Here is a 45611-nt window from a genome sequence, read left to right as displayed (position 1 = left end):
CGCACGACAGCGCGCCGGCGTGGAACGACGACGTGTTCGTGTCGTGGTCGCCGGCCAGCGGCGTCGTGCTGACGCAGTGAGGGCGACATGACGAAACCCACCGTTGATGCTGCGTCCGCGCTGTCGCGCTTCGTGCCGTCGGGTCGCAACCTGGCGATCGGCGTGCCGTTCCTGTGGCTCGCGATCTTCTTCGCGTTGCCGTTCGCGCTGGTGCTGAAGATCAGCTTCGCGGACCAGATGCTCGGCATTCCGCCGTACACCGCGCTCGCACGACTGGAAGCCGGCACGGTACAGGTCGCGCTGTCGCTGAAGCATTACGCGCTGCTGCTGCAGGACGACCTGTACCTGAACACCTACGTCAGCTCGCTGAAGATGGCGGCCGCATCGACGCTGATGTGCCTGCTCGCCGGCTATCCGATCGCATACTGCATCGCCCGCGCCGCGCCGGCACGCCGCAACCTGCTGATGATGGCCGTGATGCTGCCGTTCTGGACGTCGTTCCTGATTCGCGTCTATGCGTGGGTTGGGATCATGAAGGACGACGGCCTGCTGAATCGTGCGCTGACGGCGCTCGGCGTGATCGCGGCGCCGCTGCGGCTCTATCACACCGACGCGGGCGTCTACATCGGGATGGTCTATTCGTACCTGCCGTTCATGGTGATGCCGCTCTACGCGCATCTCGTGAAGCTGGACCTCGCGTTGCTCGAGGCCGCGTACGATCTCGGCGCGACGCCGTGGTCCGCGTTCTGGCGCATCACGCTGCCGCTGTCGAGAAACGGGATCGTCGCGGGCAGTCTGCTGGTGTTCATTCCTGCCGTCGGCGAATACGTGATTCCCGAACTGCTCGGCGGCGCGAACACGCTGATGCTCGGCCGCGTGATGTGGGACGAGTTCTTCAACAACATGGATTGGCCGATGGCGTCCGCGGTGACGGTGACGATGGTCGCGCTGCTGCTCGTGCCGATGGCGTTGCTTCATTACAGCCAGACCGAAGCGGAGGGGCGCTCATGACCCGCGCGAATCGCCTGTTCTCCGCCTGTGTGCTGGGCGCGGGCTTCCTGTTCCTGTACGTGCCGATCGCGAGCCTCGTCGTCTATTCGTTCAACGCGTCGAAGCTGGTGACGGTGTGGTCCGGTTTCTCGTTGCGCTGGTACGGCGCGCTACTGCATGACCGCGAACTGCTGACGGCCGCGTGGTTGTCGCTGAAGATCGCGCTGTTGACCGCGACCGCGTCGGTCGCGATCGGCACCTGGGCCGGCTTCGTGCTGGCCCGAATGGGCCGCTTTCGCGGCTTCACGCTCTATGCGGCGATGATCAACGCGCCGTTGGTGATTCCCGAGGTGATCCAGGGCATCTCGCTCCTGCTGCTGTTCGTCGCGATGCAGCAGACCTTCGGCTGGCCCGCCGGACGCGGCTGGCTGACGATCTGGATCGGCCACGTGATGCTGTGCCTGTCGTTCGTCGCGGTGATCGTGCAGTCGCGCGTGAAGGAACTCGACCGCTCGATCGAGGAGGCCGCGCTCGATCTTGGCGCCCGGCCGCTGAAAGTGTTCTTCGTGATCACGCTGCCGCTGATCGCGCAGGCGCTGGTATCGGGATGGCTGCTCGCGTTCACCGTGTCGATCGACGACGTCATTCTTTCCGCCTTCCTGTCGGGCCCCGGTTCGACGACGCTGCCGCTCGTCGTGTTCTCGCGAGTGCGGCTCGGACTCAATCCGGAGATGAACGCGCTGGCAACGGTGTTCATCACGATCGTGACGATCGGGGTCGTCATCGTGAACCGCTCGATGCTGGCCCGCGAGCGACGACAGGCTCGCGAGGCTCGTGCATGGCACGCGGCCGCCGCGCCGGATGCGCCCGCCCCACCGCCCGCGTTTCCGCCCGCTCGCCCGTCTGCCGCGCACGCGCGGCACGACCCCGCACCGCATCCCGTGAAGTGAAGAACGACAAGGAGACGTCGAATGAAAAAGAAGATGCTTTGTGCGTTGATCGTCGGTGCGTTGCCGGGGTTGGCCGCCGCGAGTTCGAGCGCCGACCAGGTCAGGGTGCTCCAACAGCAGATCGCCGAGTTGCAGCGGCAGATGAGCGCGCTGCAATCCCGACTGGCTGCGAAACCGGCGGCTGTGCCGGTGTCGTCGATGGCGGCGCCGAGCGTGCCCGCCGTCGATCCGTCGATGCCCGGCTACGGGCAGGCGCCGGCGGTGCTGACCAACGACGACGTGACCGAAATCCGGCAGCAGGTCGCGAACCAGCAACTGAAGGTCGACTCGCTGACCGACGCCGCGCGCACCGGCCCGATCGCCGGGCTGTCGGTGACCGGCTATCTCGATCCGACCTACGTGTACAACCGCGGCGCGGGCACGTCGTCGTTCCAGTTCGCGAACCATGAGAACGCGTACACGTATTACAACAGCACGTTCGGCGACGTGTTCCTCGACATCAAGAAGACGTTCGGCGTCGGGCCGACCGCGCCGTCCGCCGAGATCACGCTGATGCCGAACCGCGGCGCCGGCCTGTCGATGATGACGGGCAGCGGCGCGAGCGGTCTCGACATCGTGAACACGGCCGTCGTCACGGTGCCGCTGTCGGGCACGACCGCGTTCGTCGGCGGGCTGGTGCTCGGCTTCGGCGGCTACGAGTACCAGCAGTCGAACCAGATGCTCACGCTCACGCACAACCTGCTGTACGACTTCTCCGATCCGGGTTCGTCGATCGGCGCCGGCATCAACTACCTGAGCCCGAGCGGCCAGTGGGCGTGGAAGTTCTTCGTCGGCAACGAGCAGTTCCGCAGCGCCGGCGCGGTCACGCAGACCGGCGTGAATGCGCTCGGCGACCCGATCACGACGAGCAACAAGGTGCCGACCTTCACCGCGCGCGTGGACTACATGCGCGGCAGCGCGCTCGACATCGGCGGCTCGATCAACATCGGTCGCCAGACGCTGCCGAGTGCGATCGACCCGGCCACCGGCACCGTGCACTACGGCGTGGGCGGCAATGCGCCGAGCGCATACGGCGCGTTCCTCTTCGCGGAAGCCGATGCGACCTACACGCTCGCCGATGCGCAGTACAACGCCGAGCTCGATTACGGCCAGCAACAACACGGCGCGTTCAACGGCGGGCTCGCGCAGTGGTTCGGGTTGTCGCTGCTCGCGCATCGCAAGTTCAACGTGCCGGTGGTCGGCCGCATGGGTGCGACGTTGCGCTACGACCTGCTCGTCAACCGCAGGAACGGCGGCGGCGGATCGTCGATCGGGCTGAACGGCAACGGGATGGATCCGTACAACGGCTTCGGCATCGACGCGGACTGCCTCGCGATGTCGAAGGCGAACGGCGGCGTCGGCTTCGAATGCAAGGGCGCGACGCGGCAGGCGGCCGCATTCGACCTGCTGTTCTATCCGACTCAGCAAGTGACGGTCAAGGTCGAGTATCGGCACGACTGGGCGAGCAACAAGGTATTCCTGCGTCACGACGGGTCGTACGCGAAGTCGAACGACCTGCTCGCGACTCAACTCATCTACGCGTTCTGACGCGACGCCGTTCGCGAATGTCACTCATGCTCAAGTTCGAAAATCAGCAACATGTTCAGTCGTACTACGTAGACACGGCCAACGACCGGACCCACCATCCGTCGCTCGACGGTGCCGTATCCGCCGACGTATGCGTGATCGGCGGCGGACTCACCGGCCTGTCCGCGGCGCTCGATCTCGCCGAGCGCGGTCATTCGGTCGTGCTCGTCGAGGCGTCGCGAATCGGCTGGGGCGCCAGCGGCCGCAACGGCGGCCAGTTGATCGCCGGCTACTCGTGCGACATCGATACGTTCTCGGCCCATCTTCCGGAAGACGACGTGCGGCAGATCTGGGCGATGGGGCTCGAATCAGTCGATATCGTCCGGCGGCGTGTCGAGCGGCACGGCATCGATTGCGACCTGACCTTCGGCTATCTGACGGCGGCGAACAAGCAGCGCCACATCGACGCGCTGCGAAAATGGCGCGACGCCGCGGCGAGCCGCTTCGGCTACCGCGGCTACGACATCGTCGAGCGCGCCGACATGCCGCGCTTCGTCGCATCGGATCGTTACGCCGGCGGCCTGCGTCACGAAGGCAGCGGCCACCTGCATCCGCTGAACTACACGCTCGGCCTCGCGCGCGCGGCGCGCGCGGCCGGCGTGACGATCCACGAGGACACGCCCGCGCTCGCGCTCGAGCGCGCCGCGCCGCACCACCGCGTCAGGTGCGCGCGCGGGCATGTGGATGCCCGCTACGTCGTGCTGGCCGGCAATGCGTACCTGGGGCGGCTCGCGCCGAGCCTGGCGCGCAAGATCATCCCGGTGGCGACCTACCTGATCGCGACGGAGCCGCTCGGCGAAGCGCGCGCGGCCGAGACGATGCCGGCCGACGCTGCGATCAGCGACTGCAATTCGGCGCTCGACTATTTCCGGCTGACGCGCGATAGGCGTCTGCTGTGGGGCGGCAAGGCGAGCAGCTCGACGCGCGCGCCGCGCGATCTCGCGACGGCGATGCGGCGCGACATGCTGAAGACGTTCCCGCAGCTCGCCGACGTGCGGATCGACTACGCATGGGGCGGCCTGATCGACGCGACGATGAACCGCGCGCCGCATTTCGGGCGGCTCGAGCCCACGGTGTATTTCGCGCAGGGCTTCTCCGGGCACGGCGTGAACGTGACCGGCCTCGCCGGGCGGCTGATCGCCGAAGCGATCGACGCGCAGGCCGCGCGCTTCGACCTGTTCGGCCGGATTCGCCATCGCGACTTTCCGGGCGGCCGCGTGCTGCGCACGCCGATGCTGGCGCTCGCGATGGCGTGGCATCGGACGATGGACCTGCTTTGACCCGTGGAGCGCGGCTCGCGCGGCCGCGCGGCCACGAATCGTTTCGAACCATTCACTCATGCGCTGGAGGCATTCATGACCCACGTTACCCGTCTCGTCGACCTGATGCAGGCGCCGGCCCGGCTCACGCAAAGCCGCGTGCCGGCCGGGCTGCTGCTCGACGGCAATCCGATGCAGACGCTGTCGCATCACTACATCAGCCCGTGCGGGCAGTTCAGTTGCGGGATCTGGGAATGCACGCCCGGACGCTGGACGATCGACTACGACGAGTCGGAGTACTGCGAGATGCTGAGCGGCGTCGCGATCGTGCGCGATGCCGACGGCGGCGAACGCGTGCTGCGTGCCGGCGACCGCTTCGTGATCCCACCGGGCTTTCGCGGCACCTGGGAGGTCGTCGAGACGTGCCGGAAGATCTACGCGTCGCATGCGCCGCAGGCGGAGCCGTCGTGTGCGTAGCGCGAGGCCGAATCCATTCGATCCAGTCATCAACGAGGAGCATCCCATGACGCAGGAATTGTGGCGTCTGAGCGCGGCCGAGATGGCCGCGCACGTCGCGCGGCGCGACGTGTCGTCGACGGAACTCGTGCACAGCTGCCTGCGGCGGCTCGAGCAGGTGAATCCCGTCATCAACGCGATCGTCGACGTGCTGGCCGACAGCGCGTTGCAGGCGGCGTCCGATGCCGATGCCGCGATCGCGCGCGGCATGCCCGTCGGTCCGCTGCACGGCGTGCCGGTGACGGTAAAGATCAACGTCGACACGGCCGGCTGCGCGACGACGAACGGCGTGCGCGCGTTTGCAGGCCTGGTCGCGCACGACGACAGCCCGGTGACCGCGAACCTGCGCAACGCAGGCGCGATCGTGATCGGGCGCAGCAACGCGCCGGCGTTTTCATACCGGTGGTTCACCGACAACGACCTGCACGGCCGCACGTCGAATCCGTGGAATCCGTCACTGACGCCCGGCGGCTCCAGCGGCGGCGCGGCCGCGGCGGTCGCTGCCGGCATCGGCGCGATCGCTCACGGCAACGATCTTGGCGGCTCGATCCGCTACCCGGCCTACGCGTGCGGCGTCGCGGGGCTGCGGCCGAGCACCGGCCGCGTGCCCGCCTACAACCCGACGCAATCGAAGGACCGCACGCTCGCCGTACAGCTCGCGTCCGTGCAGGGGCCGCTGGCGCGCACCGTCGTCGACCTGCGCCTCGCGCTCGATGCAATGGCGGCGGGCGACGCGCGAGACGCATGGTGGATGCCGGTCGCGCCGGCCGGTCACGACGCGGTGTTTCCCGCACGCGTCGCCGTGTGTTCCACGCTGCCGGGCGTGCCGTCCGACCCGATCGTCGTCGATGCGGTCCGGCAGGCCGCGCGGTGGCTGGAGGAGGCCGGCTGCATCGTCGAGGAAGCGGAGCCGCCGCGGTTCACCGAGGCGTGCGCGCTGTGGCTGGACCTCGTGACCAACGAAGCACGCAGCGGGCTCGGCGACGTGATCATGCAGCACGGTGACGCGGCGATCCGGACCGCGTTCGCGAGCCAGCGCAACCTCGCGTCGCCGCTCGACCTCGCCGGCTACATGAATGGTCTGGCGCGGCGGACCGCGCTGCTGCGCGACTGGCAGCAGTTTTTCGCACGTTACCCGCTGCTGCTGATGCCGGTGTCGTGCGCGCAGCCGTTCGCGATCGATGCGGACCAGCACGGTGACGAGGCGATGCGCCGCATCGTCGACATGCAGGGGCCGCTGCTGGCAACCGCGCTGCTCGGGCTGCCCGGGCTGTCGGTGCCGACTGGCGTGCGCGGCGGCGTGCCGACGGGCGTGCAGCTCGTCGCGGGCCGCTTCCAGGAGGCGCTGTGCCTCGCCGCCGGCGAAGCGATCGAGGCGCGCGCCGGTACGTTCACACCGATCGATCCGGTGGTCGGATCGTGATGGTCGACCTATGACGGTAAGGAATACACATGAATCCATCCACATTCGAAGACTGGCAGGCTCGGGCGGCCGTTCTGCGCATCGAAGCGCGCGCGTTCATCGACGGCGAGGCACGCCACGCGCGCACCGGGGCAACGTTCGCGTGCGTGAGCCCGATCGACGGCCGTGTGCTCGCGCACGTGGCCGACTGCGGCGCCGACGACGTCGATGCGGCCGTGGCGACTGCGCGCTGCGCGTTCGACGCGCAGGCGTGGGCCGGCATGAATCCGCGTGCACGCAAGGCTGTGCTGCAGCGCTGGGCGGCGCTGATGCGCGAGCATTGCGACGAACTCGCGCTGCTCGAGACGCTCGACACCGGCAAGGCGATCGCCGATACGACGGCCATCGACATACCGGCGGCCGCGCACTGCGTCGACTGGTATGCCGAAGCCATCGACAAGGTCGGTGGCGAGGTTGTGCCGGCCGACCGCCATCTCGTCGGATTCGTCACGCGCGAACCGATCGGCGTCGTCGCGGCGGTCGTGCCGTGGAATTTCCCGTTGTTGATGGCGGCATGGAAATTCGCGCCGGCGCTCGCGGCAGGCAACAGCGTGGTGCTCAAGCCGTCGGAAAAGTCGCCGTTGACCGCGATCCGCGTCGCGCAGCTGGCATGCGAGGCAGGCGTGCCGCCCGGCGTGTTCAGCGTTGTGCCCGGCGGGGCCGAGCCAGGACGGCTGCTTGCACAGCACCGTGACGTCGACTGCATCGCGTTCACGGGTTCGGCACGCACCGGGCGGCAGATCATGGCGTGTGCCGCGGAATCGAACCTGAAGCGCGTGTGGCTCGAACTGGGCGGCAAGTCGCCGAACATCGTGTTGCCCGATTGCCCCGATCTCGATCGTGCCGCGCAGGCGGCCGCCGATGCGATCTTCTTCAACATGGGGGAAGTGTGCACGGCGGGCTCGCGCCTGCTCGTGCATCGCGACATCAAGGACGCGTTCGTCGACAAGGTGGTCGCCGCGTCGCGGCGCTTCGCGCCCGGACATCCGCTCGATCCCTCGGTGGCGATGGGCGCGATCGTCGATCACGCGCAGCTCGAACGCGTGATGCGCTACATCGGCATCGGACGGGAGGAAGGGCGCCTGGTGACGGGCGGTGCGCGCGTGCGCGAGGAGACGGGCGGGTTCTATGTCGAGCCGACCGTGTTCGACGTCGACGCGCATGCGACGATCGCCCGCGAGGAGATCTTCGGGCCGGTGCTGTCGGTGATCGCGTTCGACGACGTCGATGCGGCCGTGCGCATCGCCAACGACACCGAGTACGGGCTCGCGGCAGCCGTGTGGTCGGCGGACCACGCGACGGCACATACCGTCGCGCGGCGCTTGCGTGCCGGCACCGTGTGGGTCAACTGCTACGGCGACGGCAGCGACGACATGAACTTCCCGTTCGGCGGATACAAGCAGTCGGGCAACGGTCGCGACAAGTCATTGCACGCGCTCGACAAATACACCGAGCTGAAATCGACCATCGTGCGGTTGTAACGCATCACGCACGTGCGGCGGGCCGGCGTGCGCCTGCCGTGCGTGCATGAACATCACTGCTCGGCCCCCTCCGCATCCGCCGTCTCGCCGAGAAACCCGCCGCTCTGGTGCGCCCACAGCGCCGCATAGATGCCGCCCGCCTGAAGCAACTGCAGGTGCGTGCCTTCCTCGACGATGCGCCCTTCGTCGAGCACGATCAGCCGGTCCATCGCCGCGATCGTCGACAGCCGGTGGGCGATCGCGATCACCGTCTTGCCGCGCATCAGGCCGTCGAGGCTGCGCTGGATCGCGACTTCGACTTCGGAGTCGAGTGCGCTGGTCGCTTCGTCGAGCACGAGGATCGGCGCGTCCTTGAGCATCACGCGTGCGATCGCGACACGCTGCCGCTGGCCACCCGACAGCTTCACGCCGCGCTCGCCGACCTCGACGTCGTAGCCGCTGCGCCCGTGCCGGTCGCGCAGCCGGTCGATGAAGTCGGACGCTTCCGCGCGCACTGCCGCGTCGTGCATCTCTTGCTCGGTCGCGTCGGGGCGGCCGTACAGGATGTTCTCGCGCATCGTCCGGTGCAGCAGCGACGTATCCTGCGTGACCATCCCGATCGCCGCGCGCAGGCTGTCCTGCGTCACGTGCGCGATGTCCTGTCCGTCGATCCGGATCGCGCCGCCATCCACGTCGTAAAAGCGCAGCAGCAGGTTCACGAGCGTCGACTTGCCGGCGCCCGAGCGGCCGATCAGGCCGATCCGCTCACCCGGCCGGATCGTCAGGTTCAGCCCGTCGAACACCGCGCGCTCGTTGTCCTCGTGCGCGAAGCTCACGTTGTCGAACACGATGCCGCCGCGTTGCACGACGAGCGCCTTCGCGTCCGGTGCATCGACCACGCTGCGCACCTTCGTCAGCGTGTTGATGCCGTCCTGGACCGTGCCGACGTTCTCGAACAGTTCGGTCATCTCCCACATGATCCAGTGCGAATAGCTCGACAGGCGCAGCGCCATCGCGATGACGGCCGCGACCACGCCAGCGCTCGCTTCGCCGTGCAGCCACAGGTAGAGCGCGAGGCCGGTCGAGCCGACCAGCAGCAGCGTTGACAGCAGGTGGTTGACGACCTCGAACGCGCTGACGAGCCGCATCTGCGCATCGCCGGTCACCTTGAAGGCCTCCATCGCGCGCCGCGCGTGGTCGGCTTCCCGGCGCGTGTGCGAGAACAGCTTCACGGTCGTGATGTTCGAATAGGCGTCGGTGATGCGGCCCGTCATGAGCGCGCGCGCGTCGGCCTGCCGGCTGCCGACCGCACCCAGACGCGGCACGAAATACGCGCACGCCACGCCGTAGCCGAGCGCCCACAGCGCGAGCGGAATCATCAGCCGCCAGTCGAAGCTCGCCGCGAGCGCGAGGATGCCGATCAGGTACGCGCCGACGCCGATCACGACGTCGACCGACATGAACAGCGCGTCGCGCACGGCGAGCGCGGTCTGCATGATCTTGGTCGTCACGCGGCCCGCGAACTCGTTCGCGTAGAACGACAGGCTCTGGTCGAGCATCAGCCGGTGAAACAGCCAGCGCAGCCGCATCGGGAAGTTGATCGCGAGCACCTGGTGCTTGATCATCGTATGCAGCGCGATCAGCAATGCGCTGCCGGCAAGGATCGCCGCGAAGCCGGCGAGCGTGCCGAAATGCCGGCCGCCGAATTCGGCCGGCGTCGCCGACGACAGCCAGTCGACCACGCGCCCCATCATCGCGAACAGCACGGCTTCGTACGCGGCGGTCGCGGCCGACGTCAGCGCGATCAGCAGGATCCAGCCGCGCGCGCCTTTCGTGCACGCCCAGACGAACGAGAAAAACCCCTTCGGCGGCGTGACGGGATCCTCGAGCGGGAACGTCGGCAGGCGCCGTTCAAACCACGAAAACATTGAACCTTCTCCTTGATGCGGCGCGGGCAGGTGGCCCGACCGCTCATGCGTGTTTCATGTGCGCCGTGCGGCGCGCATTCGCTACGAACGAAGCCATGACTCGATCGCGCCGAGCGTAGGCGACGCATCCGCGTGCGCGCGGATTGCATCGTTTTCGCATCGTCCGGCGGCAAGTGTCGCATCGATTCGGTCCGGCTGCAGGGCGGTTGCCCGCAGTCGCGCGTCGCACCGGCAGCCCGCCCGCCAGCCTTTGTTGATACGATCGCGCGTATCGTCCACGCCGGCGTCGCACACACCGGCCCATCGGCCGCGCGGCTGCATGATCGCGCGGCCACGTTCGGGAGAAGCGCTTCATGCTGCAGGCGTTCGCGGTCTTGTTGACCTTCCAGTGTCTCGGGGAAGGGGTGTCCCATCTGTTCGGCCTGCCGGTGCCGGGCCCCGTGATCGGCATGCTGCTGCTGTTCGGCTTCGTGATGCTGCGCCCGCAAGTGGCCGACGCGATCGAGCCGACCGCGCTCGAACTGCTGCGCCATCTGTCGCTGCTGTTCGTGCCGGCCGGCGTCGGCATCATGGTGTCGGCCGACCGCGTGCGCGGCGATGCGCTCGCGGTCGTCGTCGCGCTGGCGGTGAGCACGTCGCTCGCGATTGCCGTGACCGCGCTCGTCACGCGTGCGTTGTTGCGGCGCCAGCGGCGCGCCGACGGTACGGCGGAGGGCACGCAATGACGGCCTTCCCGAAACTCGGCGCGATCTGGGTCTACCTCGCCGCGACCCCGCTGCTCGGCCTGACGATCACGTTGATCGCGTACCTGATTGCACAGGCCGTCTATGCACGCGCGCGCTTCAACCCGCTCGCGAACCCGGTCCTGATCGCGGTCGCGCTGATCGTCGTGCTGCTGACGATCACGCACACGCCATATCCGACGTATTTCGAGGGCGCGCAGTTCGTCCACTTCCTGCTCGGCCCGGCGACCGTCGCGCTGGCGCTGCCGCTGTACCGCCAGTGGTCGAAGCTGCGGCGCGCCGCGGTGCCGCTGCTCGTCGGGCTGCTGGCGGGTTCGCTGACCGCGATCGTGTCGGCGGTCGGCATCTCCGCATTGTTCGGCGCGTCGCACCAGACGATCGCGTCGCTCGCGCCGAAATCCGCGACCACGCCGATCGCGATGGCCGTCGCGCAGGAAATCGGCGGGATTCCGTCGCTGACCGCCGTGCTGGTGATCTCGACCGGGATCTTCGGCGCCGTGTGCGCCCGCGCGATCCTCAACGCGCTGCGCATCGAGGAGCCGGCGGTGCGCGGTTTCGCGCTCGGCGTCGCGTCACACGGGATCGGCACCGCGCGAGCGTTCCAGGTCAGCGAGGAGGCCGGCGCGTTCGCGGGCCTCGGGATGGGGCTGAACGGCGTGCTGACCGCATTCGTCGTGCCGATTCTGCTGCCGATGCTGTCGCGCTGGATCTGAGCGGCGCCATGCTCCAGCGGCGCACGATGCTATCGGTTTCCCTGATGGCACGTGCGCCATGCCGTCTGGCCGGGCGCCTGCCGCGCATGTATCGTTGCCGTTATCAGGAGAATTCAGGAACCGGCACGGACATTTGCGCAGCGATCGGCTAACGTTGCATCGGCGCCGTGGTCGCACGCCGACGTCCATCGCGTGCGTGCCGGCGTTCGACCCACAACCAACAATCGACAAGGAGATCCGGCCATGACGAAGTCTCGCGTGGTTTCGGTGGCAGTGGCAGTAACGGCGTCGTTCGGTCTGCTGTTGACCGCCGCGCCGGCGGCATACGCGCAGGATCCGGCGTCCGCGCCGACGCAAAAGCAGCTCGACAAGGCGCAGAAGAAGGCAGCCCGCAAGGCGGCCCGCGCGCGCCACGCGAAGGACCTGAAGGCGATCGGCACGGGCACCGGCTACCGGCTGACCAACGATCAGAGCAACTACCCGCAGAACGCGGTCGAGAAGGCGCCCGCGACGAAGGCGGCGCCCGCTGCGCCCGCCGCACCGGCGTCGGGTCAGTAACGGCCGGCGTTCGCGCGACGGAAAACGGCGCCGGGTCGACCGGCGCCGTGCTTTCTCGTGCGTGCCGCGCAGGCGGCACGCGCCGCGGTCCCGGGCTTTCCGGGACGGACGGCGCCCGCGTTACGACGCGAGCTTCGCGGCGAGTTCCGCGACGTGCTTGCCCTGGTAGCGCGCGATGTCGAGTTCGTTCGCGCTCGGCTGACGGCTGCCGTCCGCGCCCGCGAGCGTGGTCGCGCCGTACGGCGTGCCGCCCGTGATTTCGTTCATGTTGACGAGCCCGCTGCACGCGTAGGGCACGCCCACGATCACCATCCCGTGATGCAGCAGCGTCGTGTGGAACGACGTGATGGTCGTTTCCTGGCCGCCGTGCTGCGTGCCGGTCGACGCGAACACGCTGCCGATCTTGCCGACGAGCGCACCCTTCATCCACAGGCCGCCGGTCTGGTCGAGGAACGTGCGCATCTGGCCGGCCATGTTGCCGAAGCGGGTCGGCGTGCCGAAGATGATCGCGTCGTAGCCCGCGAGTTCGTCCACGGTGGCGACGGGTGCGGCCTGGTCGACCTTGACGCCGATCGCCTTCGCCTGGTCGACGGGAATGGTTTCAGGCACGCGCTTGAGCGTGACCTCGACGCCGGGCACCGATTTCGCGCCTTCCGCGACGTGCTGCGCCATCGTTTCGATGTGCCCGTAGGACGAGTAGTAGAGAACGAGTACCTTGGCCATGTTGCGAATCTCCGAATAAGAAGGCCCCGCGTTCAGCGGGGCCCGATGTTCCGAACGGGCGTCATGCCCACTCGGCCGTCACTTCGACCGGACGCAGGTCGAATACCAGCACTTCGGCATCCTTGCCGTCCGTGAACGTCAGCGCCTGCTCGTCGCGGATACGTGCGCCGTCGCCTTCGCCGAGCGTCACGCCGTTGACCGTCACGCTGCCGCGTGCGACATGCACGTATGCGAAGCGGTTCGGTGCGAGTTCGAGCGTGGCGCGCTCGTCGCCGTTGAACAGGCCCGCGTAGATCCGCGTGTCCTGGCGGATCTTCAGCGAACCGCCGCTACCGTCGGGCGACACGATCGGCGTGAGCTTGCCGCGCTTGTCGTCTGCCGCGATGTTCGTCTGCTGATAGCGCGGCTCGGCACCCTTCTCGGAAGGCCCGACCCAGATCTGCAGGAAGTGGACGGGCGTCTCGTGCGAGTGGTTGAACTCGCTGTGACGCACGCCGGTACCCGCGCTCATCAACTGGACGTCGCCCGGCACGATCACCGACCCGGTGCCCATCGAATCCTTGTGCTCCAGCGCACCGTCGAGCACGTACGACAGGATTTCCATGTCGCGGTGCGGGTGCGTGCCGAAGCCGCGGCCCGGCGCGACGCGGTCGTCGTTGATGACCAGCAGGTCGGAGAAGCCGACTTGCTTCGGATCGTAGTAATTCGCGAAAGAAAACGTGTGACGGGAGCTGAGCCAGCCATGCTCGGCACGGCCACGTTGGTTTGCTGCACGAGTCTCGATCATGATTTTTTCCTGGATTTGGCCTGCCCTCGGAAGTGGGGCCGGCCGTTCGTTGAGATGAATCTTAGGTCAATCGATTTGACAAATAAATGGCTGGAGAGATAATGACTGTCACTCTGAGGTGGACAATATGGAACTCAACGACCTGAGGATCTTCGTCGCGACCGTCGATGCGGGCAGCTTCACGGCGGCGGCCGACCAACTGATGCTGTCCAAGCAGTTCGTGAGCCGGCGCACGATGGCGCTCGAGGCAGCGCTCGGCGTGCGTTTGCTGCATCGCAATACGCGCAATCTCGCGGTCACGGAATCGGGGCACGAGTTCTATGCGCGTGCGCAGCGGATCCTGGCCGAGGTCGCCGACGCCGAGCAGGCGATGTCGGTGCGCAGCACCGAGCTGCACGGCTCGCTGAAGATCAGCGCGCCGCTGTCGTTCGGGATCACGCACGTGTCGCCGCTGATCGCCGAATTCCTGTCCGCGCATCCGGCCGTGCGGCTCAACGTCGACCTGACCGACCGGCGTGTCGACCTGATCGGCGAGGGCTTCGATCTCGTGCTGCGGATCGGCACGCTCGAGGATTCGACGCTGATCGCGCGGCAGCTCGGCGCGTGGGAGATGATTGCGTGCGCGAGCCCCGCTTACCTGAAGCGCCACGGCACGCCGGCGACGCCGGCCGACCTCGCCGGCCACACGTGCCTGATGTATGGGCGCGAGCGGCGCGTCGGCTGGGAGTTCCGGGTCGACGGCGCGGCGCGCACGTTCGACGTGCAGGGCCCGCTCGTCGCGAACAACGGCGAAGTCGTGCGCGACGCGGCGATCGCGGGGCTCGGCATTGCGCTGCTGCCGCATTTCATCGTCGGCGCGGCGCTCGACGGCGGCGCGCTCGTGCCGGTGCTCGACGCGTATGCGCCGTCGCCGATCACGTTGAATGCGGTGTTTCCGCAGCACCGGGAAGGGTTCGTCACGCTGCGCACGTTCATCGGGTTTCTGGCGGAGCGGTTGGGCGCGCGGGGGTAGCGCGCCGATTGATCGGCGGCGCGCATTCGCGTTAGGCTTCGCCGGGGGTGCGGGCCGATGCGCATGCCGGGCCGGGTATTTTTACCTCGAACCGAATCGTGCGCATACATCGGGCACGTAGCTTCTACTCACCGCCATCCACGACGGGTCCAGTCCAATGACAATGAAGAATCGATCGAATGCTCGCGCGGGCGAGCGAGGGCAGGCCGCACTTCACGGCCGGCATGCGTGGAGCGCGAACCTGCGATCCGTCATGATGTTGGCAATGCTTACGATCTCGCCGATTGCCGCGCACGCGGCCGGCTTCGATTGCGCGAAAGCCGTTTCGCTGACCGAAAAGGCGATCTGCGCGGACCCCGGGCTGTCGTCGCTCGACGGCGAACTGGCGGCGGCATGGAAGAAGGCGCTCGCGAAAGGCGGCGATACGGCCGCGCTGAAGGCCGCGCAGCTGAAATGGCTCAAGCAGCGCGATCGCTGCGGCACCGAAGCGTCGTGCCTCGGCGACCGCTATCGCGAGCGGCTCGCGATCCTGAACGGCACGTCGCTTGCGGCCGACCGCTGGCAGCAGACGTGGTATCGCGACAGCGCGAACCCGTCGGTCGGCGGCGTGCTGACGTTCACCGGCACGGCACCGCGTCTTCACTTCGACTTGAGCGGCAACAACGGCGCGAATACCGGCGGACTCAGCGGCGATATCGAATTGCACGGCGACAGCGCCACGTTCCGCCAGGATCGATGCCGGCTCGATTTCAGCCGCAAGGGCGGGCGCGTGCGGGTCGCGCAGCAGGGCGGCGATGCCGATTGCGGCGCCGGTGCGGGCGTCGTCTATTCGGGCGACTACGTGACGGCGTCGAAGGCGCAGGCGAGTCAGGCGGCGGATCTCGTGACCCTGAAGGTGCTCGCCGATGCGCGGCAGAACGCGATCGCGCACAAGCTGCTGGGCGCCGACTATCAAACGCTCGTCGACACGGTCAATTCCAGCGCGGACGAACGGGATCTCGACGGCCTGAATGCCGGCGTGAAGTCGTACTGGGTACGCGGCATCGCGACGACGAACGCCGCGATCGTGATGCGCCGGGGCACCGATTTGTGGATCGGTCTACTTGTGTTCGATGCACAAGACAAGGTGCGGATGCGCTATTACACGAGCGCACCGGCGTGGAAAAAGACCGTGCCGAAGACCATTCGCGCATGGCACGACAATCTCGACAAGACGCTGCCGGTCGATTTGATGTGATCCGGCGGCCAGGCGCGCCGGCCGATGTACCCGGCCGCGTTTGACGCGTTTGTTACGTGACAATTGTCCACTCAATTGCGACAGCCAATCTTGTTTCGACGGATTGATGATTTTCGGTGAGACAGTAGACTGCACCCGTGCTTCGCCAGAACCGCTCCGCAGCGCGCCACGACGGCGCGACGGAACGGATTCTTCGGCAGCGGGCCGGCCGGCCCGCCGTTCGATCGTGCGAGGAGGGTTCGTTGCCGATCCGTGGGTTCGCCGTCGCGGCGGCCATCGGCACCGAATGCGTCAAACCGTCAATTCAAGGTGATTGCTATGCGTTACGTTTCGCTGGAGTCGAAGAAGGACGAGCTGCTGCTGGCGGCTCGCGTGCTGATGATGATCCTGTTCGTGCTGTTCGGCTGGCAGAAGCTGAACGGCTTCTCGGGCACGGTCGCGTACATGGCGTCAACGGGCGCACCGTCGCCCGAGCTGTCGGCGGTGATCGCGGTGGCGGTCGAGCTGGTCGGCGGCGCGCTGATCGCGGTCGGGTTCTACACGCGTCCGCTTGCGCTGGTGTTCGCGGTCTACACGCTCGCGACCGCGTTGATCGGGCATCGCTACTGGGCGCTGCAAGGCATGGACCAGTACCTCGCGATGATCAACTTCTACAAGAACATCAGCATCATCGGCGGCCTGCTGTTGCTCGCGGTGAGCGGGCCGGGGCGCTATTCGTTCGACCGGAAGTAAGCGGGCGCGAGGCTTCGTGCCGCACGGCAGGCCCGGTGCGCGCAATCGCGCATCGGGCCTTGTTTTCATCACGCGCACGTCGTCGACGTGCGATCGAAATCGACATCGGTTGCGTGTTCTCGTATAGATTGGGGGCCCTCATTTCCTTTCATCGTTGGCCACCGTGTCGCACCCGACCATCCTTCTCATTGGCGCGTCCGGCCTGCTCGGCCGTGCGGTTGCCGCATCGCTGTTCCGCGAATCTTCGCTGACGCCGATCGGAACGATCCGTAACCCGGACACCGCGGGTGCCCGGCGCCTCGCGTTGCCGCCGGAAAACGTCGCCCGACTCGACGCGCTCGATCAGCCGGCGCTCGAACACCTCTTCGCAACTCGCCAACCGGCCGCCGTGATCATCTGCGCCGCCGAACGCCGCCCGGACGTCTGCGAACGCGACCCCGCCGCCGCGCGCGCGATCAACGTCGACGCACCGGCCCGCATCGGCGCGCTCGCGGCGCGCTACGGCGCGTGGACGCTCGGCATCTCCACCGACTACGTGTTCGACGGCAAGGCCGCGCCGTACCGCGAAGACGCCGCGCCGAACCCGCTGAACATCTATGGCCGCACCAAGGTGGAAGGCGAGGCCGCGTTGCTCGCCGCATCGCCGCTTGCCTGCGTGCTGCGGCTGCCGTTGCTCTACGGGCCGATCGTCGACTGGCGCGAGTCGGCCGTCACGAGCCTCGTGCCGGCGATCGTCGCGTCCGCGCGTCCGGGTGCGGATGCGGTCGGGATGGACGCATGGGCGATCCGCTATCCGACCTACACGCCCGACGTCGCGGCGGTCATTCGCGACCTGACGCTGCGCCATCTCGCGGGCTCGTCCGTCACGGGCATCCGTCACTGGTCGGGCGAGGAGCCGATGACGAAGTACGACATCGCGCAACGGATCGCGGCCGCGCTCGGCGTCGATGCGGCGCTTGCACGGATCGACACGCCGGCCGACGCGACGCCGCGTCCGTACGATTGCCACCTGGATGCGTCGCGCGTGCGCGCACTCGGGATCGATCATGCGACGCCGTTCGCGACCGGGCTGCAAGCCGTGCTGCGCGACGCGCCGCCGCTGCCGTAAGCGCGTCGCGCCGTGATGCGGCGACGCATGGCAGCATCATCGTCGGTGCACGGCGAGACGCTACGCCGCGCAGCATTCCCGCTCGGCGGGAGGCGTCGGGGGCTGTGGGGCGATGCGTCCGGTTCGCCGATGCCCTGATGCATTTCGCAAATCACGGGTGCAGCGCTTGCCCAGCGTGACACGTCTTCGCATCCGATTCGATCGCATGCGCGATCTGGCGCGTGGCCGTTACAGGCCCGGACGATTGCCTTCTCGCGGCGTCGCCTGGCGTAGTGGAGCGTTACGTCGTCCCTATCGATTCCGACAGGTTTCGTGCGCCGTGACACGGAACGAGCCCGGCTTTTCCGCAGCGGGATCCATGCGAAAGCGCGCTGAACGCCGCGCGCGGCAGCGAAGCTGCATGCGTTGTTCGCTTGGGACCGGCGCAGCTTCGGCACGTAAACCGCCGCACCGGCGCCGATGCTCGCGGGCCAGCGAAGGCAAGTGTGCGCTGGACCGCAAAAGTCCTCGAACATGACGGAAGCGCGCTGCTATCATTCGCGCCATGCCGCGCCAGTGCCCGGGTGCGGCGCCAGGTGGCGAGGAGGTCGCCACCGACGGCTCGCGGCGCGCTCGAACGCGGCGCGCCATGTGTTGCGTGCCGATGCCGTGCGGTTTTCGACGATGGCGTGGCGTTCGGTACACTTCGAAAGCGTTACAGGTCCAGGCAAACGATTCACATATCGCAACACCGATTGGCGGAACTTCGTGATAGGTTCGGCCATCGGAGGTTTTTTTGAATAAAAACATGCCCAAAGAGGATGAATACATGACCCAGGCCCTGCAGGATCTCGAAGCACAACTTCGGGACCTGAATATCAAGCTGTCGGAAGCCAAGCAGAAGGAGAAGCAAGCCGCACTCGCGGCATTCAAGGAGCAGGTCGAGTTGTTGGGCATCTCGCAGCAGGAAGTGCTGAGCGCCCTCGGCTACATCGTCCAGCGCAAACGCAAGGCCCCTGCCAAGTATTACGATCCGACGACCGGCCGCTCGTGGTCGGGCCGTGGCCCGCGCCCCAAATGGCTCGAAGGCAAGGATCTCGACACGCTGCTCGTCGACCGCGAAGCCAAAACCTGGTGGCCCGGCGACGATCGGGGCTGAGGCCGCATCGCAACTGCACCGCTCCGGTGCCGTTCAACCCGCGCCGGCGGCGACGCCGGCCTCGCAACACCCGCTTCATCGCGTTCCTTCGGTGTCCCGCCCGACTGCGGGATCGCCGGCTTCAATGTCTTTCAAATTCATTGCAGACGCGGCCTGCTTCCGTTCCCGGAAGCGGGCCGCGCGGCGCTTTCCGCGTGCGCGCGTCAGGCGCCCGTCGTGCGCGGGAACAGGCTTTAGAATGTCGCCCGGACATTTCCGGCAGGACACCATGGCAGCAAACATGAAATCTTCGGCGCTCGGCGATCCGGCGGCGCCGCGCGGCGACCAGGTCGGCGCGTACGCGTGGAAGGCGCTGGCCGGCTCGGCGATCGGCTACGCGATGGACGGCTTCGACCTGCTGATCCTCGGCTTCATGCTGCCGGCGATCACGGCGGCGTTGCAGCTGACGCCCGGGCAGGGCGGCGCGCTCGTCACGTGGACGCTGATCGGCGCCGTCGCGGGCGGTATTCTGTTCGGTGCCCTGAGCGATCGTTACGGCCGCGTGCGCGTCCTGACCTGGACGATCATGCTGTTCGCGGTCTTCACCGGCCTGTGCGCATTCGCCCAGGGTTTCCGCGATCTGCTCGTGTATCGGACCATCGCGGGCATCGGCCTCGGCGGCGAGTTCGGAATCGGCATGGCGCTCGCGGCCGAAGCGTGGCCGGCGAGCAAGCGTGCACGCGTGTCGTGCTACGTCGCGCTCGGTTGGCAGGCCGGCGTGCTGCTGGCCGCGCTGCTGACGCCGCTGTTGCTGCTCCATATCGGCTGGCGCGGGATGTTCGTGGTCGGCGTGCTGCCCGCGCTGCTCGCGTGGGTGCTGCGCAACCGGCTGCATGAGCCGGAAGTCTTCGTGCAGCGCGCGGCGCGGCCGCAGGCCAACGCGTTCGGGATGCTCGTCGCCGACGCCCGCACCGCTCGCACGAGTCTCGGCATCGCGATCCTGTGCTCGGTGCAGAACTTCGGCTATTACGGGATCATGATCTGGCTGCCGACCTTCCTGTCGAAGCAGATGGGCTTCTCGCTGACGAAGTCGGGGCTGTGGACGGCGGCGACCGTCGTCGGGATGATGATCGGCGTCTGGACGTTCGGGCAGCTCGCCGATCGCATCGGCCGCAAGCCGACGTTCCTGCTGTACCAGCTCGGGTCGGTCGTGACGGTCCTCGCATATGCGCGCCTGACGGACCCGACGGCGATGCTGTGGGCCGGCGCGCTGATGGGGATGTTCGTCAACGGGATGGTCGGCGGCTACGGCACGCTGATGTCCGAAGGCTATCCGACCGCCGCGCGCGCGACCGCGCAGAACGTGCTGTGGAACATCGGCCGCGCGGTCGGCGGCTTCGGGCCGGTGGCGGTCGGCGCGCTCGCCGCACGCTACTCGTTCCAGACGGCGATCGCGCTGCTCGCCGGCCTCTACGTGCTCGACATGGTCGCGACGCTGTTCCTGATCCCCGAGCTCAAGGGCGTCGAACTCGAATGACGCTGCGATTCAATTCCAATTCATCACCGGAATTCACGATGCAACGCAACAGCCGGACGATCGGCGTAATGGGCTCGGGCAAGGAACCATGGCTCGCGTTTTCCGAGCCGCTCGGAGCATGGCTTGCGCAGGCCGGCTTCAACCTGCTGACGGGCGGCGGCCAGGGCGTGATGCTGGCGGTTGCGCGTGCATTCGCCGGCGTGTCGGGACGGGCCGGCCGTTCGATCGGCATCGTGCCGACGCAGGCCGATCCGCACGCGGGCTTCGTGCCGCTCGAAGGCTACCCGCATCCGTTCGTCGAGATCCCGATCCTCACACCGCTGCCGCGCCGCGAACCGAGCGCCGCACCGCACACCATCAACCGGAACTACGTGAACGTGCTGAGCAGCGACCTGATCGTCGCGCTACCCGGCGGGCACGGGACGGCCGAGGAGATCGCGCTCGCGCGGCGCTGGCGCAAGCCGCTCATCTGCCTCGGGCCGGACGGCGCGTTTCGGGAACTCGCCGCGGGCGCGATGTGCACGTCGTCGCTCGACGATGTGATCCGGTTCATCGACGCAACGTTCGTGGCGGCGTTGCCGCACGCGGAGCAGGCGCGGCGATAGGACGGCCGTGGCCGTCGCGCCGTTGCCTGACGCGAGCCGTTCCGTCAGCGCCCGGATTTTAGTTGCGCCAACAACCTGTTCTGGAGCCTGCGGATCTCGGGCGGCATCGGCTTGAGCAATGTCATCTTGCTCAGGACCCTCGTCGTTCGGGTAGACCGACGGATCGCGCGCGATCGCGGGTTTCACGAACTGGCCCGCAACCTTGTTCGCGGTCGGATAGAACACCGCGTTGGTAATCACCGCGTTGACCTTCGGGTTCTGCAGGGCGTTCTTGAGCGGCGGACACGAGACGCCGGATTCGTGCGCTTTCATGCATCATGCGATGGCATCGACCCGTCGATCAGCAGGGTCGTGCGAGTCATTGCGTCCGCAACCAATCCGGAGAACCGACCGCCATGCATTCGAATCCCTGTCGCCTTCGTCGCGCCCGCCTGCTCGCCGCGCTGACGCTCGTCACCACTGCCGTCGCCGCGCATGCGGCCGACTGGATCGTGTCCGGCAACGACGGCAAGTACCAGCGCGTCGAAGGGCGCGACACCTATCTCGCGTCGCCGCCCGCCGACACGCTGACGTTGCTCGACGCGAGTGTGGTTCCGCCGAAGGTCGTGCTGCAGGTCGATGTCGAGAACGGCATCCAGGGGCCGCCGCAGGCCGTCGCGATCGCGCCCGGCGCGAAGCTCGCGCTGGTCGGCGCGCCGACGCGCTACGACTCGAACGCAAAGCAGCTCGTGTACGACACGTTTCTGCAGGTCGTGAACGTCGATGCGTCGCCGCCGGCGATCACGCGTATCGAACTCGGCGCGCACCCGCAGGGGATCGCGATCGACCGGTCGGGCCGACTCGCGCTGGTGGCGAACGTCGACGGCAGCGTGTCGATCCTGCGGATCGACGGAACGCAGGTGACGCTCGACGGCAACCTGAAGATCGGCAAGAAGCGGCTCGCGGGGATCAGCTTCACGCACGACGGCAAGCATGCGCTCGTGTCGCTGCGCGACGAGCAGGGCGTCGCGGTGCTGAACGTCGACGACGGCAAGGTGACCGACAGCGGCACGCGGCTGAGCGCGGGCGTCGCGCCTTATACGATCGACGTGTCGAGCGACAATCGCTGGGCCGTCGTCAGCAACGTCGGGCTCGCGGGGCTGCCGGGCTACACGGGCAAGCTCGCGGGCGACGCCGATTCGGTCGCGCTGATCGACGTGTCGCGCACGCCGTTCCGTACTGTCCAGTACCTGACGGTGCCGTCGCTGCCGGAGGGCGTGGCGATTTCGCCGAACGGGAGGTGGATCGCCGTGCAGACGATGGACGGCTCGAACCTGACGGCCGACAACCCGGGCCGCCGCAAGCTCGGCAAGGTGGTGCTGTTCGAGATCCGCGACGGCCGTGCGGTGCAGACGAGCGAAGTGCCGGGCGGTGAAGCCGCGCAGGGCATCGTGTTTACCGCCGATAGCCGGCACGTGATCGTGCAGTTCAACGTCGAGCGCCAGCTCGCGCTGTATGCGGTCGAAAGCGGCAAGCTGCGCGATATGGGCAAGCGCATTGCGCTGTCGGGCGGGCCGTCGTCTTTGAGGACGTTGCCGCGGTGACGTGTTGAAGCGTTGACGGGCTGGTCGATGCGCGCATCGAGCGAATCCGGGATGCGGAGCTGTGCACGCAACTCGACGCCGCGGTGCCGGCGACGATCAGCCGCCTTGCGCAAGCCGAACGGCTCGCGCGGCTACCCGTCGCGCAGCGCCAGCCGTTCGCGCCCGCGGCTCATTGACCGGGCAACGCCGGCGGGTCGCCTTCAAGGAGATGAGCGCCCACGTGGTTTCGTGGTCGCATGGCCTGCTTGCATGGTTGCCGTGTTCACGCTGCGCCGACCGTCGTCACGGACGCAGCAGGTCGAATCCGCCGAACACGACCACGCCGCTGAGCGCAATCATCGCGACCGAATGCTGGCCGAAATAAAGAATCGCGGCCGCGAGCCACGTGGTCAGGCAGAAGGCGCCGATGCGGGCCATCGTGAGTTCCTCGAAATGCGTGATGAAGGGGAGGCGTGCCGGAATCGGCGCGTCGTCACGTCAATGCGGGCGCGGGGCTCGCGCACCGACGGAGCCGGACCGCAACGCGTATCGGGCCCGACCGGGCGGGCGTCGACGCGGGGCAGCCCGCGCGGCCTTGCCGGAAGCAGCCGGTGTGCCGCGGCGGCAGGCCAGCGGGCGATTTTACCAGCGTCGACGGTCGGCTAATCTGGCCCCTTCGCGACGATCGACGGCACGCATACGGCAGCCCGGGCGCAGGCGCTGCCTCGAGGCAGTTCGGCTGGCGGGGCTAAAGTCTTGTCCGACGAATACCGTAAACCGGTTACAAGGTATGCCTGTTCAACCGAGCCGAATTGCACACTCACTACGGACCGACACGATGCAGATCGATCTTTCTTCCGCCGCGCAGACTTCACTCACCACTGGTCAGGCGGGCACCGGCGCCGCGTCGACGGCGACGTCCAACGCGTCGTCGTCGACGGGCAGTGCGGCGCCGGCCGACGGCGCGGGGCAGACGCTGGGCGCGACGGGATCCTCGGCCGAGGATCCCGCGGTCAGCCAACTCAAGCAACTCATCGAGCGCTTGCAGAAACAGCTCGCGCAAGTGCAGCAGCAAATGGCGGCCGCCGCGCAGCGCGCGAAGAACGATCCGGCCGCGGCGATCGAGCAGCAGGCGCTGGGCGCGGAAGCCAGCACGATCTCCGCCGCGCTGTCGACAGCGATCGCGCAGCTGGCGCAGGCGATCCAGAAGTCGGGCGGCTCGACCTCGGGCGGGCTGGTGTCGACGCAGGCCTGACGGCACCGCGCCGCACCGTCGCGCAGTGTGCGGGCGCATCGCGGCACGCCACCCAGCGCATTACAATCGCAAGCTCGTCTCCCTCGAAAGGACGGCAGAACGATGAATGCGGAATTCACCGACGACGATCTCATCCGCTTCGACGCGCAAGGCGGCACGCCGCTGCCGGCGGCCGCCGCCGAAGGATGGCTGGAACACGACGGCGCGCGCATCTGGCACGCGTCGTTCGGTGATGGGCCGCCGGTCGTGCTGCTGCACGGTGGCCTCGGCCACGCCGGCAACTGGGGCGACCAGGTGCCGGCGCTGCTCGCTGCCGGCTACCGCGCAATCGTGATTGACAGCCGCGGCCACGGCCGCAGCACGCGCGACGATCTCCCGTATTCCTACGAATGCATGGCCTCCGACGTGCTCGCGGTGCTCGATGCGCTGCGCATCGGGCGCGCGCGCTTCGTCGGCTGGAGCGACGGCGCGTGCGTGTCGCTCGTGCTGGCCGCCCGCGCGCCGGAGCGTGTGGCGGGCGTGTTCTTCTTCGCGTGCAACATGGATCCGGGCGGCACGAAGGAGATGATGCCGAGCCCGCTGATCGACCGCTGCTTCGCGCGGCACAGCAAGGACTACGCGCGGCTGTCCGCGACGCCGGGCGAGTTCGATGCGTTCGTCGCGGCCGTCAGCGAAATGATGCGCACGCAACCGAATTACAGCGCGGCCGACCTCGCTGCGATCGCCGTGCCGGTCGCGATCGTGCAGGGCGAGCACGACGAATTCATCCGCCCCGACCATGCAGCATATCTCGCACACACGATTCCGGGCGCGACGCTGACGATCCTGCCAGGCGTGAGCCACTTCGCGCCGCTGCAGCGGCCGGCGCGCTTCAACGCCGCGATGCTGGCATTCCTCGACCGATTGACGGACTGACGTCCGGATGGCCGGTTCGCGCGCCGCACAAGTTTTTCTTTAGGCTCGCGCAAAAATTCATCGATTGTTGGCAAGCGGCCGGCGGTGGATAGTCCTGCTCGACAGACCGGCTGCCGCAGTCCTCGCGCGGCGCGGCCGGACCTGTTGTTCATGCAACCATCACAACAATCGAAGGAACCGCAATCATGCGATTCAACGCGATCCGCATCGCCGCAACCCTGTTCGTCGCCGCGTGCGCTGCCGCCACGGCAGGCGGCGCGGCCGCCGCCACGCAGGACGAAATTCACGATACCGTGACTCGCCACGTCGCGCCGCTGATGAAGCAGTTCGCCATTCCCGGCATGGCGATCGGCATCGTCGCCGACGGCAAGCCCTACGTGTTCGACTACGGCGTGATGTCGACGCAAACCGGCAAGCCGGTGACGGGCGACACGCTGTTCGAGATCGGCTCCGTCAGCAAGACGCTGACCGCGACGCTCGCGGCGGACGCACAGGAAGGCGGCGAGCTGTCGCTCGCGGACCCGGCCGGCAAGTACCTCCCCGCGCTGCGGGGCAAGCCGTTCGGTGCGGTCACGCTGCTCAATCTCGGCACGCATACGCCCGGCGGAATGCCGCTTCAGGTGCCGGACAGCATCCGCGACGATGCGGACCTGATGCGTTATCTCGACGCATGGCGGCCTGCATACGCGCCGGGCACGCGTCGCACGTACTCGAACGTCGCGATCGGAATGCTCGGTTTTCTCACCGCGAAGGCGATGCACGAAGACTTCGCGGTGCTGATGGAGCAGCGGCTGTTCCCCGCGCTCGGGATGACGCACACCTACCTCAACGTGCCCGCCGCGCGCCAGGCCGACTACGCGCAGGGCTATACGCAAGACGGCAAGCCGATCCGAATGACGGGCGGCATGCTGTGGCAGCCGGCGTACGGCGTCAGGACGACGGCAGCCGACCTGCTGCGCTTCGTGCAGGCGAACATGGGGCTCGTCGAAACGTCGCCGCGGCTGCAGCGCGCGCTCGAACGCACGCATACCGGCTATTTCCGTGCGGGCCCGTTCACGCAAGACCTGATCTGGGAACAGTATCCGTATCCGGTCGCGTTGCCGGCGCTGCTCGCGGGGAATGCGCCGCCGATGCTCTACAACGCGACGCCCGCGAACGAACTCAAACCGCCGCTCGCGCCGAGCGCAAACACGTGGATCAACAAGACGGGGTCCACCAACGGTTTCAGCACGTATGTCGCGTTCGTTCCCGCGAAGCGGATCGCGATCGTGATGCTCGCGAACCGCAGCGTCCCGATCGAGGATCGCGTGAAGACGGCGTACGGGATCGTCGAGTCGCTGCGCGGCAAGCCGTGACCTGCGTCGCGCTGGCCCGTGTGGAATTGCTGACGATATCCGCGCGACGAACGAGCGGGAATGGAGGCGGAGCGAATCGTGATGGCGCCGGACGCCGTGACACGTACCGGCGCGTGCCGCCAGAGCTTGGGCTCGGGCATGACCACATGCTCCGGCGAGCGCGGTGTCCGTGGTGTGCAAGGTCGATGCGCCGGATCCGCTGGAACCACGGCCCCGGTGCCGCTCGAGCAGGCGGCGATGGGGTGATGCCGTGCGCGATGCACGTGAGTCGTTCGAGTTACTGGCGTGGGCGGATCGACGCGCTGCTGGCGATCCCCGGCGTGCCGCGCCACGTGACGGAACTCGGCAACGCACTGCTCGCGAAGATCGACGCGACGGAGTCGAAGGCCGGACGGGACCCGCACACGCCGTGCATGGCATGAAGCGCTCGTGGCCTTTATCCAATATCGAGATAGTCCATATTCCGGATATCGCGTTGCGGGATAGCAGGCGCCGCCGCCAAACTTGCGCAAAATCAATTCCACCCGGAGACATTCATGCGTACGCAAGTCGGCATCATCGGCGCGGGGCCCGCAGGCCTGCTGCTTTCCCATCTTCTTCATCTGCGCGGCATCGAGTCGGTCGTCCTGGAGTCGCGCAGCCGCGAACAGATTGAGTCCACCATTCGCGCCGGCGTGCTCGAGCAGGGCACGATGGACGTGCTGACTGAAGCCGGCGTCGGTGAGCGGATGAAAGCGGAAGGTGCGCTGCATCACGGCTTCGAACTCGCGTTCGAAGGCAAGCGCCGCCGCATCGATCTCACCGAACTGACCGGCAAGGCGATTACCGTCTATGCGCAACATGAGGTGCTCAAGGATCTCGTGGCCGCGCGTGTCGCGGCCGGCGGTGCGCTGTATTTCAACGTATCCGGGGCGACGATTTCCGGCATCGAGACCGACGCGCCGTCGATCCGTTTCGTGCACGACGGTGTCGAACAGACGCTCGACTGCGATTTCGTGATCGGTTGCGACGGCTCGCAGGGCGTGTCGCGCACGATGATCCCCACCGCATTGCGGCAGGACTACGAACGGGTCTTTCCGTTCGGCTGGTTCGGCATTCTCGTCGAAGCGCCGCCGTCGTCGGACGAACTGATCTATGCGCGCCACGAGCGCGGCTTCGCGCTCGTCAGCACGCGTTCGCCGAACGTGCAGCGCATGTATTTCCAGTGCGACCCGAAGGATTCGGTCGACAACTGGTCCGACGATCGTATCTGGGCGGAGATGCATGCGCGCGTCGATTCCGTCGACGGCCAGCGGGTCGTGGAAGGCCGGATCTTCCAGAAGAACATCGTCGGCATGCGCAGCTTCGTGTCGACGACGATGCAGCATGGGCGACTGTTCCTCGCCGGCGATGCCGCGCATATCGTGCCGCCGACCGGCGCGAAGGGCCTCAACCTCGCGGTGTCGGACGTGCGCATCCTGACGGCCGCGTTGCAGGCGTTCTATGACGAAGACCGCACGGACTTGCTCGACGCATACAGCGAAACCGCGCTGCGGCGGATCTGGCGCGCGGAACATTTCTCGTACTGGATGACGCGCATGATGCATCGTCTCGACGACGCATCGCCGTTCGAGCAGCGTTTGCAGGTCGCGGAGCTCGAGCACGTGACGACGTCGCGCTCGGCGGCGATGGCGATGGCGGAAAACTACGTCGGCGCCGTCGCGGTCTGACGGGCCGCCAGACCTGGCGGGTCGGCTTTTCCGGTCGCGATATCCGGCGTCGCGACCGGCTCCGCCGTCCGGCTCGAGCCGGTTCAAGACTGGCCGGGCATCAGGTCGCGATGGGCCGATTCCCTGAATTCGCCCGGTGTCTGACCCGTCTGCTTGCGGAAATAGCGGCTGAAGTACGCGCTGTCCGCAAAGCCCATCTCGTGCGCGATCTGCTTCACGCTCAGATTCGAATAAACCAGATCGCGCTGCGCTTCGCGGATCAGATGCGCGTTGACGACCGCCGTCGTCGAAATCCCCAGTTCCTCGCGGCAGACGCGCGCAAGCTGCGCGGCCGTCACGCCGAGCCGCTCCGCATAGAATTCCACCGGCCGATGCTCGCGGAAGTGTGTGTCGATCAGCTCGCGAAAACGTCGCAGCAACGTCCCGCGCCGGTCGACGCCCGCATGCGACGGCGCCGCTGCGAGATCGCTCAAGCGCGCGACATGCACGACCAGCGCGACCAGCAGTGCCATCCCGGCCGCGCCGCGGCCGCGTGACGTGCTGCGGAATTCCTGTTCGAGCAACGCGAACAAAGGCATCAGCATCGACACGCTCGCGTCCGGCCCCTTGACCGGAATCACGGCCGCACGTTGCAGAGTCGACAGCGCGCCCGGCGCGACCGTCTTGACCAGTTTTTCCAGTGCGTGCTGAACGACCGTGATCACGAGGCCATCGATTTGCGGCGAGAACTCGAACGCATGGACCGTCTGCGCGGGCAGCAGCACGAGGCACGGCGGCGCGAACGTGTGCTTCCCGCTCTCGATCACGACATGCCCGTGCCCGCCGCGGATGTACAAAATCTGCAATAGCGCATCGTGGCGGTGCGCGGCGATACGCCAGTCGTTCGGCTGGCTGCGCTCCGGTATCCATTCGAAGTTGAACGCGTCGTACCAAGGCGGACGAGCCGATTCGCCATACAGATCGTAGTTAGGGATTCTCCTCATGCCGCCCGGCCTCCTGTGTACAAATTGTCCTGTTGCTTGCGGCGTTTGTCCAATTTTCGCGCGATGCGCGCTTCTATACTTTTCTCATCGACGTAGCGCTTGCAACTGACGCATCGCGCGACGTTCGGGCAGCGCATGCCGGTTCAATCCGGACATTTCAAGCCTATTTAAAGAGGAAACCTAATGATATCGCAAGCAGACAACCTGCACGCGGACTGGCTGCGTCTCGACGGGAAAGTGTGTGTCGTGACGGGGGCGGCGGGCGGCATCGGAGCGTCGATTGTCGAAGCGCTCGTGGCAGCCGGTGCGCGAGTCGCACTGCTCGACCGCGACGCGGACAGGACCATTGCCGTTGCGGAGCGGCTGCGCACGGCAGGCGGCGATGTCGTCGCGATCGGATGCGACATCGGCGACGCGGCGAGCGTGACCCAGGCCGCGGAACGCGTCGAGCGCGATCTCGGCCCCGCCGACGTACTCGTGAACAATGCCGGCCTGCTGCGTGCCGGCGGCATCGAGACCATCAGCCTGGACGCATGGAACGCGATGCTGCAAGTCAATCTCACCGGCTACATGCTCTGCTCGCAGGCGTTCGGCCGCGCGATGCTGGCGCGCGGCACGGGCTCGATGGTGCATGTCGCCTCGATCGCAGCGCGCTACCCGCAGACGCATAGCGGCGCGTACAGCGCGAGCAAGGCAGCGGTCGCGATGCTCGCGCGCCAACTGGCGGCGGAGTGGGGGCCGCGCGGCATCCGCAGCAATACGGTGTGTCCGGGGATGATCCGCACGCCGCTGTCCGAATCGTTCTATCAGAGCGGCGACATCGAGGCGCGCCGCAGTGCGATGACCGCGAGCAGGCGCATCGGCCGCCCAGACGACATCGCGAACGTCGTCGCTTTTCTCGCGAGTCCGCGCGCCGCGTATGTGAACGGGGCGGAACTGGTGGTCGACGGCGGCCTCGACGCGATGCTGATGGATCTCGTTCCGCGGCCGGGCTATGAGGCCGGTGCCGGCGCAAGGTAGTTCAACGACATTGCCGCGCGTGATGCAGACATACCGTGTTCAGCGGTGTGGCGGCGCGGCTGTTCCATCCATGGAGGAAGACATGATGAACGATCGGCATCGTTCGAAGCACGTCACGTGCGATCTGCTCGTGATCGGATCGGGAGCGGGCGGCCTGTCCGCCGCGATTACCGCGCGCAAGGCCGGCCTCGACGTGATCGTCGTCGAGAAGGAAGCGTGTTTCGGCGGCACGACCGCGTTTTCCGGCGGCGTGCTGTGGATTCCCGGCAATCGCCACGCGAGTGCAAACGGCGTGCACGATACACGCGAGGCGGCGCGCACGTATTTGCGCGGCGAAACGGGCGCGTTCCGTGACGACGCGGCAATCGAGGCCTTTCTCGAGCACGGTCCGCGCATGCTCGAATTCTTCGAGCGCGAAACGGACGTGAAATTCGTCCCGACACTGTATCCCGACTATCATCCGAACCTGCCCGGCGGAGTCGACATCGGCCGCTCGGTCGTCGCGACGCCGTACGATGCGCGGCGGCTCGGGCGCGATCTCGAGCGCCTGCGTCCGCCGTTGAAGACGATCACGTTCATCGGGATGATGTTCAATTCGTCGAACGCGGACCTGAAGCATTTCTTCAACGCAACGCGCTCGCTCAAGTCCGCGTGGTACGTGACGAAGCGGCTCGCCGCGCATCTGAAGGATCTCGCGCTGTACCGGCGCGGCGTGCAGATCACGAGCGGCAACGCGCTCGCTGCACGACTCGCGAAGTCGGCGCTGGACCTCGGGATCCCGATCCTGACGAACACGCCCGCACGTGAACTCGTGACCGACGGAGGCCGCATCGCCGGCGCGACGGTCGGGGCGGACGGCGAGACGTATCGCATTTCCGCGCGCCGTGCGGTCGTGCTGGCGAGCGGCGGCTTCTCGCACGACGTCGCGCGAATCGCGCGTGCGTATCCACACGTCGCGCGCGGCGGCGAGCATGTGTCGCCCGTGCCGGTCGGCAACACCGGCGACGGCGCGAAGCTGGCCGAGCAGGCTGGCGGCCGCGTGGAGATTCGCTATCCGCAACCGGCCGCATGGATGCCCGTTTCGCGCGTGCCGCTCGGCGATGGACGCTTCGGGGTGTTTCCGCATCTGCTCGATCGCTATAAGCCAGGTGTCATCGGCGTGACCCGTCGCGGCATGCGTTTCACGAACGAATCGAATTCCTATCATGACGTCGGTGCGGCGATGATCGCCGCATGTCGCGACGAGACCGAGACGGCGATGTGGCTCGTGTGCGACCGCGCGACGATCCGCAAATACGGGCTCGGCTTTGCAAAGCCCGCACCGGTGCCGCTCGGGCCGTTGCTGCGCAACGGCTATCTCGTGCAGGGCCGTACGCTGGCGGAACTCGCGCTGCGTGCCGGTATCGATGCGGCGAATCTGGAGGCAACCGTGCAGCGATACAACCGTGACGCCGCGCGTGGTGAGGATCCCGAATTCGGCCGCGGCACGACGTCGTTCAACCGCTATCTCGGCGACGCCGATCATCGTCCGAATCCGTGCGTGGCGCCGCTCGGCAACGGGCCGTATTACGCGCTGAAGGTCGTGATGGGCGATCTCGGCACCTTCGACGGAATCCGTACCAACCCGGTCGGGCAGGTGCTGGCCGCCGACAATAGGCCGATCGCCGGCCTGTACGCGGTCGGCAACGATCGCGCCAGCATCATGGGCGGAAACTATCCGGGTGCAGGGATCACGCTCGGCCCGATCATGACGTTCGGTTATCTGAGCGCACGTCATATCGCGGGGCTCATCGACCTGACCGGCGTCACCGAACCGAGACAGCGCGCTGACGTGGCGCAACCCGCCGACACGCGCGCGACCGCGTGAACCCGGAGCACACCATGACTACCGCGAAAGCATTCATCGACCATCGCATCTATACGATCCGGCCGCGCGGCATGGCCGAATTCATCGAGATCTTCGACCGGCTCGCGATGCCGATCCAGATGAAATATCTCGGCGCGCCCGTCGGCTTCTACATGAGCGACATCGGCGCATTGAATCAGGTCGTCCACTTGTGGGGCTACGACAGCATCGCCGATTACGACGCGCGGCGCACCGCGCGCGATGCCGATCCGGACTGGCCCGCGTATCTGCAGGCGTCCGGCCATCTGATCGTCGCGCAGGAAAGCCGCATCATCCGTCGCGTCGAATTCCCGAGCCTCGCTTACCTGACGCGCTGAGTCCATGACGACGACACCCCGTTACGACATGGACGCCATTCGCGTGGAGAGGGTGGCGGTCGTGACGGGTGCCGCCGATGCGCCGCCTGATTGACCTGCGCACGTCACCCGGACGCCGGGGCCTACAACGAAACATGAACATGGAGATATCCGCGTGCATGCGGCGCATCAGCGCCGTCTTGCGCGCGGACCGAAGGAGACACACGATGAAAACCCAACCGCGTACGCTCGACGTGCAGTCGTTCATCGACGCCGAGCGCTTTTCCCCCTGCCAGTGGCTGATCCTGATCCTGTGCTTCCTGGTCGTGGCCGCCGACGGCTACGACACGGCCGCGATCGGTTTCATCGCGCCCGCGCTGACGCACGACTGGGGCATCGCGCGCAGCGCGCTCGGCCCGGTGATGAGCGCGGCGCTGGCCGGACTCGGCATCGGCGCACTCGCCGCCGGCCCCTGCGCGGACCGGCTCGGCCGCAAGACCGTGCTCGTGCTGTCGGTTGTGTGCTTCGGCGCGTGGAGCATGGTGTCCGCGCATGCGCAGTCGATCGAGGCGCTGACCGCCTTTCGCTTCCTGACCGGGCTCGGCCTCGGCGCGGCGATGCCGAACGCCGTCACGCTGATGGCGGAATATGCGCCGGCCCGGATTCGCGGCGTGGCCGTCAACGCGATGTTCTGCGGCTTCTCGTGCGGGCTCGCGGTGGGCGGCATCACGTCGGCATGGCTGATTCCGCACTTCGGCTGGCAAAGCGTGCTGACCGCGGGCGGCATCGGACCGATCGCGCTGGCGGTCGCACTCGTGATGCTGCTGCCCGAGTCGGCGCAGTATCTCGCGGCACGACCGGGCACGCATGCGCGCATCGCGCGCATCCTCGCACGGATCGCGCCGAACGAGCGCTTCGACGACCGTACCTTCGTGGCCGCCGGCGCGCGTCCGCAGGCTGGCGGGGCGTCCGCGCTCGCGCAGGTGCTGTCCGCGCAGTTTCGTTCGCGCACGCTGATGCTGTGGGCGGCCTACTTCATGGGGCTGCTGATCTATTACCTGCTGACCAACTGGATGCCGACGCTGCTTCGCGATGCGGGCTTCAGCGCCGAAGGCGGCGCGCTGATGACGTCGCTGTTCCCGCTGGGCGGCGTGCTCGGCAATCTCGGTGTCGGATGGCTGATGGATCGCTTCAATCCGAACCGGACGATCGTGTTCGCGTATGTCGTGGCAGCGCTGCTGGTGCTCGTGGCGAGCCGCACGATCGGGCATGCCGCGTGGCTCGGCACGTTGATCTTCCTGTGCGGCACCGTCGTGACGAGCGCGGTGACGTCGATGTCGGCCTATGCGGCGAGCCTGTATCCGACGCGTTGCCGCGCGACGGGCGTGGCCTGGATGCTCGGTATCGGACGGATCGGCGGCGTGGCCGGCGCGTTCGCCGGCGCGATGCTGATGGGATTCGGCTGGCGCTTTGGCGATGTGTTCAGCCTGCTTGCGGTGCCGGCGCTCGTCGCGGCCGGTGCGTTGCATGCGATCGGCCGTTGCCGCACGGAAATCACGGAACAGGAGCGCGCGACCGGCGCGGCCGTGCAGCAACACTGATGCGGCGCATGCCTGCCGAGCGCATGCGCGCGCGTTGCTTCAGGGCGGGGGCGTAGACAAGCAAAAAGCCACGGAGTCGTCCGTGGCTTTTCTTCTCGATCACGCAGCCGTGTCGCGGCCGCGTATCGCACTGCATCGTGCGGGCGCGCTTACGCGATGCTCTTCGACCAGTTCGCGTACCAGTTGCGGAACAGCGTGTACTGCGCTTCCGCGTAGTTGCGTTGCGCGTCGCTCAGTGCGTCGGTTTCGTTGAAGTGCAGCGTGTATTCCTTGTCGCCGTTCAGCACCATCAGGTGCTTGTAGAACAGGACCAGGTCGCAGCCTTCGTCGAACGACGACAGCACGGCCAGCGCCGCTTCCAGTTCCTTCGCACGTACGCGTGCCACCGCGTCGCCTTGCGCGGCCTTCTTGCACAGGTCGACGAGCTGCAGCACTTCGCGCGGCAGCGCGTTGCCGATGCCGGTGATCGCGCCCGCGGCGCCGCAGTTCACGAAGCCGTGGAAGACTTGCGTGTCGACGCCGGCCATCAGCGTCACGCTGTCGTCCTGCGACGTGATGTTCTCGGCTGCGTAACGCATGTCGGCGGCGCCGCCGAATTCCTTGAAGCCGATCAGGTTCGGGTGCTGGCGACGCAGTTCGAAGAACAGGTCGGCGCGGGTCGCGAAGCCGTAGTACGGGCTGTTGTAGATCACGGCCGGCAGGTTCGGCGCGGCGTTCAGGATCGCGGCGAAGTGTGCCTTCTGCGCGGCCGGCGACGCGCCGCGCGACAGCACGCGCGGAATCACCATCAGGCCGTGCGCGCCGACTTTCGCGGCATGCGCGGCGTGCGACACGGCTTCCTTCGAGTTCACCGCGCCGGTGCCGACGATCGTCGGGACGCCGGCTTCGACCAGGCGTGCGACGCCTTCCTGGCGCTGCGCTTCGGTCAGCAGCGGCCAGTCGCCCATCGAGCCGCAGTACACCACCGCGCGCATGCCGAGTGCCACCAGCTCCTTGCCCTTCTTCACCAGCGCGTCGAAGTCCGGCTGACGGTCAGCGGTGCACGGCGTCATCAGGGCCGGAATGGTGCCGGTAAAAATGTTGTCGCTCATCTCGTTTCCTCACATTCAGATAGGGTCAACTGCCATTGCTTGGCAACGTGGGCGGTACGCGCGCTCGCCGTCTCGTCGGTGCTTCACGTGATCCGGACGGCGGCTGGCCACCTCTTGTTTGCCTCGGTGCCGAAACGTTGCCTCCGGTTTCGCCCGAGAGTCAGCCATCGACGAGTGCATTCTAGCCAGTTCGGATATTTTATACAATATAAAATAAAAAAGGTGTGACGAAGATCGTCGTTCCGGGGCGTTGGGCAACGCGGCGAACCGCGTCACGGCGGCCTCCGGCGAGGATGGTGAGCGATCCCGGCGAAATCGGCGCGCTGTGCGTTCCGGCTTCGCACGATCGCCAGCAAGGCTGGGACAAACGTCGCGCAAGCCGATTCCCGTCGCGCTTTCACCTGACCGAAATCCCTTCCTCCACTGGCTCCCGGAACGAGCGGCGACGACTCGCCGACGTGTCGCATTTCTGACGAAAGCATTTTTTAGATTGCGTGGATTGCGTATTGGATATTGTATAAAATCTTTCGGCGCGCTTACCCGCGAACCGCCCCGTCAAGGGAAATGGAAGATAACGAGAGGAGATACGGAGATGACAAGTCAGGTCGGCGAGGCAGTCTCGCCTGATGGTGTGGCGGCCGTGCAGGACACGGCGTCGAAACGGGAATTGAAGCGTGTCGTCGCGGCGTCGATGGTCGGGTCGGTGGCGGAGTGGTACGAGTTCTTCCTGTATGGAACGGCGTCGGCGCTGGTGTTCGGCACGCACTTCTTCAAGAAGACGGGCAATCCGATCGACGGCCTGCTCGCGGCGTTCGCGTTGTATGCGGTGGGGTTCGCGGCGCGCCCGATCGGCGGGCTCGTGTTCGGCTACTACGGCGACAAGTTCGGCCGCAAGTATCTGCTGCAGGTCAGCCTGATCGTGGTCGGCATCACGACGTTCCTGATGGGCTGCCTGCCGACCTTCGATGCGATCGGCTACTGGGCGCCGGTGCTGCTGGTGTCGCTGCGCCTGATTCAGGGCTTCGCGTTCGGCGGCGAGTGGGGCGGCGCGATCCTGCTGGTCAGCGAGCACAGCCCGGACAACCGCCGCGGCTACTGGGCCAGCTGGCCGCAAGCCGGCGTGCCCGCGGGCAACCTGGTCGCGACGATCATCCTGCTCGTGCTGTCGAGCTCGCTGTCCGAGGCCGACTTCCTGGCGTGGGGCTGGCGCGCGGCGTTCTGGTTCTCGGCGGTGGTCGTGCTGATCGGTTTCTGGATTCGCCGCAAGGTCGACGATGCGCCGATCTTCAAGGAAGCGCAGGCGCGCCGCGCGCAGAAGCAGGAAAAGCAACTCGGTGTCGGGCACGTGCTGAAGTACCACTGGCGGCAGGTGCTGATCGGTATCGGCGCGCGATTCGCCGAGAACATCCTGTATTACATGGTCGTCACGTTTTCGCTGACGTACCTGAAGCTGGTCGTCGGCTTCGATACCACACGGATCCTGAAGCTGATGTTCGCCGCCAACGCGATCCACTTCTTCTTCATCCCGCTGATGGGGCTGATGTCGGACCTCGTCGGCCGCAAGCCCGTGTACCTGACCGGTGCGGTGCTGACGGCGGGCTGGGGCTTCGTCGCGTTTCCGATGATGGACACCGGCAACGACTGGATCATCATGGCCGCGATCGTGCTCGGCCTGTTCATCGAATCGATGACCTACTCGCCGTACTCGGCGCTGATGACCGAGATGTTCCCGACCAACGTGCGCTATACCGCGCTGTCGCTGTGCTATCAGGTCGCGCCGCTGATGGCGGGCTCGCTCGCGCCGTTGATCGGGCTGTCGTTGCTCGAGCGCTATCACTCGTCGACGCCGATCGCGTTGTATCTGGTCGCGGCGGCGGCGATCTCGATCGTATGCGTGGGCCTCGCGAAGGAAACGCGCGGCAAGTCGCTGCACGACGTCGATGCCGAGGCACGCCGGCGGACCGACGCGTGACGTCTGCGACCGAAGCCACCCGCGAGGGTGGTTTTTTTCGGTTCAGCGGATTTCCGGCGGAGGGGCGGGGAAGACGGTCCGGTGACTTTATCCGAATTGCCTGGAGACCTTGACGATCTCGGCCGCTTTCAGGAATTACACCGGTCTCCTATGGATCATGAGCGTGCAGCTGCGTCCCGCGTCAGCACGAAGCCTCGCCGCCGCGGGGCGATGATCCTTGACAGCCGGCGGGTTCAGGCGGCTGCCGCCTGAGCAACCGCGTCGTGCCGATCACCACCCAGGATATCGACAAGATCGGTCAACATCCGCGCCAATTCAGCCGTCATCAGCGTGACGTCCGAGTCGAAGCGTTCGTCGTCGTTCTGCGCGGTGGGATCCGTCGCTTCCTTGATCACGTCGAGCGGCGTGACACGCTTGATCGTCAGCGACGGTGTCAGCACGAACGAAATTCGATCATCCCAGGTCATTGCGAGGCGCATGCATTGTTTGCCGGCCTCGATGTGCCGGCGCATGTCGTTCGCTTCCAGCGCGTGGCCGACGTATCGCACCGTGGCGCCGCCTTCGCCGCTCGAGCGCAACTCGGCGTCCTGGTCCACAGTGAATCCGCCCGGCGCGTCGCCGGACAGCAGCCAATCCGTCATCGCGGCGACCGGCGAAAGGGCCACCTGAACGCCGGCGAGCGGCAATTGATCGATCGATTTGACGAGCAGGCTGCGGACGTCGTCGGCAAGCGCCTGTGCAGCCGCATCGATGACGAGCCAGCCATTCACCGTATCGATCCACACGCGGGTATCGCGGCGAATGGTGAACGCGCGCGGCAGCAGTTCGTCGGTGACCTGCTCCTTGAGTTCGCGCAGCTGTTTTCGCCCGACCTTGAAGCCCTGCTGCTCCTCGACTTCAAGCGCCCGGGCCTTGGTCACCTGATTGACGACCGAGGCCGGGAGCAGCTTCTTTTCGGCACGAAACGTCAGCAGCATCTGCCGGTTGATCGAATACACCAGCGCGCCGTCGTCACGCGGCGACGCCCATCCGACGCGCTGCATTTCGACGCTGGTGCCCGGCTGAAACGCGTGCGGCGCCAGCCATGCTTCCATCTGATCGGGGGTAACGGCCCACGGTGCCGGAAGACGATGAAGCTGAAGATTCTTGAACCACATAGGCGTGCGGGCAAAGCGCATCATTCTATATGACGGTGACGTTTACCGGCCAAAAGCGGCCGATCGATTCCCTGGGGTGCTCGGACGCTCGGGCGTCGGCTTCGCCCCACTGAACGGTCATTACCGTCAGCGACGATGAGTTGACACACATGCGGGGCAGAGGCCCGAGACGCCGATACGGCCTTTGAGCAAGGGCGAGGGTGCATGTGCCAAACGTCGGCATCAGGCGGCGCGTCGCACCGTCCGAATTCGCGGCACCGGTCCGGGTGCGACCCGTGCGATGATGTGCCATGACCAACATGAGAGATGGAATGACGACTACGTTCGACGAGGCGACAACGGCGGCGATCGCCGCGTTTGCCCAACTGGAGTTCTACACGGCGGTGCAAGCGATGCGTGCCGAGGCCGATTACGACCGCGAGCGAGACCAGTGGATCTCGCGATATATCGACGAGCACGGCGGCGGTGCGGACGATGCAGCATACGACGCCTTGCATGCGCAGGCCCAGGCGACCCCGGAATACGCGCAGTTCGTCGATGCGGTTCGCCGGGAAATCCTGGAATACTTCGGCGTGACCGACGATCAACTGGACTGCATGGTCCTGCTGCGCGATGACGACAGCGATGAGCTTTGGGCGGAAGTCAACCGGCAGCGCAGCGCGCTGGGAACCGGTGAAGTGCGCGGAGATCTCTGAGCATCGCTTGCCGTAGGGGCCTCGAGTCGTGCCGGGTGCAATGCGGCGGCAAGCGACCTCCGCAGCCCGCCGAAACAACGGCGCGACAGCGTGGAGCCCCCTACGGCGGCGGTTCGGCGACACGGCGCTCTGCTAATATTGTAGAAAATATGCAATATCCACCGCCGCGCCGGCACGTGCCTGACCGCCTTCCCCCAGTCCGAACATGAACGAGAAACGCCCTGCTCTTGTCTACGCCACGCGCGCCGAAGCCGCTGCGAACGAATTGCGCCGCCGTATCCTGACAGGGGAGTATGTCGACGGCTATCAGCTTCGCCAGGATGCGCTGGCGACCGAGCTCGGCATCAGCCGGATCCCGCTGCGCGAAGCGCTCGTGCAGCTCGAGAGCGAGGGACTCGTCAAGATCCTGCCCCACAAGGGAGCCATCGTTTCTGAACTGTCCCCGGAAGACATCACCGAACTGTTCGAACTGCGTGCGCTGCTGGAACCCGTTCTGCTGAAGAAGTCGATTCCGAAGCTGACCGCCGAGGATTTCGCGCGGCTCGATGCGATCCTCGAGGAATACAGCGAAGTGCTGCATGCGAGCCAGTCCGGGCGCTGGGGCGAACTGAACACCGAACTGCATCATCTGCTGCTGTCGCGCGCCGACCAGCCGAAGACGGCGGCGATCGTCGCGTCGCTGCTGCAGCAGACCGACCGCTACACGCGCGTGCAGTTGTCGCTGTCCGAGGCCGCGCGCGACGTGGCCGAATCCGAACACGCCGAACTGGTCGCGTTGTGCCGCAAGGGCGATGCGCGCGCGGCAGCATCGCTGCTCAAGCGACACATCGAGCATGCGGGCGGCGAGTTGAACGCATTCCTGCGCGATCGACGCCTCGGTCGTTGAGCGCGCGTTCGGCTTGGACGATGTGACCACCGCGTCGCCGCAGATTCTGCCGTCGAGGCGTCACATGCGAGGCGTGGCCCCGTCCGGGCTTCGCGGCAACGGGCTTGCATGCGTGTCGTCCGCCTATCCGCCGCCGATTCCCTGCAGCACCTTGCCCGTTCCGCCGCACACCGCGCAGGGCTGTCCTTCGACCATACCCGTGCCGCGGCACACGCCGCACAGATCCTCGCCAACGCCCGGCGCATCGGGCGGCCCTTCGTCGCCCGGATTCAGCGGCGTATCCTGATCCGGCCCTGCCGACATTCTGATCGTCTGCATCGCATACCTCCTTTCGCATTTCCGACGTCGCCGCGAGCACGCATCGCGCGTGCCCACGGCCGCTGCACGCGTGCGGGGGCACCGGCCCCCATGCCGGAACCGCGCAACGAGGGGCGCGCCGGCCACGATGACGCGATTCCCCGCATGGCGACCGGGAATCGTCGTCATCGCATCGTCATTACAACGACGGCGTCCACGTCGAGCCGAACGGATTTGACTGGTCGATGCCGGGAAGGGCGACGAACCGAACGCGTCGCTGCAGTCGACTACGTTGGCCGGACGCGCATTGAGCGTTGCCGCGCCGTTCGCGGTCGGCCGAACACTGGCAAGTTCACGTATGTACTGGCCTGGCGTCGCGTACCGGCGGTGGCGTTGCAGTCAGTCATCCTACGACCGACGAAATGAAAACGAAAAGCCTCCGTTTGGCCTCGGAAATGCAATACACGTCCGGCCGGTTCGGATACAGATCTTTTTCCGGAAAACGTTTCGCCGGCCATCGGTCCTATGGAGAAGGAATCCTTCTTCATCTTGCTGCAAGGCCGCTCCAGAGCGGGTTATAGGGTATGCACCAAGTGAGTTAAACGATTAACCGACGTACATTCGCTCCGACACGTCATACAACGTATGACTGCGATTCCGCGAAGGCCGTGCATCGATGCATGCGGATGCCGCCCGGATCGCTGCCAAATAACGAGCAACCCGCAAGGAGACTGACGATGAAGCACCGATTCACCCGCTCCCGTAACGCACTGGCCGTCGCGCTGATGGCCGGCTTCGCGGTGTCCGCGCAGGCGCGCGTGTTCCGCTCGGCGGACGTGCACGGCGACAGCTTCCCGACCAACATGGCGGTCAAGTACATGGGCGACGAGCTGTCGAAGCTGACGGGCGGCAAGGACTCGATCAAGGTGTTCGGCAACAGCGCACTCGGCTCCGAGAAGGACACGGTCGACCAGGTGCGGATCGGCGCGATCGACATGGCGCGCGTGAACGGCGCGTCGTTCAACGAGATCGTGCCGGAATCGCTGATTCCGTCGTTCCCGTTCCTGTTCCGCGACGTCGACCATTTCCGCAAGGCGATGTACGGCCCGGCCGGCCAGAAGATTCTCGACGCGTTCGCGGCGAAGGGGATGATCGCGCTGACGTTCTACGAGAGCGGCGCGCGTTCGATCTACGCGAAGCGCCCGGTGCGCACGCCCGCTGACATGAAGGGGCTGAAGGTGCGCGTGCAACCGTCCGACCTGATGGTCGACGAGATCAGGGCGATGGGCGGCACGCCGACGCCGATGCCGTTCGCCGAGGTCTACACGGGCCTGAAGACGGGCCTCGTCGACGCGGCGGAAAACAACCTGCCGTCGTACGAGGAAACCAAGCACTTCGAAGTAGCGCCCGACTACTCGGAGACGCAGCACGCGATGACGCCGGAAGTGCTGGTGTTCTCGAAGAAGATCTGGGACACGCTGTCGCCGCAGGAGCAGACCGCGATCAGGAAGGCCGCGGCCGATTCGGTGCCGTACTACCAGAAGCTGTGGACCGCGCGTGAGGCATCGGCGCAGCAGACGGTGACGAAGGGCGGCGCGAAGATCCTGCCGGCCGCGCAGATCGACCGCGCGGCATTCGTGAAGGCGATGCAGCCGCTGTGGGCCAAGTACGAGAAGACGCCGCAGATGAAGCAGATCGTCGACGAAATCGAGGCAACCAAGTGACCCGTCGCACTTCCCTGAACGGCGCAGCGACCGTGGGCTCGCCGGAGGCGGCTGCCACGGACGGTGCGGCCCCGTGCCGGCCGCGCGCGGCCGCGCCGCTCCTGCGTTGCGTGAACGACCTGCTGTTCCGCGTACTGGCCGTGGTCGCGTCGCTGTGTCTCGCGGCGCTCACGGTGCTGGTGTTCTACGCGGTCGTGATGCGTTACGTGTTCGAGAACGCGCCCGATTTCGTCGAGCCGATCGCGCTGTTGCTGGTGATCGTGATCGCGATGTTCGGCGCCGCGATGAAGGTGCGCGACGGCGGCCACATCGGCCTCGATTCGCTCGTGCGGCGCCTGTCGCCGGGCGCGCGCACCGTGGTGATCGCGATCCAGCACCTGAGCCTGATCGCGTTCGCGTTCGCGATCATGGTCGGCTGCGGCAGCATGGCCGCCGAGACGATGGGCGACCGCATTCCGATCATCGGGCTGCCCGAGGGCGTGCGCTACCTGATCACGATTCCCGCGGCGATCGCCATCATCCTCTTCTCGCTCGAGCACCTGCTCGCGCTTCGTCGTTCTTCGTCGGGCCAATAACGTCATGGAACTCGCGATCCTGTCCGTCAGTTTTCTGATTTTTCTCGTGCTCGGCGTGCCCGTTTCGTTCGCGCTCGGAATTGCCTGCGTGCTGACTTATATGGTCGAAGGGCTGCCGATCGCGACCGCGATGCAGTCGATGATCTCGGGAATGAACGCGTTCTCGTTCCTCGCGGTGCCGTTCTTCATCTTCTCCGGCGAGCTGATGCTGCACGGCGGCATCGCGGACCGGATCCTGCGTTTCGCGCAGGCGACCGTCGGCCACTTCCGCGGCGGCCTCGGGATGGCCAACGTCGTCGCGTGCACGCTGTTCGGCGGCGTGTCGGGCTCGCCGACCGCCGATACGTCCGCGATGGGCGGCGTGGTGATTCCGCTGATGAAGCGCGAAGGCTACAGCGCGGCCTACGCGGTCAACGTGACGACCCACGCGTCGCTCGCGGGCGCGCTGATGCCGACGTCGACCAACATGATCATCTACGCGTTCGCCGCGCAGGGCATCACGGGGATGCTGCACGGTCAGCAGGTGAGTGGCGTGTCGATCGGCGACCTGCTGTTTTCCGGCCTCCTGCCGGTGCTGTGGGTGATGGGCTTCGTGCTCGCGGCCGCGTACTGGCAGGCCGTGCGTCACGGCTATCCGCGCCGTGAAGACGGTTCGTCCGCGTTGCCGGCGTTTCCGGGCTGGTATGCGGTGCTGCGCAGCTTCGTCGGCGCCGTGCCGGGCCTGATGGTGATCGCGATCATCCTCGTGTGCGTCGCGAAGGGGATCGCCACTGCGACCGAAGCGGCCGCGATCGCCGTCGTGTATTCGCTCGTGCTGACCGCGATCGTGTACCGCACATTGACCGTCGAGAAGCTGCGCCGCGCGCTGTCGCATGCGGCGCGCACGACGGGTGTCGTGCTGCTGCTGATCGCCGTGTCGAACATGCTGCGCTTCCAGATGTCGTACCTCGAGATTCCGGACGCGATCGAGGGTCTGCTGAAGCAGTCGACCGCGGCGCCCTGGCTGATGCTGCTGTACATCAACATCATCCAGGTGTTCCTCGGCACGTTCGTCGACATGGCCGCGCACATCCTGATCACGACGCCGCTGTTCCTGCCGATCGCGATGGCATGCGGCGTCGGGCCGGTGCAGTTTGGGATCATGTTGCTGCTGAACTGCTCGCTCGGCCTCGTGCACCCGCCGATCGGCTCGGTGCAGTTCGTCGGCTGCGCGATCGGCAACGTGTCGATCGGCGAGACGACGAAGATGGCGTGGCCGTATTACCTCGCGATCTTCAGTGCGATCAACATCGTCACGTACATGCCGTTCTTCTCCACCTGGCTGCCGAGCCTCATCAGCGGGCACGCGGTGTTCTGATCGCGCGTTTCGCCCGTCGCGGCGCCGGACGATCGAGATTGTCCGGCGCCGCGGTCACGTCTACGGTTGCTTCGCGCGCGGCGAATTCACATCGACGTGAAGGCAGCATGGCGCGCCGTCGCGGCCGCCACGTTGGCGCTGGTCGCATCGCGCACGCACGTAGCGACATAAGCGTACGTTTCGAACGGCGACAGCCTCGACATTCCGGTGTTCGGCGTCGTCCCGGTCGCGCGGCGGCAGTCACACGCCGTGCGGCAACCTGTGCGATGATTCGCCGCTTCGCGTTCGTCGCAGAACGCCGCGGATCGCGGCGCCCGTTTCCGGGCCGCCGCCGATCGCATTGACATCCGGAGACGACATGCCCGCACACATCGTTCATGGCAGCACCCTGCATTACCAGGATCACGGCACCGGCTTTCCGGTGCTGCTCGGACACAGCTACCTGTGGGATTCGGCAATGTGGGCGCCGCAGATCGACGCGCTATCGAGCCGCTACCGCGTGATCGTGCCGGACCTGTGGGGGCATGGCGCGTCGGGACCGCTGCCCGACGGCACCGAGACGCTCGACGACCTCGCCGCGCACGCGAGCGCGTTGCTCGATGCGCTGGAGATCGAGCAGTGCGCGGTCGTGGGCCTGAGCGTCGGCGGGATGTGGGGCGCGCGGCTCGCGTTGCGCGAACCGCAGCGCGTGCGCTCGCTCGTGCTGATGGATGCGTCGCTGGAGGCCGAACCCGACGCGACACGGCTGCGCTACTTCGGGATGCTCGATGCGATCGCCGCTGCCGGCTGCATCGCGCCGCCGCTGCTCGATGCGATCGTGCCGCTGTTCTTCCGGCCGGACGTGAACCTGGCCGACCCGGTGCCGACCGCATTTCGCGCCGCGCTCGCGAACCTGCCGTCCGACCGGCTGCGGCAGTCGATCGTCCCGCTCGGTCGGCTGATCTTCGGGCGGCCGGATACGCTGGCCGCGCTCGCCGAACTGGATGCCGAGCGCACGCTGCTGATGTGCGGCGCGGGCGACATGGCGCGCCCGCCGTCGGAGACGGTGAAGATGGCGAGCGTGATCGGTTGCCGCCATGCGCTGGTGCCGGACGCCGGCCACATCTCGAACCTGGAGAATCCCGCGTTCGTCACGCGGACGCTGCTCGACTGGTTCGACGAACAGCAGCTCGCGGCGGGTTGAGCGCCGTACGCGATGCCGGCGGCGGGCGCCGCGCGGCGTCGCAACGACTTGCGTTACTGCATTACTGGATTACGCGCGTTCGCCGACCGGCGTGAACTTGCGGTCGCGCACGCGCTCCTCGTCAACGCCGCGGCGAATCAGGTCCTGCGCTTCCGCGCGGCTTGCGACACACGGCGCGGAGCCGGGCAGCGGCCGACGTGCGGTTTCGCGCAGCGCGAGCACCGACACGATGCCGATGAACGACGCGCCCATCAGGTAGTAGGCCGGCATCATCAGGTCGCCGGTGCGATCGACGAGCCACGCGGTGACGAGCGGCGTCGTGCCGCCGAACAGCGATACCGACACGTTGAAGCCGATCGCGAGCGCGCCGTAGCGAATCCGCGTCGGGAACAGCGCGGGCAGCGCCGACGGCATCACGCCGGTGAAGGTCGACAGCAGCGTGCCGTAGATCAGCATCCCGCCGAACACCGCCAGCATCCCGCCGGAGCGGATCAGCAGCAGCGCGGGCACCGACAGCACGAGCAGGCCGACGCAGCCGAACATCATCACCGGCTTGCGGCCGAGCCGGTCCGACAGATGGCCGGCGTAAAGCGTCATCGGCATCATCAGCACCATCACGAGCAGCACCATGAACAGGCCGTGCGTTTCGTTGAAGTGCAGCGTCGCCGACAGGTAGTTGGGCAGGTACGACAGTGCCATGTAGTCGGTCACGTTGAAGATCAGCACGAGGCCGACGCACTGGAGCAGCGGCCTCCACTGTTCGATGAGCAGCGTGCCGAACGACTGCTTCGGGCGCGATCGTTCATCCGCTTCGCGCGCTTCGGCTTCCTTCTTGAACGCGGGCGTCTCCTCGAGCTTGATCCGGATGTACAGGCCGACGAGGCCCAACGGACCGGCGATGAAGAACGGCACGCGCCAGCCCCACGACAGCAGCGCTTCTTGCGACAGCGTCGCCGTCAGTATCGCGACGGTGGCCGCGCCGAGCGTGTAGCCGATCAGCGTGCCGAAC

Annotated in this window: 43 protein-coding genes and 1 pseudogene; 34 read left to right on the top strand and 10 right to left on the bottom strand. The window is 66.8% G+C overall.

The window, feature by feature from the left end; translation table 11 throughout:
• Nucleotides 1–87 precede the first annotated feature (87 nt).
• The 7 genes from ACV22W_RS31035 (at nt 88) to ACV22W_RS31005 (ending at nt 8284) form a co-directional block, all read left to right on the top strand.
• A complete protein-coding gene (locus ACV22W_RS31035) occupies nt 88–1011 on the top strand; it encodes an ABC transporter permease subunit (RefSeq protein WP_448023214.1) in 924 nt (307 codons plus the stop codon).
• The gene (locus tag ACV22W_RS31030) at nt 1008–1940 is read left to right on the top strand and encodes an ABC transporter permease subunit (RefSeq protein ID WP_448023213.1); all 933 of its coding nucleotides are present in this window, start codon (nt 1008–1010) and stop codon (nt 1938–1940) included. The genes ACV22W_RS31035 and ACV22W_RS31030 overlap by 4 nt, the downstream gene beginning before the upstream one ends.
• A 21-nt stretch (nt 1941–1961) precedes the next feature.
• Nucleotides 1962–3527 (top strand): DUF3138 family protein, encoded by a 1566-nt coding sequence (locus ACV22W_RS31025; RefSeq protein ID WP_448023212.1) that lies wholly within the window; start codon nt 1962–1964, stop codon nt 3525–3527.
• A gap of 26 nt (nt 3528–3553) precedes the next feature.
• Entirely contained in the window at nt 3554–4846 is a 1293-nt protein-coding gene (locus tag ACV22W_RS31020) for an NAD(P)/FAD-dependent oxidoreductase (protein ID WP_448023211.1), read from the top strand.
• 75 nt (nt 4847–4921) lie between these two features.
• Nucleotides 4922–5302: a cupin domain-containing protein gene (locus tag ACV22W_RS31015; RefSeq protein WP_059697841.1), complete on the top strand. Its 381-nt coding sequence runs from the start codon at nt 4922–4924 to the stop codon at nt 5300–5302.
• Nucleotides 5303–5348: 46 nt separating this feature from the next.
• A complete protein-coding gene (locus ACV22W_RS31010; protein ID WP_448023210.1) occupies nt 5349–6764 on the top strand; it encodes an amidase family protein in 1416 nt (471 codons plus the stop codon).
• Between the two features lie 29 nt (nt 6765–6793).
• Nucleotides 6794–8284: an aldehyde dehydrogenase gene (locus ACV22W_RS31005; RefSeq protein ID WP_448023209.1), complete on the top strand. Its 1491-nt coding sequence runs from the start codon at nt 6794–6796 to the stop codon at nt 8282–8284.
• Between the two features lie 53 nt (nt 8285–8337).
• On the opposite strand, the gene ACV22W_RS31000 is transcribed toward ACV22W_RS31005, so the two are convergent.
• A complete protein-coding gene (locus ACV22W_RS31000; protein ID WP_448023208.1) occupies nt 8338–10191 on the bottom strand; it encodes an ABC transporter ATP-binding protein in 1854 nt (617 codons plus the stop codon).
• 353 nt (nt 10192–10544) lie between these two features.
• Between ACV22W_RS31000 and ACV22W_RS30995 the strand changes: the two genes are divergently transcribed.
• From ACV22W_RS30995 to ACV22W_RS30985, 3 genes are all read left to right on the top strand, one after another.
• Complete coding sequence (locus ACV22W_RS30995; protein WP_059526036.1) at nt 10545–10916, top strand: CidA/LrgA family protein; 372 nt, start codon at nt 10545–10547, stop codon at nt 10914–10916.
• On the top strand, nt 10913–11647 hold the full coding sequence (locus ACV22W_RS30990) for an LrgB family protein (protein ID WP_448023207.1): 735 nt from the start codon (nt 10913–10915) through the stop codon (nt 11645–11647). Before ACV22W_RS30995 ends, ACV22W_RS30990 begins: the two co-directional genes overlap by 4 nt.
• Nucleotides 11648–11890: 243 nt before the next feature.
• The gene (locus tag ACV22W_RS30985) at nt 11891–12205 is read left to right on the top strand and encodes a hypothetical protein (RefSeq protein WP_124904239.1); all 315 of its coding nucleotides are present in this window, start codon (nt 11891–11893) and stop codon (nt 12203–12205) included.
• 120 nt (nt 12206–12325) lie between these two features.
• Here the strand turns inward: ACV22W_RS30985 and wrbA are convergent, their stop codons facing one another.
• Nucleotides 12326–12928: an NAD(P)H:quinone oxidoreductase gene (wrbA, locus tag ACV22W_RS30980; RefSeq protein ID WP_059600705.1), complete on the bottom strand. Its 603-nt coding sequence runs from the start codon at nt 12926–12928 to the stop codon at nt 12326–12328.
• A gap of 61 nt (nt 12929–12989) precedes the next feature.
• Nucleotides 12990–13715: a pirin family protein gene (locus tag ACV22W_RS30975; protein WP_448023206.1), complete on the bottom strand. Its 726-nt coding sequence runs from the start codon at nt 13713–13715 to the stop codon at nt 12990–12992.
• Nucleotides 13716–13842: 127 nt separating this feature from the next.
• Here ACV22W_RS30975 and ACV22W_RS30970 point away from each other — a divergent pair, with 127 nt between their 5' ends.
• The 7 genes from ACV22W_RS30970 to ACV22W_RS30940 all read left to right on the top strand — a co-directional run bounded on the left by ACV22W_RS30970 (nt 13843) and on the right by ACV22W_RS30940 (nt 21063).
• Entirely contained in the window at nt 13843–14727 is an 885-nt protein-coding gene (locus tag ACV22W_RS30970) for a LysR substrate-binding domain-containing protein (protein ID WP_448023205.1), read from the top strand.
• Nucleotides 14728–14983: 256 nt separating this feature from the next.
• On the top strand, nt 14984–15964 hold the full coding sequence (locus ACV22W_RS30965; RefSeq protein ID WP_448023217.1) for a lysozyme inhibitor LprI family protein: 981 nt from the start codon (nt 14984–14986) through the stop codon (nt 15962–15964).
• A 318-nt stretch (nt 15965–16282) separates the two neighbouring features.
• Nucleotides 16283–16696, top strand: coding sequence for a DoxX family protein (locus ACV22W_RS30960; protein WP_059449243.1), 414 nt, complete (start codon nt 16283–16285; stop codon nt 16694–16696).
• Between the two features lie 163 nt (nt 16697–16859).
• Nucleotides 16860–17804 (top strand): dTDP-4-dehydrorhamnose reductase family protein, encoded by a 945-nt coding sequence (locus ACV22W_RS30955; protein WP_448023204.1) that lies wholly within the window; start codon nt 16860–16862, stop codon nt 17802–17804.
• 808 nt (nt 17805–18612) lie between these two features.
• Nucleotides 18613–18942, top strand: coding sequence for an H-NS histone family protein (locus ACV22W_RS30950; protein ID WP_059525998.1), 330 nt, complete (start codon nt 18613–18615; stop codon nt 18940–18942).
• Nucleotides 18943–19210: 268 nt separating this feature from the next.
• Nucleotides 19211–20458 (top strand): MFS transporter, encoded by a 1248-nt coding sequence (locus ACV22W_RS30945; protein ID WP_448023203.1) that lies wholly within the window; start codon nt 19211–19213, stop codon nt 20456–20458.
• Nucleotides 20459–20496: 38 nt separating this feature from the next.
• Complete coding sequence (locus ACV22W_RS30940) at nt 20497–21063, top strand: SLOG cluster 4 domain-containing protein (protein WP_448023202.1); 567 nt, start codon at nt 20497–20499, stop codon at nt 21061–21063.
• Nucleotides 21064–21107: 44 nt separating this feature from the next.
• Here ACV22W_RS30940 and ACV22W_RS30935 read toward each other — a convergent pair.
• A pseudogene (locus tag ACV22W_RS30935) lies at nt 21108–21333 on the bottom strand (polyamine ABC transporter substrate-binding protein); the annotation flags it as partial.
• A gap of 125 nt (nt 21334–21458) precedes the next feature.
• Between ACV22W_RS30935 and ACV22W_RS30930 the strand changes: the two are divergent.
• Nucleotides 21459–22646 carry a YncE family protein gene (locus ACV22W_RS30930; protein WP_448023201.1) on the top strand — a complete coding sequence of 396 codons (1188 nt, stop codon included), beginning with the start codon at nt 21459–21461 and terminating at the stop codon, nt 22644–22646.
• 282 nt (nt 22647–22928) lie between these two features.
• Here the strand turns inward: ACV22W_RS30930 and ACV22W_RS30925 are convergent, their stop codons facing one another.
• Nucleotides 22929–23063, bottom strand: a complete 135-nt coding sequence (locus tag ACV22W_RS30925; protein ID WP_006750603.1) for a hypothetical protein — start codon at nt 23061–23063, stop codon at nt 22929–22931.
• Between the two features lie 400 nt (nt 23064–23463).
• On the opposite strand from ACV22W_RS30925, the gene ACV22W_RS30920 reads away from it, so the two are divergent.
• The 5 genes from ACV22W_RS30920 (at nt 23464) to ACV22W_RS30900 (ending at nt 27859) form a co-directional block, all read left to right on the top strand.
• Entirely contained in the window at nt 23464–23880 is a 417-nt protein-coding gene (locus tag ACV22W_RS30920; RefSeq protein ID WP_448023200.1) for a hypothetical protein, read from the top strand.
• A gap of 102 nt (nt 23881–23982) precedes the next feature.
• Nucleotides 23983–24795 carry an alpha/beta fold hydrolase gene (locus ACV22W_RS30915; protein ID WP_448023199.1) on the top strand — a complete coding sequence of 271 codons (813 nt, stop codon included), beginning with the start codon at nt 23983–23985 and terminating at the stop codon, nt 24793–24795.
• A 185-nt stretch (nt 24796–24980) separates the two neighbouring features.
• Nucleotides 24981–26150 (top strand): class C beta-lactamase, encoded by a 1170-nt coding sequence (gene ampC, locus ACV22W_RS30910; RefSeq protein ID WP_448023198.1) that lies wholly within the window; start codon nt 24981–24983, stop codon nt 26148–26150.
• Between the two features lie 263 nt (nt 26151–26413).
• A complete protein-coding gene (locus ACV22W_RS30905) occupies nt 26414–26572 on the top strand; it encodes a hypothetical protein (RefSeq protein WP_448023197.1) in 159 nt (52 codons plus the stop codon).
• Between the two features lie 114 nt (nt 26573–26686).
• Nucleotides 26687–27859, top strand: coding sequence for a 4-hydroxybenzoate 3-monooxygenase (locus tag ACV22W_RS30900; RefSeq protein ID WP_448023196.1), 1173 nt, complete (start codon nt 26687–26689; stop codon nt 27857–27859).
• Between the two features lie 83 nt (nt 27860–27942).
• Here the strand turns inward: ACV22W_RS30900 and ACV22W_RS30895 are convergent, their stop codons facing one another.
• Complete coding sequence (locus ACV22W_RS30895) at nt 27943–28842, bottom strand: helix-turn-helix domain-containing protein (RefSeq protein WP_448023195.1); 900 nt, start codon at nt 28840–28842, stop codon at nt 27943–27945.
• A 183-nt stretch (nt 28843–29025) separates the two neighbouring features.
• Here ACV22W_RS30895 and ACV22W_RS30890 point away from each other — a divergent pair, with 183 nt between their 5' ends.
• The 4 genes from ACV22W_RS30890 (at nt 29026) to ACV22W_RS30875 (ending at nt 33665) form a co-directional block, all read left to right on the top strand.
• Nucleotides 29026–29862 carry an SDR family NAD(P)-dependent oxidoreductase gene (locus tag ACV22W_RS30890; protein ID WP_448023194.1) on the top strand — a complete coding sequence of 279 codons (837 nt, stop codon included), beginning with the start codon at nt 29026–29028 and terminating at the stop codon, nt 29860–29862.
• Nucleotides 29863–29947: 85 nt separating this feature from the next.
• Nucleotides 29948–31729, top strand: a complete 1782-nt coding sequence (locus tag ACV22W_RS30885) for an FAD-dependent oxidoreductase (RefSeq protein WP_448023216.1) — start codon at nt 29948–29950, stop codon at nt 31727–31729.
• Between the two features lie 14 nt (nt 31730–31743).
• Nucleotides 31744–32085 carry an NIPSNAP family protein gene (locus ACV22W_RS30880; protein WP_448023193.1) on the top strand — a complete coding sequence of 114 codons (342 nt, stop codon included), beginning with the start codon at nt 31744–31746 and terminating at the stop codon, nt 32083–32085.
• 206 nt (nt 32086–32291) lie between these two features.
• On the top strand, nt 32292–33665 hold the full coding sequence (locus ACV22W_RS30875; protein WP_448023192.1) for an MFS transporter: 1374 nt from the start codon (nt 32292–32294) through the stop codon (nt 33663–33665).
• A gap of 149 nt (nt 33666–33814) precedes the next feature.
• Here ACV22W_RS30875 and ACV22W_RS30870 read toward each other — a convergent pair whose 3' ends face one another.
• Nucleotides 33815–34756 carry a dihydrodipicolinate synthase family protein gene (locus ACV22W_RS30870; RefSeq protein ID WP_059525958.1) on the bottom strand — a complete coding sequence of 314 codons (942 nt, stop codon included), beginning with the start codon at nt 34754–34756 and terminating at the stop codon, nt 33815–33817.
• A gap of 592 nt (nt 34757–35348) precedes the next feature.
• On the opposite strand from ACV22W_RS30870, the gene abaF reads away from it, so the two are divergent.
• Nucleotides 35349–36728 (top strand): fosfomycin efflux MFS transporter AbaF, encoded by a 1380-nt coding sequence (gene abaF, locus ACV22W_RS30865; RefSeq protein WP_448023191.1) that lies wholly within the window; start codon nt 35349–35351, stop codon nt 36726–36728.
• 233 nt (nt 36729–36961) lie between these two features.
• Here abaF and ACV22W_RS30860 read toward each other — a convergent pair whose 3' ends face one another.
• Nucleotides 36962–37885 (bottom strand): recombination-associated protein RdgC, encoded by a 924-nt coding sequence (locus tag ACV22W_RS30860; RefSeq protein ID WP_448023215.1) that lies wholly within the window; start codon nt 37883–37885, stop codon nt 36962–36964.
• Nucleotides 37886–38196: 311 nt separating this feature from the next.
• Between ACV22W_RS30860 and ACV22W_RS30855 the strand changes: the two genes are divergently transcribed.
• Nucleotides 38197–38580, top strand: a complete 384-nt coding sequence (locus ACV22W_RS30855; RefSeq protein ID WP_448023190.1) for an ATP-dependent protease — start codon at nt 38197–38199, stop codon at nt 38578–38580.
• Nucleotides 38581–38785: 205 nt separating this feature from the next.
• Nucleotides 38786–39466, top strand: a complete 681-nt coding sequence (locus ACV22W_RS30850) for a GntR family transcriptional regulator (RefSeq protein ID WP_059525948.1) — start codon at nt 38786–38788, stop codon at nt 39464–39466.
• 123 nt (nt 39467–39589) lie between these two features.
• Here the strand turns inward: ACV22W_RS30850 and ACV22W_RS30845 are convergent, their stop codons facing one another.
• Complete coding sequence (locus ACV22W_RS30845; protein WP_448023189.1) at nt 39590–39784, bottom strand: hypothetical protein; 195 nt, start codon at nt 39782–39784, stop codon at nt 39590–39592.
• 716 nt (nt 39785–40500) lie between these two features.
• Between ACV22W_RS30845 and ACV22W_RS30840 the strand changes: the two genes are divergently transcribed.
• The 4 genes from ACV22W_RS30840 to ACV22W_RS30825 all read left to right on the top strand — a co-directional run bounded on the left by ACV22W_RS30840 (nt 40501) and on the right by ACV22W_RS30825 (nt 44602).
• Nucleotides 40501–41487, top strand: coding sequence for a TRAP transporter substrate-binding protein (locus ACV22W_RS30840; RefSeq protein ID WP_448023188.1), 987 nt, complete (start codon nt 40501–40503; stop codon nt 41485–41487).
• A complete protein-coding gene (locus tag ACV22W_RS30835; RefSeq protein WP_448023187.1) occupies nt 41484–42062 on the top strand; it encodes a TRAP transporter small permease in 579 nt (192 codons plus the stop codon). The genes ACV22W_RS30840 and ACV22W_RS30835 overlap by 4 nt, the downstream gene beginning before the upstream one ends.
• Before the next feature lie 4 nt (nt 42063–42066).
• Complete coding sequence (locus tag ACV22W_RS30830) at nt 42067–43419, top strand: TRAP transporter large permease (RefSeq protein WP_059449222.1); 1353 nt, start codon at nt 42067–42069, stop codon at nt 43417–43419.
• A 358-nt stretch (nt 43420–43777) separates the two neighbouring features.
• On the top strand, nt 43778–44602 hold the full coding sequence (locus tag ACV22W_RS30825; protein WP_448023186.1) for an alpha/beta fold hydrolase: 825 nt from the start codon (nt 43778–43780) through the stop codon (nt 44600–44602).
• A 69-nt stretch (nt 44603–44671) separates the two neighbouring features.
• Here the strand turns inward: ACV22W_RS30825 and ACV22W_RS30820 are convergent.
• Nucleotides 44672–45611 (bottom strand): MFS transporter (locus ACV22W_RS30820; protein ID WP_448023185.1); only part of this gene is annotated, 940 nt, incomplete at its 5' end.

The organism is Burkholderia sp. AW49-1 (genome assembly GCF_053427845.1).
Note: the sequence above shows the minus strand (reverse complement) of the source record. Positions and strands in the feature narration are given on the sequence as shown.

What these genes read in the sequence shown, in the direction of transcription:
- ACV22W_RS30840 (WP_448023188.1), top strand. Translation starts at nt 40,501, where the DNA reads ATGAAGCACCGATTCACCCGCTCCCGTAACGCACTGGCCGTCGCGCTG.
- ACV22W_RS30940 (WP_448023202.1), top strand. Translation starts at nt 20,497, where the DNA reads ATGCAACGCAACAGCCGGACGATCGGCGTAATGGGCTCGGGCAAGGAA.
- ACV22W_RS30990 (WP_448023207.1), top strand. Translation starts at nt 10,913, where the DNA reads ATGACGGCCTTCCCGAAACTCGGCGCGATCTGGGTCTACCTCGCCGCG.
- ACV22W_RS30895 (WP_448023195.1), bottom strand. Translation starts at nt 28,842, where the DNA reads ATGAGGAGAATCCCTAACTACGATCTGTATGGCGAATCGGCTCGTCCG.
- ACV22W_RS30880 (WP_448023193.1), top strand. Translation starts at nt 31,744, where the DNA reads ATGACTACCGCGAAAGCATTCATCGACCATCGCATCTATACGATCCGG.
- ACV22W_RS31000 (WP_448023208.1), bottom strand. Translation starts at nt 10,191, where the DNA reads ATGTTTTCGTGGTTTGAACGGCGCCTGCCGACGTTCCCGCTCGAGGAT.
- ACV22W_RS30925 (WP_006750603.1), bottom strand. Translation starts at nt 23,063, where the DNA reads ATGGCCCGCATCGGCGCCTTCTGCCTGACCACGTGGCTCGCGGCCGCG.
- ACV22W_RS31035 (WP_448023214.1), top strand. Translation starts at nt 88, where the DNA reads ATGACGAAACCCACCGTTGATGCTGCGTCCGCGCTGTCGCGCTTCGTG.
- ACV22W_RS30995 (WP_059526036.1), top strand. Translation starts at nt 10,545, where the DNA reads ATGCTGCAGGCGTTCGCGGTCTTGTTGACCTTCCAGTGTCTCGGGGAA.
- ACV22W_RS30875 (WP_448023192.1), top strand. Translation starts at nt 32,292, where the DNA reads ATGAAAACCCAACCGCGTACGCTCGACGTGCAGTCGTTCATCGACGCC.
- ACV22W_RS30930 (WP_448023201.1), top strand. Translation starts at nt 21,459, where the DNA reads ATGCATTCGAATCCCTGTCGCCTTCGTCGCGCCCGCCTGCTCGCCGCG.
- ACV22W_RS30970 (WP_448023205.1), top strand. Translation starts at nt 13,843, where the DNA reads ATGGAACTCAACGACCTGAGGATCTTCGTCGCGACCGTCGATGCGGGC.
- ACV22W_RS31025 (WP_448023212.1), top strand. Translation starts at nt 1,962, where the DNA reads ATGAAAAAGAAGATGCTTTGTGCGTTGATCGTCGGTGCGTTGCCGGGG.
- ACV22W_RS30825 (WP_448023186.1), top strand. Translation starts at nt 43,778, where the DNA reads ATGCCCGCACACATCGTTCATGGCAGCACCCTGCATTACCAGGATCAC.
- wrbA (WP_059600705.1), bottom strand. Translation starts at nt 12,928, where the DNA reads ATGGCCAAGGTACTCGTTCTCTACTACTCGTCCTACGGGCACATCGAA.
- ACV22W_RS30915 (WP_448023199.1), top strand. Translation starts at nt 23,983, where the DNA reads ATGAATGCGGAATTCACCGACGACGATCTCATCCGCTTCGACGCGCAA.
- ACV22W_RS30965 (WP_448023217.1), top strand. Translation starts at nt 14,984, where the DNA reads ATGTTGGCAATGCTTACGATCTCGCCGATTGCCGCGCACGCGGCCGGC.
- ACV22W_RS30885 (WP_448023216.1), top strand. Translation starts at nt 29,948, where the DNA reads ATGAACGATCGGCATCGTTCGAAGCACGTCACGTGCGATCTGCTCGTG.
- ACV22W_RS30975 (WP_448023206.1), bottom strand. Translation starts at nt 13,715, where the DNA reads ATGATCGAGACTCGTGCAGCAAACCAACGTGGCCGTGCCGAGCATGGC.
- ACV22W_RS31005 (WP_448023209.1), top strand. Translation starts at nt 6,794, where the DNA reads ATGAATCCATCCACATTCGAAGACTGGCAGGCTCGGGCGGCCGTTCTG.
- ACV22W_RS30945 (WP_448023203.1), top strand. Translation starts at nt 19,211, where the DNA reads ATGGCAGCAAACATGAAATCTTCGGCGCTCGGCGATCCGGCGGCGCCG.
- ampC (WP_448023198.1), top strand. Translation starts at nt 24,981, where the DNA reads ATGCGATTCAACGCGATCCGCATCGCCGCAACCCTGTTCGTCGCCGCG.
- ACV22W_RS31020 (WP_448023211.1), top strand. Translation starts at nt 3,554, where the DNA reads ATGCTCAAGTTCGAAAATCAGCAACATGTTCAGTCGTACTACGTAGAC.
- ACV22W_RS30845 (WP_448023189.1), bottom strand. Translation starts at nt 39,784, where the DNA reads ATGCAGACGATCAGAATGTCGGCAGGGCCGGATCAGGATACGCCGCTG.
- ACV22W_RS31010 (WP_448023210.1), top strand. Translation starts at nt 5,349, where the DNA reads ATGACGCAGGAATTGTGGCGTCTGAGCGCGGCCGAGATGGCCGCGCAC.
- ACV22W_RS30985 (WP_124904239.1), top strand. Translation starts at nt 11,891, where the DNA reads ATGACGAAGTCTCGCGTGGTTTCGGTGGCAGTGGCAGTAACGGCGTCG.
- ACV22W_RS30950 (WP_059525998.1), top strand. Translation starts at nt 18,613, where the DNA reads ATGACCCAGGCCCTGCAGGATCTCGAAGCACAACTTCGGGACCTGAAT.
- ACV22W_RS30920 (WP_448023200.1), top strand. Translation starts at nt 23,464, where the DNA reads ATGCAGATCGATCTTTCTTCCGCCGCGCAGACTTCACTCACCACTGGT.
- ACV22W_RS30890 (WP_448023194.1), top strand. Translation starts at nt 29,026, where the DNA reads ATGATATCGCAAGCAGACAACCTGCACGCGGACTGGCTGCGTCTCGAC.
- ACV22W_RS30900 (WP_448023196.1), top strand. Translation starts at nt 26,687, where the DNA reads ATGCGTACGCAAGTCGGCATCATCGGCGCGGGGCCCGCAGGCCTGCTG.
- abaF (WP_448023191.1), top strand. Translation starts at nt 35,349, where the DNA reads ATGACAAGTCAGGTCGGCGAGGCAGTCTCGCCTGATGGTGTGGCGGCC.
- ACV22W_RS30830 (WP_059449222.1), top strand. Translation starts at nt 42,067, where the DNA reads ATGGAACTCGCGATCCTGTCCGTCAGTTTTCTGATTTTTCTCGTGCTC.
- ACV22W_RS31030 (WP_448023213.1), top strand. Translation starts at nt 1,008, where the DNA reads ATGACCCGCGCGAATCGCCTGTTCTCCGCCTGTGTGCTGGGCGCGGGC.
- ACV22W_RS30960 (WP_059449243.1), top strand. Translation starts at nt 16,283, where the DNA reads ATGCGTTACGTTTCGCTGGAGTCGAAGAAGGACGAGCTGCTGCTGGCG.
- ACV22W_RS30860 (WP_448023215.1), bottom strand. Translation starts at nt 37,885, where the DNA reads ATGTGGTTCAAGAATCTTCAGCTTCATCGTCTTCCGGCACCGTGGGCC.
- ACV22W_RS30850 (WP_059525948.1), top strand. Translation starts at nt 38,786, where the DNA reads ATGAACGAGAAACGCCCTGCTCTTGTCTACGCCACGCGCGCCGAAGCC.
- ACV22W_RS30870 (WP_059525958.1), bottom strand. Translation starts at nt 34,756, where the DNA reads ATGAGCGACAACATTTTTACCGGCACCATTCCGGCCCTGATGACGCCG.
- ACV22W_RS31015 (WP_059697841.1), top strand. Translation starts at nt 4,922, where the DNA reads ATGACCCACGTTACCCGTCTCGTCGACCTGATGCAGGCGCCGGCCCGG.
- ACV22W_RS30855 (WP_448023190.1), top strand. Translation starts at nt 38,197, where the DNA reads ATGACGACTACGTTCGACGAGGCGACAACGGCGGCGATCGCCGCGTTT.